Source organism: Denitratisoma sp. agr-D3 (assembly GCF_054658675.1).
Genome location: NZ_BAAGIA010000001.1, coordinates 113,954 through 169,730, shown reverse-complemented (window position 1 = coordinate 169,730; position 55,777 = coordinate 113,954). Strand labels below are relative to the sequence as shown.

Sequence of the window (55,777 nt, the reverse complement as noted above, 5' to 3'; positions counted from 1 at the left end):
CGCTCCTCCACCAGACGCAGGCCGATCAAGGGTCCTGGCGCCGAGGGTTGCAAACGCCAGTCCTCCACATAGGCGCCGCTGGGAGCGAATTCCACCATGCAGTTGCCCACCCGCTGCAATAGCGCCGGCTCGGGCCAGCGGTTATGCCATTGCAGGGACGCCTCGGCTGCGTGCCATTGCAAGGCGCGGCCGTCCCAGGTGGATGGCGCAGTCCAGCCTTCATAATCCGCCAACACCCGCAGTTCACTCGCCCGATAGTCCGCCAGGGGCCGCGCCGGCACCTGGTCGGCCGCCACGGGCAAGCGCAGGTCGATGGTGAAGTTGCGGCTTTGCAGCCAGCAGACGTGGGTGTGCACATCCGTCTGACCGTTGGCGAAACTGATGGCATAACGCTTCCAGAAACCCAGCATCCAATCGGGCACGCCGCCCTCGGCGCGGTGGGCATGTGTCGCCAGCAATTCGTTGAGGGTCATGGCCGCCCCTCGCCGACATGGGCCCGGGGACCGAAGGAGGACAGGGCGCGGGCGCCGCTGGGCAGGGCCGCTTCGCCCGCCGCCAGACGCTTTTTCAAATAGCCGAAGGTTTGCAGGGTCTGGGCGTAAAGGTGGTCGCCGCAGACCAGGGAACCATAGGCGCTGACGCTGCCCGCCGGCACCAGGGCCGGCACCGGCGCGATCACGGTGTCGTAGTCGCAGGCGCAGAACAGGGGAAAGGAGTAGCGCTCCTCGCTCACCTTGCGCACCCGATGGGCGGTGGCGACGAAGCGGCCGTTGCTCAACACCTCCATCATGTCGCCGATGTTGATGACGAAGGCGCCGGGCACCACTGGCGCGTCGATCCATTCGCCGGCGCCGTTCATCACCTCCAACCCATCCGCCGTCGGCAGCAGGATGGTGAAGCACTCGTAGTCGGTATGGGCGCCGATGCCGGGCCGGTCCGTCGAGGCGGCGGGGTTGTAGGGATAGTGCACCAGGCGCAACTGGCTGGGAGGCGCGGTCACCCAACGGCTGAAGCTGTCCTCCGGCAGATCCAGGGCCAGGGCAAAGCCGCGGAACAACACCTGCCCCAGGGCCAGCGCCGCGTCGTAATAGGCCTTGACCGTTTCCTTGAAGCCGGGAAATTCCGTCCAGCGATTGGGCCCCAGCATGGGCCGCCGCTCAGCTTGCCCTTGCAGATCGAAGCCCACGTCGTAGGCTTCCTTGAGATCGGCAGCGGCGCCGTAGAACTGCTCCTCCCCTTCCGGCACGTAGCCGCTGTGGTTGTGGGAATGACCGATGTAGTCCGCCATCTTTTGCGCCAGGGGCTGGGCGAAATAGGCCTTGGCACAGGCCACCAGATTCTCGATCAGGGCCGGCGACACACCGTGGCCCACCACATACAGAAAGCCCACCTCCCGCGCGGCGCGGCCCAGGGCCTGGGCGGCTTGCCGCCGTTGATCGAGATCGGGGGAAAACAACAGGGACACATCCACCACCGGCAATTTTTGGAAAGCCGTATGGACGGTGGCGGGGGATGAAACGACTGACATGGACACTCCTCGATGGCCGGACCGAAGGGCCCGTTCCACGGAAGGGCCCTATCGTCCTGATGGTCTGGTCGTCCAGAAATAGCCGCGGCCTCGGGCGTTGAAGCCGCCCCGGATCGTTCCGGGCACGGACCGGGGTGGTCCGCTGTCGCAAGGATTTTTCAGCAACAGCCATGCCAAATCCCCGCCCTTTTGTCCTCGGGCCGGTACTGCCCGCTTCCCGGCCATCCGCCCTCGCCGTTGCATCGCCAGAGAGGCACAACGCCGGTGCAATTTTCACCAAACCGCACCAAAGACGACATCCCCGGCGACGGACAAGACCGCCATGCAAAGGAAATATCCATTCATAAACATATAGTTGTAGCAATCATTCGCGTGGCACCGATCCTGCTAAATAGGCTGCGTGGTATTACGTTTTTTACGTTTAGTAATAATCAACCCCATCATTTCAGTAAGGAGCGCGTCGTGAAATTGCACAACTTCAGCAAGACCGTCCAGCACTGGGCAGCCAAACTGCTCGTCCCCGCCGCCCTGGCCCTCACCACCACCTGTAGCGCCTACGCCGCGCCGCCCCTCAAGGTGGGTTACAGCGATTGGCCGGGCTGGGTGGCCTGGCAGGTGGCCATCGAAAAGGGCTGGATCAAGGAAGCCGGCGTGGACGTGAAGTTCGAATGGTTCGACTACTCCGCCTCCATGGATGCCTTCGCTGCCGGCAAGATCGACGCCGTCACCATGACCAACGGCGACGCCCTGGTCACCGGTTCCGGCGGCGGCAAGAGCGTGATCGTGCTGATCACCGACTACTCCAACGGCAACGACATGATCGTCGCCAAGCCCGGCATCAAGTCCGTGGCCGACCTGAAGGGCAAGAAGGTCGCCGTGGAACAGGGCCTGGTGGATCACCTGCTGCTGCTCAACGGTTTGAAGAAGGCCGGCCTCAAGGAGTCCGACGTCACCATCGTGAACGCCAAGACCAATGAAATGCCCCAGATGCTCACCGGCAAGGACATCGCCGCCGTGGGTGCCTGGCAACCCATTTCCGGCGAGGCCATGAAGGCCGTGCCGGGGTCCAAGCCCATCTACACCTCCGCCGACGAACCGGGCCTGATCTACGACGTGCTGGCCGTGAATCCCGCCAGCGTCAAGGCCCGCCGCGCCGATTGGCAAAAGCTGGTGAAGGTCTGGGACAAGGTGGTGGCCTACATCGAAGACCCCAAGACCCAACCCGACGCGGTGAAGATCATGGCCGCCCGTTCCGGCGTGACCCCGGCCGAGTATCTGCCCATGCTCAAGGGCACCCGCCTGCTGAGCCTGGAAGAAGGCAAGAAGGTGTACGTCAAGGGTGACGGCTTCAAGACCCTCTACGGTTCCACCAAGATCGTCGATGCCTTCAACGTCGCCAACAAGGTCTACAAGAAGCCGGAGAACGTAGACGGCTACCTGGACGCCTCCTTCACCAACGCCAAGTAACGAACGCCCCGTCACCGATCAGGATAGCCCGACATGAACGCCCTCAGCCTCTGGATGAATCACCCGGCCAACGCCCGCAGGAAACGCAGCCTGCTGACGCTGGGGTCGTTCCTGTTGCCGCTCCTGGTCTGGTGCGTGGTGAGCTACGTGCCCTTCGTCTGGCATCCGAAAGTGATGATCGAGGACGTCGGCGGCGTGGACTACTTCCAACCCGGCATGCTGGTGGACCGGGATGAATTCGACCAGCAACTCAGCGACATGAAAACCCAGGGCCAGGCCCTTCCCAGCGGCGTGCCCGCCAACCCCATCTACCTGCCGGCGCCCCACCAGGTGCTCAAGGCCTTCTACACCGGCTTCACCACCGCGCCGGAACAGAAGGACGCCCCCTGGCTGCACGAAAGCCTGTGGCACAGCATCCAGATCATCTTCTGGGGCTTCGTCCTCTCCTCCCTGATCGGTGTCCCCCTCGGCATCCTCTGCGGCACTTACGCCAGCCTGGGCCGACTGCACGAACCCTTCATCGAATTCTTCCGCTACCTGCCCGCGCCCGCCTTCGGCGCCCTGGCGGTGGCCGTGCTGGGCATCTATGACGGCCCCAAGATCGCCATCATCGTCATCGGCACCTTCTTCCAGCAGGTGCTGATCATCGCCAACACCACCCGCAAGCTGGAGGCCACCCTGATCGAGGCCGCCCGCACCCTGGGCACCAAGGGCCTGCGCCTGATCACCCGGGTGGTGATCCCCGGCATCCTGCCCGACCTCTACCGCGACCAGCGCATCCTGCTGGGCTGGGCCTGGACCTACCTGATCGTGGCCGAACTGATCGGCACCAGCTCCGGCATCACCTGGTTCATCACCCAGCAGGCCCGCTACCAGCACTTCGACAACGTCTATGCCGCCATCGTCATCATCGGCGTCATCGGCTTCGGCAGCGACCTGCTGCTGGAACGCCTGGGGCGCAAGCTCTTCCCCTGGGACCGCAGCCGTACGGCCTAAACGCGAGGCAAAGACATGAGCACCAATCCCGACATCACCCTGCCCAGCTACCTGGACCAATCCCCCGCCGTACGGGAACGCTTCTCCCGCATCTACGAACGGGAGACCATCCTCGAAGTCAAAAACCTCGGCAAGCGCTACGCCACGCCCCAGGGCGAAACCGAAGCCCTGCGCGACATCAACTTCAAGGTCCATCGCCGCGAATTCGTCTGCGTCATCGGCCCCTCCGGCTGTGGCAAGTCCACCCTGATCCGCATCCTCGCCGGCCTGGAGAACCACACCAGCGGCGACGTGCTGCTGGACGGCAAGCCCGTTACCGGTCCCGGCCGTGACCGGGGCATGGTGTTCCAGGGCTATTCCCTGTTCCCCTGGCTCACGGTCAAGCGCAATGTCATGTTCGGCCCCGAGATGAGCGGCCACACCCGCAACGTGGCCGAGAACCAGGCCCGCCAATGGCTCGACCTGGTGGGCCTGACCAAGTTCGCCGACGCCTATCCCCACCAGCTTTCCGGCGGCATGCGCCAGCGCGTCGCCATCGCCCGCGCCCTGGTGAACGAGCCCCGCATCCTGTTGATGGACGAACCCTTCGGTGCCCTCGATGCCCAGACCCGGGCCAAGATGCAAAGCCATCTGCTCGACATCTGGAAGAACCTGGACATCACCATCCTCTTCATCACCCACGATCTCGATGAAGCGGTCTATCTGGCCGACCGCATCCTGGTGCTCAAGCCCCACCCCGGCGAAGTGCAGGAAGTGATCGAAGTGCCCGTGCCCCGGCCCCGTTCCGCCGGCCAATTCGGCAGCGCCGAATTCCGCGCCACCAAGGCCCGCATCGAAACCTTGATCCACCCCCCCGTGGCGCAAGAAACCGCCAGCGAGGAAGCTGCCCTGGGCAAGGCGCCCATGATTCGTTTCACCAACGTTGCGGACAACGTGGAGTAAGCCATGCTCTGGAACGACCTGACCTGGCAAGAACTCCCTGGCGTGTTGGCCGCTTGCGGCAACGCCGCCATCCTGCCCGTGGGCGCCACCGAACAGCACGGCCCTCACCTGGGCTGCGGCGTCGACACCGTGATCGCCGACAAGCTCTGCGCCGCCGTGGCGGAAAAGACCCGCGTGCCCATGCTGCCTCCCCTGCCCTACGGCTGCTCTCTGGGCCACAGTCGGCGCTGGCCCGGCACCATCGCCGTCACGCCCGTAGTGCTCATCGAGTTCGTCAAACAGATCGGCGACTGGGCCTACCACAGCGGCGTGCGCCGCCTGTTCATCGTCAATGCCCATGTCACCAACGCCGCGCCCTTGCGTTGCGCCCTGGAAATGCTGCGGGCCGAACACGACGACCTGATGGTTGCCGTGATCAACACCGCCAGCCTCAGCGCCCGGGTCAAACAGTTCCACGCCGCCGACGGCGACGACTGGCACGCCAACGACGCCGAAACCTCCCTCATGCTGGCCATCGCCCCCGAGGGCGTGCGCCCGGACAAGCTGACGGAAGCCGACGATCCCGACCGCACCGGCTGCTGCGTCTTCGCCCACCCGGTGAACCGTACCAGTCTCAACGGCGTCACCGGCCAGCCCAGCCTCGCCACCGCCGCCAAGGGCGAACAGTGGTTCCAGTGGCTGGTGGACGACCTTGCCGAACTCATTACCCGGGGCAGCCATGAAATGCCGCCCCTGGACTTTTCCTATTTCAGTCAGGCCTGACGCAATCCCAACCCAACCCTCCACCCCAACCTTCTTTAATCAAGGATTCATCATGACCAGCAAGGAAGACATCGCCCGTCTGCAAAAGGAACTCGCAGACAAAGGGGTCAAATACTGCATCGGCGCCTACGTGGACATCCACGGCGTGCCCAAGGCCAAGGTCGTTCCCATCCACCACCTGGGCCACATGGCCAAGGGTTCCGAGCGCTACACCGGCTACGCCCTGGACGGTCTGGGCCAGGCCCCCAACGACGACGAGCTGACCTCCATCCCCGACTTCAGCCGCCTGATCCAGTTGCCCTGGGAACCCAAGATCGCCTGGATCCCCGCCGACAACCATTTCCAGGGCAAGCCCTACGCCCTCAACACCCGGGTCGCCCTGCAAAACCAGTTGGCCGAGGCGGCCAAGCTGGGCTTCGGCATGAACCTGGGCATCGAGTGCGAAATCTTCCTGCTCAAGCAGCATGAAGACGGCAGCCTGTCGGTGCCCGATGCCGAGGACAAGCTGACCAAGCCCTGCTACGACGTGCGCGGCTTCACCAACAGCTTCGGCTGGCTGGACAAGATGGCCAGCGCCATCAACGGCCTGGGCTGGGATCTGTATTCCTTCGACCACGAGGATGCCAATGGCCAGTTCGAGTTCGACTTCCAATACGCCGACGCCCTGACCACCTGCGACCGCCTCACCTTCTTCCGCTTCATGGCCAAGCACTACGCCAAGGAAGAAGGCCTGCTGGCCACCATGATGCCCAAGCCCTTCGCCGACAAGACCGGCAACGGCGCCCACTTCAACATGTCCCTCTACGACCTGAAGAATGGCAGCAACCTGTTCGCCTGCGACCCTAAGGACGACCCCAACGGCATCGGCCTGACCAAGCTAGGCTACCAGTTCGTCGCCGGCATCCTCAAGCACGGCCGCGCCCTCTGCGCCGTGTTCGCCCCCACGGTGAACAGCTACAAGCGCTTGGTGCGTCGCGGTGCCATGAGCTACTTCTCCTGGGCGCCGGTGTTCAACTCCTACGGCTCCAACAATCGCACCAACTCGGTTCGCATTCCTGCCGGCGGCGGTCGTTGCGAATCCCGTAACGCCGACGGCGCGGTGAATCCCTACCTGGCCGCCACCCTGGTGCTGGCTGCCGGCCTGGAAGGCATCCGCGAAGGTCTCGATCCTGGCAAGCCCAACGAGGACAACCTGTACGAAATCGGCGATGCCGAACGTCGGGCCCGGGGCATCGACTTCCTGCCCCAGACCTTGCAAGAAGCCGTGGCCGCTTTCGCCGCCGACCCCCTGGTGGAACAGGTGCTGGGCAAGGAACTGCGGGACGAGTTCATCCGCTACAAGGGCGAGGAATGGGAGGCCTACCACTTGACCGTGAGCAAGTGGGAGACGGACCGCTATTCCTACATGTTCTAAACAGCCATGAATCCATCTGCTGCGCCCCCCAATCCCGCGCCTGCGATGCTCACCGTACCCCTTGTACGGTTGCGCTTCTCGGCCCGGCCTTGGGGTTCTCGCGACGATGGCTTCAAGCCTGTCATCTAATCGGGAGGGGCCCATCATGGCCGACGAAGAAAAAAACAACGGCAACGTCAGCCGCATCAGCATCTCCCTACCTCCGGCCCTGCTCGACGAGCTGGACCGGATGGTGGAGAGCCGCGGCTACGGCAGCCGTTCCCAGGCCATCGGCGACATGGTCAATTACCAGTTGGCGGAACACAAGCGCAAGCTGGGCAACGACGTCATGGTGGGCACCATCACCCTGCTCTACGACCGCTCCACCCGGGGCCTGCAAAAGAACCTGGCCGACATCCAGTACAAGCACATCGACGAGGTGATCAGTTCCCTCCACGTCCATCTGAGCCACAACCAGATGATGGAGGTGATCCTGATCCAGGGCCACGCCCAAAAGTTGCAGGACATCGCCAACGACATGATCACCCAGCGCGGCGTCATCACCGGCCAATTGCAGCTCCTGGCCGCCATCATCCCGCCCCTGCTGGCACCGGAAACCGATTGAGGAATCACCATGAACACCAACCTTCACGATGAAGCCGTGGACGCCATCGAACACTGGCGCCGTTTCGCCCCGGAACTGGCCGGGGAGGACGTGCTGTTCTCCGAACTGGTGCCCGGCGGCGGCCACTGGTCCTACGCCCTGCCCCGGGGCACCACCCTGCGCATGACGGCCCTGGAAGACGGCGCCAATCTTTCCGTGGTGCTCTACTCCGCCAAGGAAAAGCTCGAGCGCTACAACATGCCCGATTCCCTCAAGGCCCAACACACCGCCCACTACAGCAAGGGCCATGTGCTGATGAGCGACATGGGGCGTTCCCTCGCCTCCATCACCGACGACACCGTGGGCTGGCACGACCCCCTGGGCCTGCTGCTGGACGATCTCCGCATGGCCGAGAAGTACGGCGAGCACCGCTACCAGCAATCCCGCAACGGCATGTATCGCTCCGGCCGCGCCGGATTGCTGATCGAGATCGGCAAGTACGGTCTGTCCAAGCGCGATCTGGTGGCGCCGGTGAATTTCTTCTCCAAGGTCACGGTGGACGGGGAAGGCCGCTTCGCCTTCGTTCCCAACCACAGCAAGGCCGGCGACCACGTGGACCTGCGCCTGGACATGGACGTGATCCTGGCCTTTTCCACCGCGCCCCATCCCCTGGACCCGTCGCCCAGCTACAACGGCAAGAAGGTGGGCCTCGCCCTGTGGCGCTCCGGCGTCGCCCCCAAGGACGACTTCTGCCGCGCCTTCCGCCCCGAGAACGCCCGGGCCCTGCACAACAGCGACATGCTCTATTTGGTTTGAGGAGATCGCCATGACCCACCCAAACACTGCCACTGCCATCCGCATTCAGGAAAGCACGCTCAAGCCCGAGGCTGCGATCCTCAATCACACCCTGCCCGCCGGAGAACCTTACCTGCTGGCTTTCGACAAGGGACAGACCCTGCGCATCGTGGACCTGGAAGGCAACCAGGCCGTGGACGTGATCTTCTACAACGCCGAAGACCCGGCCGAACACTACAGCGCCACGGAAACCCTGCTGCGCCAGGGGGGCATCTACCTCACCACCGACTCGGTGCTCTACAGCGACGAAGGCAATCCCATGCTCACCATCGTCGCCGACACCTGCGGTCGCCACGACACCCTGGGGGGCGCCTGCGCCGCCGAAAGCAACACCGTGCGCTACGCCCTGCAAAAGAAGTTCATGCACTCCTGCCGCGACAACTACCTGATCGCCTTGCAGGAGGCCGACCTGGGTTTGGACAAGGCCGACCTGGTGCCCAACGTCAATTTCTTCATGAACGTGCCCGTCACTGCCGACGGCCAGCTCACCTTTGCCGACGGCGTCTCCGCCCCCGGCAAATACGTGGAGCTGCGGGCAGAGATGGACATCCTGATGCTGGTCTCCAATTGCCCCCAGCTCAACAATCCCTGCAACGCCTACAACCCAACGCCGGCACAGTTCCTGTTGTGGGACCCGGTGTGACTTGATTTTCAACAACGGCCTACGGACGACCGGGGTCGATAACAATAATTCGCGGGACGTCCCGCCACTGGTGCAGCCATGTTCAAAAAAGTCCTGATTGCCAATCGCGGTGCCATCGCCTGTCGCATCCAGCGCACCCTGAAAAAACTCGGTATCGCCTCGGTGGCGGTGTACTCCGAAGCCGACGCCCAGGCCCGCCATGTGCTGGAGGCCGACGAAGCCTATCTGCTGGGCCCCGCCCCCGCTGCCGAGAGCTACCTCAAGGCCGACAAGATTCTGGCCATCGCCAAGCAATGCGGCGCTGAAGCCATTCACCCCGGCTACGGTTTCCTCTCCGAAAACCCGGACTTCGCCGACGCCTGCGAAGCGGCGGGCATTGCCTTCATCGGCCCCAACGGTGGGCAAATGCGGGCCTTCGGCCTCAAGCACACGGCGCGGGGATTGGCTGAACAGAATGACGTGCCCCTGCTGCCCGGCTCCGGCCTGCTGGCGGACGCGGGCCATGCGGCAGCCGAAGCCAAGCGCATCGGCTACCCGGTGATGCTGAAGAGCACCGCCGGTGGCGGCGGCATCGGCATGCGCCTGATCTGGAGCGAGGACGAACTCACCGACGCCTACGCCGCCGTGGACCGGCTGGCCCGGGCCAATTTCAAGGAAGCGGGCATCTACCTGGAAAAGTATGTGGAGCAGGCCCGCCACATCGAAGTGCAATTGTTCGGCGATGGGCAAGGCAAGGTCATCGCCCTGGGCGAGCGGGATTGCTCGGTGCAACGACGCAACCAGAAAGTGGTGGAAGAAACCCCCGCCCCCGGCCTGACCAAGGCCCAGCGCCAGCGCCTGCTGGAGGTGGCGGTGAAGCTGGGCAAGGCGGTGAACTACCGCTCCGCCGGGACCGTGGAATTCGTCTACGACGCCAGCAACGGCGAGTTCTACTTCCTTGAGGTGAACACCCGGCTCCAGGTGGAGCACGGCGTCACCGAAGAAGTCACCGGGGTGGATCTGGTGGAATGGATGGTACGACTGGCTGCCAATGACCTGCCCGATCTGGATAGCTTCACCATCCAACCCAAGGGCGCCGCCATCCAGGTGCGGCTCTACGCCGAAGATCCCAACAAAAACTTTCAGCCCTCCGCCGGGTTGCTGACGGCGGTGGACTTTCCCGACCGATCAAAGTCACCGTCATTCCCGCGCATGCGGGAATCCAGCGACTTTGATCCAGCAGTTGAAACGCCCCTGGGTCCCCGCCTGCGCGGGGACGACAAACATCTGATCCGCGTGGACGGCTGGGTGGAAGCGGGCACCGTGGTGCCCCCCAACTACGACCCCATGCTGGCCAAGCTGATTGCCTACGGCCCCAACCGGGAGGCTGCCCGCAAGAAGCTCATCGCTGCCCTCAGTGCCAGCACCGTGGCGGGCATTGAAACCAACCGGGCCTATCTGGCCCAGGTGCTGGCCACGCCGGAATTCGTCGCGGGCAAGCAGACCACCCGCATGCTCAACAGCTTCCACTATCAGCCCAGCACCATCGACGTGCTGGAGCCCGGCGTGCAATCCACCATTCAGGACTGGCCCGGCCGCCAGGGCTATTGGGACATCGGCGTACCGCCCTCCGGCCCCATGGATGCCCTGTCCCATCGCCTCGCCAACCGGCTGGTGGGCAATGCCGAACAGGCCGCTGCCCTGGAACTCACCGCCGCCGGTCCGAGCCTCAAGTTCAACTGCGATGCCGTCATCGCCCTCACCGGCGCCGCCATGGTCGCCAGCCTCGACGGCCAACCCTTCCCGGCTTGGCAGGCCCGGCCCGTGAAGGCGGGCAGCGTGCTCAAGCTGGGCACCATCCAGGGGGCCGGGCTGCGGGCCTATCTGGCGGTGCAGGGCGGCTTTCAGGTGCCCGACTACCTGGGCTCCAAATCCACCTTCACCCTGGGCCAGTTCGGCGGCCACGGCGGCCGCACCCTGCGCAGCGGCGACGTGCTGCCCATCGTCGCGGCCCACCCGGACAATCTCGCCAGCGCGAGCAAACGAAAAGCATTGCCCGTCAAGCTGCACACCCCAGTGACGCACGAGTGGGAAATCGGCGTGCTCTACGGCCCCCACGGCGCGCCGGACTTTTTTACCGACGAAGACATCGCCACCTTCTTCGCCACCGATTGGGAAGTGCACTACAACTCGTCCCGCACCGGCGTGCGCTTGATCGGCCCGCGCCCCCAGTGGGCGCGCACGGACGGCGGCGAAGCGGGCTTGCACCCCTCCAACATTCACGACAACGCCTATGCCATCGGCGCGGTGGACTTCACCGGCGACATGCCGGTGATCCTCGGCCCCGACGGCCCCAGTCTGGGCGGCTTTGTCTGCCCCGTGACCATCGTCCAGGCCGAGCTGTGGAAGATGGGCCAGCTCAAACCCGGCGACCGGGTGCGCTTCAAGCGCCTGACCCGGCAACAGGCCAACGCTTTGCAGGCCCAGCAGGACGCCGCCATTGCCCAACTGGATGCCCCCGCCCACGCCAAGCTGGCGCGACAACAAGCACCCCTGATCAGCCCGGTGCTGCGCCATCTGGAAGTGCAGGGCGAAAAACCCGATCTGGTGATCCGCCAGTCCGGCGACGCCAACCTGCTGATCGAAATGGGCCCCCTGGTACTGGACCTGGAATTGCGCTTCCGCATCCAGGCCCTGATGCAGTCCATCCAGGCCGCCGTCGCGGCGAAGAAGATCAAGGGCATCCTCGACCTGACCCCGGGCATCCGCTCCCTGCAAGTGCACTTTGATTCCCGGGTGGTGGACCAGGACCAACTGATCAAGAAGATCGTCGCCCTGGAAGAATCCCTGCCGCCCCTGGACGACATGGAAGTACCCTCCCGCATCGTGCACCTGCCCCTGTCCTGGGACGACCCGGCCACCAAGCTGGCCATCGAGAAGTACATGCAGTCGGTTCGCCCCGACGCCCCCTGGTGTCCGAGTAACATCGAGTTCATCCGCCGCATCAACGGCCTGGCCAGTATCGAGGACGTGTACAAGGTGGTGTTCGACGCCAGCTATCTGGTCATGGGCCTGGGCGACGTGTATCTGGGCGCCCCCGTGGCGACGCCCCTGGACCCGCGCCATCGCCTCGTCACCACCAAGTACAACCCGGCCCGCACCTGGACGCCAGAAAACGCCGTGGGCATCGGCGGCGCCTATCTCTGCGTGTACGGCATGGAAGGCCCCGGCGGCTACCAGTTCGTCGGCCGCACGGTGCAGATGTGGAATCGCCACAAGCAGACCGCCGACTTCACCCAACCCTGGCTGCTGCGCTTCTTCGACCAGATCCGCTTCTACCCCGTGGGCCAGGAGGAACTGCTCAAGCTGCGGCAGGATTTTGTCGCCGGTCAGTTCCGCCTCAAGATCGAACCCACCCGCTTCAAGCTCAAGGACTATCGCCGTTTCCTGGCCGACAACGCCCAGGACATCGCCGCTTTCAAACAGGGCCAGCAAGCCGCCTTTGAGGCTGAGCGGGAACGCTGGAAAGCCGCCGGGCAGGACGTGGTGGCCAGCGACGACACCGTGGCCGACGCCGGCACCGACAGCGAACTGGACCTCCCCGCCAATGGCCGCGCCGTCGCCACCCATGTGGCAGGCAGCGTGTGGAAGATCGAAGCCCAGGTGGGCGACACGGTGAAAGAAGGCCAGGTGCTGGTAATCGTCGAGTCCATGAAGATGGAAATCCCCCTCACCGCGCCGTGCAGCGGCAAGCTGACCCATGTGTTCTGCAAGGAAGGCGCCGGAGTCAGCGCGGGGCAGGATTTACTGGTGATTGTGGAAAACGACTAGCCCGGCATCGCCTGCCTTCGAGTTTGCCAGCCCCGTGCTCGCCGATGGACTCAAGACGAACAGTGCCCCGTCAACGTACCGTTCGTCCTGAGCGTAGCGCCGAAGGCGCGAAGTCGAAGGGCCGGATGCACCTCTTAGATTGAAAGCGCAAAACATGAACACACTCAGCCTCGACCTCGCCACCCTCCGCGCCGCCTATGCCGCCGGAACCCTCACACCCCTGCAACTGGCGGAGGACATCATCGCCCGCACGGCGGAGGACCCCAATACCGTCTGGATACAGCGTTTGAGCGACGACGCCATCCGCGCCCACGCTCGCGCCCTGATGGACAAAGACCCGGCCAGCCTGCCCCTCTACGGCATTCCCTTCGCCATCAAGGACAACATCGATCTGGCGGGCGTGCCCACCACTGCGGGCTGCCGGGAATACGCCTACACCCCCGACAAGAGCGCCTTCGTCGTTCAGCAACTGATCGACGCCGGTGCCATTCCCGTGGGCAAGACCAATCTGGACCAGTTCGCCACCGGCCTCAACGGCACTCGCTCCCCCTACGGCGCCTGCCGCAACAGCTTTAACCCCGACGTCATCTCCGGCGGCTCCAGCTCCGGCTCCGCCGTGGCCGTGGCCAAGGGCTACGTCAGCTTCGCCCTGGGCACCGACACAGCGGGCTCGGGCCGGGTGCCCGCTGCCTTCAACAATCTGGTGGGTCACAAGCCCAGCCTGGGCTGGATTTCATCCACCGGTCTGGTGCCCGCCTGCCGCACCCTGGACACCATTTCCGTCTTCGCCCTTAGCGCCGCCGACGCCGAAACCATCATGACCGTGGCCGCCGCCTTCGACCCCAGCGACGCCTACGCCCGCAAGGTGGAAGGTCACGGCTTCGACTTCGGCAGCGCCACCGCCTTCAAGCTTGGCGTGCCCAAGGCCGAGCAACTGGCCTTCTTCGGCAATGCCGACGCCGAGCGCCTGTTCAAGGAATCCATCGCCCGTCTGCAAAGCCTGGGCGCGCAAGTGGTGGAAGTGGACCTGCAACCCTTCCTCGACACCGCCAAGCTGCTCTACGAAGGCCCCTGGGTGGCCGAGCGCTACGCCGCCATCCGCGAATTCTTCGAGGCCCAGCCCGATGCACCACTGCCGGTGATCCAGACCATCGTCGGCGGCGCGAAGAAATGGAGCGCCGCCGATGCCTACGCCTACGGCTACAAACTCAAAGCCGCCAAGCGTCGCTGCGACACCGTTTGGGCCGAGGTGGACTGCATCGTCACCCCCACGGCGGGCACCATTTACACCGTGGCCGAAATGGAAGCCAACCCCATCCAGCTCAATTCCAACCTGGGCTACTACACCAACTTCATGAACCTGCTGGACTACGCCGCCACCGCCGTGCCCTCCGGTTTCCAAACCGATGGCCTGCCCTTCGGCATCACCCTCTTCGCCCCTGCTTTCCAAGATGGGCCACTGCTGCGGCTGGCAGGCAAGATGCAAAAAGCACTGAACGCCCCTCTGGGCGCCACCGGCCTACCCTTGTCCGAGGTCGGCGCAGACAAGGGCCACGCCCAACTCCCCAGCGGCCAAGTCCACGTGGCCGTCTGCGGCGCCCACCTCTCCAGCCTGCCCCTCAATTGGCAACTCACCAGCCGGGGTGGCCGCTTGGTGAAGGAAGTGAAATCCGCCCCCGACTACAAGTTCTACGCCCTCCCCGGCGGCCCACCCCACCGACCCGGCATGGTCCGTGTCGCCCCTGGCAGCGGCGGTGCCATCACCATGGAAATCTGGGAACTCCCCGTCAAGGAATTCGGCAGCTTCGTCGCCGGTATTCCTGCCCCCCTGGGCATCGGCACGGTGAAGCTGGAAGGCGGCGGTTCAGTGCTGGGCTTTGTCTGCGAGGCCATCGCAGCGGAGGGCGCTGAGGACATTACCCATCTGGGTGCCTGGCGCGCCTATCGGCCCAAGTAAACGACATTGGGCTCACGAGGAGCCCGATGTTCACACTTGGCAGTACTGACTACGAAAGAATCAGGCAACCACCTTGGGGACGATGTCCTTGGTGTACTTCTCGAAACTCTGCACCTGATTTTCAGCTTCTTCAGCAGACACCTCGTAAACCTCTTGCACGGTTTTCAGCAGGTTTTCCCGCTTGCCGGCAATGGCGTCCAGGTGGGCGTTGGTGATCTTGCCCCAACGGACCTTCAGCTTGCCTTGAAACTCTTTCCAGTTGCTTTCTGCGTTTTCCCAGGTCATGGCCATGTCGAACTCCTTGTGCTGTGAATTCGCTGGGCACGATTGCCCGGCGAGCATCCCTCGTTGTTTCGCATGCTCGCCATCGACCACTGCCGACCGGCAATACCTCACGCAAACTAAAGACGTGGGGCCAGACTAGCGGCCGGGAACCAGGCCGTCCGTGCGCTGGCTAACTTAGGGCGCAAATAAAGTTACCTGCCCCTTCGGCGGGGCCTGTTTCCTGCTTAGTCAGGATAAAGGGGGCCGGAACCCGCCAAGCCCTGCGCCCCATCTCTCGCCCTCGCGCCCTTGCCGCATCTCTCCTGTTGCCATCCACCCTACCGGAGCATGCCATGGCCCATCCCCCGCCACCACCGCCCCTGAGTCAGAACCGCCTGCTCGCCCAGGTCTCCGGGGATACGGCGCGACGACTGTTGCCACAACTGGAATACATCGCCCTACCCCTGGGCCAGGTGCTTCAGGAATTGGGCAGTCCGGTACGGGCTGTCTACTTCCCGACATCCGCCATCGTCTCTTTGCTCCACATCATGCAGAACGGCGCCTCATCGGAGGTGGCCACCGTGGGCCGGGAGGGCATGATCGGCACGGCGCTAGTACTGGACCGGGACGAATCGGCCAACCGGGTGGTGGTGCAAAGCGCCGGACACGGCTACCGCTTGCCGGGCTACGCCCTGCGCGACGCCTGCCAGCAGGATGTGGCATTCCAGCGGCAACTGCTCCATTACGTACAACTGGTCCTGAGCCAAACGGCCCAAACCGCCATCTGCAACCGGCACCACTCCCTGGAGCAACAGTTCTGTCGTTGGCTACTGCACTGCGCCGACCGCCTGGGCAGTGGCGAACTGGTGCTGACCCAGGAACTGATTGCCAACCTGCTGGGGGCACGACGGGAAAGCATCTCGGAAGTCGCCAGCAATGCCCAGCGGGCTGGTTTGATTCGCTACCACCGGGGCAAGATTACGCTGCTGGACAGGGAAGGCTTGGCCGCCCGGGCTTGCGAATGCTATGCCGTGGTCAAGCAGAGCTTGGGGCTGGACTGAAGGGACATTGAGGCCAGAGAGACACGATGCCGAAGTTAATCTCCCTAGGATATTCGGCGTCGGGGAGGAGAACGTACTTGGCGGGGTGAGGGCGGCTACTGACCCGGATGAGACGTACGTCGGCCTGATCTCACGCTCGCAAAGCAGACCTTCGGCCCCTCCGCACAGGCACCCGTTGGAGGCCCCGCAGCGAGGGGCACACATTGGCAAGCATCGGACGCGCTGGCTACCCGACGGCTTACCCGATGGTCGCCGGCGCGCTCCACCGTCAGTGCTGTCATGCAGCCGGAGAATCTCCTGAAGAAGTGGCCTTCGCCGTAGCGGGCGCCTTTGCGCTGGTGACCTTCTTGGAGGAGTGCACTGAAAGCACGTTGCACACGAAGCGCTCACCGGCGTTTCGAGCACTGATCGCGGTCAGCACGTACTGCGTGAAGAACAGACCTGCTGCGACACAGAGTGCTTTCGTGCCTACGTCAGCGACGTACAGCCCGAGCGGCGCCAGCACCATTAGCGGCAGCGACAGCGCGGCCATGTCGCGGTACATCAAGAAGTCTTTCTGCGCGTACGCGACCTCCGGAACCCTCTCGACCTGCTTGTACAGCTTGTACCACTTCGAGTTCTGTTCCTTCGGCCCCTCTGCCCAGGCACCAACGTTCTTCTTGAGCTGCGCCATGTCTACGCGATGGTCGGCCGGACCGTACTTGGTAAACGCTTCGCAGCCTGGGAGCCAGCCATAGGGCCTCCAGTACACGAGCATCGCCTTGAAGTTCGATGACAGCACGTTCATGAGTAAGAGCACGACGATTGGCAACACCGCGGCTACGAGCGCGCGGTAGAGCCCGAGCTGTGTAGTCGTGGCACTCGCAATCAAATCCGGCGCAACGAAGAGCGCCAGGACGATCGCATCCGCCGTCGACAGCGCTACGTGCCACGCGAAGTTCTGTGACTTCAAGGAGCGTTCGGCGCCCTTCATCCTCGGTACTCGGTGTCGATGGTGTAGTAGGTCCCGTCAACGTCGAAGACGATGTACCCGTCGCGCCGAGTGGTCAGTACGTGCCGATCTTTCATGGTTGTGCGCACCTTGACACCCTTCGCAGAGATGACCTTGCGGTAATCGGGCACCGTCTCCTGCGTCTCATGTTCCTTCGCCTTGTCCGAGATGACGACACACGACGGCGTGAAGTACGCGAAGATTTCTTCGCAGTACCCGTTGTACCGGCCATGATGGGACGCCATCAACACGTCGGTACCAGCCAACTCGGCACAGAAGTCACCGCGCTTGAGCAGTTCGAGCCAGCCGGCACGCTCCATGTCGCCAGGGAACAGCATCTTGAAGTTCCCGTACTTGATAAACACTACAAGGCTGAGGTTGTTCGTGTCGGTGAACTGACCGGGACCGGTGCCGTACGAGTTCCAGAATGACCTATACGTGATGCCGCCCATGCCCTGGTCGAACGGTACCACGGGCGGGCCGCCCGAGTACGTCCCACAAGCGTTCACGTACCATTGCGCGTCGCTTGTCAGTGGTCCGCCAGCGCGCTTCATGGCCCACATTTGGTCGCTCGTGTACGACGGGTTTCGGATAAGCGTGTCGACGTAGATGCCGGCGTCTTCCAAGCCTTTCAGGTCGCTCATGTGGTCCTGATCGGCGTTTGTGATGAACAGGTAGTCCAACACGTCACGGCCGAGGCGTTTGATGCTGGTGCTCGGCTTGAAGTCAGCCGACGATCCCGAGTCGATCATGGCGAGCCGGCCTCCCTGTTCTTGTCCAAGGCCAGACCTGATGACGTGCTGCAGCATCACGCAGCACCCGTGTTCCACGTCTTCGACCCGAATTCGCATGAACCCTGCCATAACTCTACCTCCCTGCTTGCATTCTCCCATGGAACAGTCGTACACCAAGGCGGCACACGTGCGAGACGCGCGACTGGCCGCGAGCGTTGGCGCCTAGAAGCGGGCGACGCAACGCCCCAACCGCGATACCGCGCCTCTGCCGCCTGAGCGGCTCGATGTGGCGCCGTTCGAGATTGCGATTGCGGTGTTCGCGGCAAATACCTCAGGGCAACCTTAAAGCTGCCGGTGATGAGCGGCTGCAATTGGCCGTTAGCTGCCAGCGAGAAAGTTGTGCAACTAAAGGTCGTTGACTTCTTTCGACCCCAACACCACCCCATGCAACAAAGCCCCACCCAGAATCGCCGCCAGGGCAATCAGTAGTTCCCCACTCCCCGCCCCCACACCCGCCAGGGCTGGGCCGGGGCATATGCCGCAGATACCCCAGCCCAGACCGAACAGCACGCCGCCCAGGGCGCGGCGGCGGGAGAGGGTGAAGGGACGGGTTTGGAAGGTTTCGCCGCCGAGGGGGCGCTTCATCCAGCGCGGGGCAAGCTGATAGACCAGCAGGGTCACGGCCACTGCGGCACCTAGCACCAGCAGCAGGCCCAGGTTTTGGAAGGTGAGGAAGGCCAGCACGGACTCGGGCCGGATCATGGTGGCCCAGGCGAGGCCGAGGCCGAACAGCAGGCCGCTGGCGAAGGTGGCGAGGGCGGTGAAGGCTGGCCGCTTCATGTCACCACCCCGCCCATTGAAAAGCCCAGGCCGTGGCGATGCCGGTGCTCAGGAAGATGAGCACCATGAGCAGGGAGCCCAGGGACAGGGAGGCCATGCCGCAGATGCCGTGGCCCGAGGTGCAGCCGCCGCCGAGGCGGGCGCCGAAGCCGATCAGCAAGCCGCCGACGATGAGCTTCCATTGGGGCAGTTCGGTGGGGGTCAGGGGCAGACCAAGGTGGGCATAGAGCGCGCCGCCCGCCACCACGCCGAGGGCGTAGATCAGGCGCCAGTGGCGGCTTTGCAGAAACGCGGTTTGGCGGAAGAAACGGGAAGGCAGTAGCCAGGACCAGACGGTGCTGAAGCCAGTACTGAGGCCGCCGGTGCGGCCCGTGGTGAGGTAGAGCAAGGCGACGCCGAGGCCGATCAACAGGCCGCCGATCAGGTACTGGCTCAAGCCGAGGGGAAAGTACGCGTTCATGGCATGTCGCCAGGGCTCAGCGCTGACGGCACCATTCCATGCCGTGGTTGCCGCCCTTGTAGTCGGGTTCGAAATAGAACTTGGTGAAACGCCACTTGCCCTCCTTGTTCTTGGCAAAGCGGGCGGTGCCGGTGCCGTAGTCCTTCTCGGCCGGATCGGTGTTGGCGAAATAAATCGCCATGCGGTCCCCTTCCGCGGCGGCATGGCCCGGGTAGGCACCGAAGCCCGGCACCTCAAGCTTGAATAGGTAGGCACCGTGGCTGGCGGTGCTGTGTTCCTTGACCCGGGTCAGGGTGACGATGCCGGTGTAGGGGCCTTCCTGCTGGTCGCTGCCCTTGCAGTCGTAGACGCCGCTGTAGTCGGGCGCGGCGTGGGCCAGCCCGGCACCCAGCAGGACGAGGGCGATGCCGATGCGGCGCTTCATGGCGACGACGCTCATTTGGCCTTGCCCGGTTCCGCGCCGGTCATCTGCTTGGAGGTGACGGTGATGGAGACCGTGCTGCCGCCCAGGGAAGAAGGCTCGATCTGGATCAGGGCCACTCGGTCGCCGCGTTGAAAGGTTTGCACGCTGGTCTGGGCCTGGACGGCGGTGATGGCGACCCAGCCGTAGTTGGCCATGCCCGTGTAGAAGTGGTTGAACACCTGCACCGGCGGCTGGTCGGTCTTGAGCACGATGCGCCCCAGCCATTTGTCGCTGGCGCCCATGATCAGGGACTTTTCGGTATCCAGCTTGGCGCCGGCGGGCACCGCGATGTCGGACACCTGCAAGGTGTTGCTGGCGGCGACCGCGCCGTTCTTGTCAGGACTGCTGGCGCCCACCAGGGGCTGGCCCGTGGCGCAAGCGCCCAGGGCGAAGACGATGGACGACAACAAGATCACACGACGGGCGGGGCGGAAGAAGTTCATGGCGGACTCCGTGGGTCGAGGCGACAAGGGTGGGAAAAGGATCGACTCATTCTAGTGGCGGCGGGTTCCCCCGGATGGCGCAATACCGGGGAATTCTGCCGGGTCTTCCCCATCTGTTCCTGGCCGCCGGCCATGGGGTCGGGCCGGCGATCAGGCCAGGTGGGGCGCCATGACTCCCTGCAACCAGGTCATGAATGCCTGCACCCGCTTCGGCAAATGCCGCCGGTTGGGCACCAGGAGGGAAACGGGCATGGGCAGGGGACGGTATTTGGGCAACACCTCCAGCGCCAGGCCGTCGTCAATCAGGCCCTGATTGCCCACGCGGGGAATCTGCACCAGGCCGAGACCCGCCAGGCAGGCGCTGCGATAGGCGGTGGAATTGTTCACCGTGACCTGCCCGGACATGGGAATGAAGCGGGTTTCCCCGCCATCGGCATACTCGAAGCCTGGGCTCTTTTCTCCCGGCGCCGTCGCGTAGTGCACCAACTGGTGCTTGCCCAGGTCGGCCAGCCGGCGCGGCACGCCGTGGCGGGCCAGGTAGTCCGGGCTGGCACAGTTCATCATGGGGAAATGACCGAGGGGACGGGCCACCAGGGTGGAGTCGCTCAGCTTGCCGACGCGCAACACGCAGTCGAACCCTTCCTGGACCAGGTCCACCCGCCGGTCGGTGCTGCCGATAGCGACCTCCAGGCGCGGATGGGCCTGGAGGAATTCGGGCAAGCGGGGAATGACGATGTGGTCGGCCACGCCCAGGGGCATGTCCACCCGCAGCCGTCCCTCCAGGGTTTCGCTGCCCTGTTGGAACAGGCCCTCCAACTCGTCCATTTCCTCCAGCAAGGACTTGCAGCGCTCGTAGCAGAGCAGGCCGTCGTGGGTGGTCTGCACGCTCCGCGTGGTTCTTTGCAGCAAGCGGGTGCCGAACAGGTTTTCCAGTTGTTTGATGGCTTCGGACACGCTGGCCTTGGGCAGGCCCAATTGGTCGGCGGCCTGGGTGAAGCTGGCCAGTTCCGCCACCCGGACGAAAACCTTCATGGCTTCGAGCTTGTTCATGGCGCCTCGCTGACTGTTCGATTCATACGAACAGTCTAACCCGTTCTGGCGGCTTTATCCCCTGGCGGCACGCGTCTAGTCTTGCCTCCGTCGTCAGACATTCCGATCCACCCCACCACGCACGGGAGACTCACCATGAACAGCAAGATTGCCCTCATTACCGGCGCCAGTCGCGGCCTTGGCCGCAACGCGGCCCTGCACCTCGCCCGCCAGGGCCGGGACATCATCCTGACCTACCGCAGCCGCCGCGACGAGGCGGAAGCAGTGGTCGAAGAAATCGAACAATTAGGCCGCAACGCCGCCGCCCTGCCCCTGGACGTGGGCGATAGCGCCAGCTTCGCCGGTTTTGCCGAGCAGATCCGCACCCTGCTGGCCGAGCGCTGGCAGCGGAGCAGCTTCGACTTTTTGGTGAACAACGCCGGCATCGGCATCCACACGCCTTTTACGGAGACCAGCGAAGCCCAGTTCGACCAATTGATGAACATCCACCTCAAGGGCGCCTTCTTTCTGACCCAGCACCTGTTGCCCCTGATCGCCGACGGCGGCGCGATTCTCAACGTATCCACCGGCCTGGCCCGCTTCACCGTGCCCGGCTACGCGGCCTACGCCACCATGAAGGGCGGCGTCGAAGTGCTGACCCGCTATTTGGCCAAGGAGTTGGGGCCACGGGGCATTCGGGTCAACGTGATCGCCCCCGGGGCCATCGAAACGGATTTCGGCGGTGGCCGGTTGCGGCAGGATCGCGCGTTGAACGACTTCATCTCAGCGCAAACCGCCCTGGGTCGGACCGGGCAGCCGGATGACATCGGCGGTGCCATCGCCGCCCTGCTCGCCGACGACTGCCGCTGGGTCAACGCCCAGCGCGTCGAGGCGTCCGGCGGCATGTTCCTCTAGGCGCCGGATGGGTCAGTCGATTTCGCCGTCGTCCGTCAGGCCCGGCGGTTCGGCGGCCGTCCATTCCACTAACAGGCGATAGCCCACGGCCAGCAGGGCGGGGCCGAGAAAGACGCCGATCACGCCAAAGGCCAGCACGCCGCCCAGCACGCCGAGAAAGACGATGGCGAAGGGCAGCTTGGCGCCGCGGCTGATGATGAAGGGCTTGATCACGTTGTCCACGGTGCTGACGACGAAAAATCCCCAGGCGGCGACGAAGGCGGCCCAGCCGGGTTCGCCCTGCTGGAACAGCCAGAGGGCGGCGCCGCCCCAGACCAGGGGCGGACCCACCGGCACCACGGAGAGGAAGAAGGTGGCGGCCCCCAGCAGCACCGCGCCGGGCACGCCGGCGATGACGAAGCCGACGGCGGCGAGCACGCCCTGGGCCAGGGCGGTACCGAGGATGCCGTAGATCACGCCGCTGACGGTGCCCTGGGCGATGCCCAGCAGGTGCTTGGCCCGGGCGCCGGCCAGGTGTTCGAGGGCGATGCGCAGGCGCCGCGCCACGGCTTCGCCTTGCAGGAAGAAAAAGAAGGCGAGGAATACCGAGAGACCGATGTCCACCGCCCCCTTGGCGACGATGCGGCCGCTGCTCAGGGCAGCGGCCTGCACCGAGGGGGCGAGCTTTTCCAGTTCGCCCACCAGGCGCTGGCCGTCGTGGGCGAACTGCTGCCAATAGGCGTGCAGGGTGTGGCCCACCAGGGGCAGTTGCGCCAACCAATCGGGGGCATCGGGCAGGCCTTCCTCGGCGAGGGCGGTGGCGGCCCGGCCCAGCTCGGCGACGTTGTCCACCAGCGCCAGGGCCACGGCGACCACGGGCACCAGCAGGGCCAGGGACACCAACAAGGTCATCAGCGAGGAGGTCAGCAGACGTCGCCCGCCGAACAGGCGGTCCAACCAGAGCAGGGCCGGCCAACTGGTGCTGGCGAGAATGGCGGCCCAGGCCACGGCGGTGAGAAAGGGCCACAGGACCAACACGCAACCGGCCCCGAGCAGGGTCAGGGCGACGGCGGCGAGGATCTGGTCGGAACGGGGCTGTTGCATGGCGACGGCGGCACGGAATGGGATGGCCCATTATGGCGCGGCGATGGCGACGGTACGGCGACGAAAAGCAGCCAAAAGCGCCCCATTCGCTCCAGGCCCTAGAATCGCCCCATGCCCTCCGTTGCCGACACCGTTCAACGCCTGTTCCAAGACAGCAACCGCCTACGCGCCGAGGGCCAGCCCGAGGCGGCGGAGGACGCCCTGCGCCAGGCCCTGGCGCTGGCCCCCGACCAAGCAGAGGTGCACGCCAATCTGGCCCTGCTGCTGGAGGACCGGGGCGCCCTGGCGGAGGCGGAAAGCCACTACCGCCGCGCCCTGGCGCTGAAGCCGGAGCAGAGTCAAATCTTGCTCAATTTCGGCGCCATGCTGGCCGGCCAGAAACGCTTTGCCGAGGCGGAGGACGGCTACCGCCGGGCCTTGGCGATCACGCCGGATTCGCCGGCGGTCCTGTCCAACCTGGGCGTGCTGCTGGCGAGTCTTAAGCGCGAAGCCGAGGCGGAGCAATGCTATCGCCGCGCCCTGGCCCTGGCGCCGGACCACCGCAAGTCCGCCTTCAATCTGGCCTACCTGCTGCTGCGCCAGGGTCGCTACGAAGAAGGCTGGCAACGCCTGGAAAGCCGCGACTGGTACGCCCCTCTGGAGGATTACCTGACCTGCCCGCGTTGGCGCGGCGAGGCCCTGGCCGGCAAGTCGCTGCTGATCGGCTTCGAGGCCGGCCACGGCGACATGATCCAGCTCTGCCGTTACGCCGCCCTGGTCAAGGCCCGGGGCGCGCGCCAGGTCTCAGTGCTGTGCCATCCCGGTCTGGTGTCCCTGTTCGCGCGCATGCCGGCAGTGGATGAAGCCCTGGCCGTGGACGCCCCCTTCCCCGCCAGCGGCTGGGATTTCTGGGCGCCGCCCTTGAGCCTGCCGGGCTTGTTCCAGACACGGCTCGACACCATTCCCGCCGCGCTGCCCTATCTCAACGCCGACCCGGCGCGCATCGGCCATTGGGCCGAGGTCCTGGGGCCGCGCCGCGAAGCCTTGCGCGTGGGCCTGGTGTGGCAGGGCAATCCCCGTTTCGAAAACGATGCCGAACGTTCCCTGGCGTCCCTCGCTCTGTTGGCGCCTCTGGCCGATGTGGCGGGCATCCGCTGGATCAGCCTGCAAAAGGGGCGGGGCGAGGCAGAAGCGGCGCAGCCGCCGGCAGGCTGGGCCATCGACGAATGGGGCAGCCGCTGCGTGGACTTCGCCGACACCGCCGCCCTGGTGATGAATCTGGATCTGGTGATCGCGGTGGACACCGCCGTGGCCCACCTCAGCGGCGCCCTGGGCAAGTCCTGCTGGCTGCTGCTGCCGGACTACCAGACCGACTGGCGCTGGCTCAAGGAGCGGGAAGACACGCCCTGGTATCCGGGCGTGATGCGACTGTTCCGCCAACCCGCCGGCGGCGGCTGGGGGCCGGTGATCGAGCGGGTGAAGAACGCCTTACAGGCCCTGGTGCGCAGCACGCAACCCTGAGCATCATCCCGCAGCGGCTGCGGGATGGCCCATTACATCTTGCCGTAGGTCTCCAGCCAGCGGGCGTCCATGTGTTCCTGGCAAGTGCAGGGAGCGTGCAGGACCGGACGGTCGGCGTCGCTGCAACCCGGCAGGCATTCGATTCGCGCCGAGGGATTGGGGCTGTAGAAAAAGGGAACGGAATAGCGCTCGCCGCCGGAGACGCTGTTGCGCACCCGATGGAAATTGGAGCGGTAGATGTCGTTGGTCCATTTCTGGATCAAGTCGCCCAGATTGATGACGTAGCTGCCGGGAATGGGCGGCGCCGCCAACCAGGCGCCGGTCACGTCCTGCACCTCCAAGCCGCCCGCATCGTCCTGCAACAGCAGGGTCAGGCCGCCCCAGTCGGTATGGGCGCCCGCGCCGATCTGGTTGAAGGCGGCCGAATCGGGATGGGGCGGATATTTGATCAGACGCAGGTTAGCCATGGGCTCGCTGAAGCTGTCGTCGAAATGATGTTCCGGCAAGTCCAGGGAAAGGGCCAGCAGGCGCATCAGATGCAGGCCGAGTCCCTTGAGGGCGCGGTGGTAGGCCAGCATTTGCGTGCGGAATCCGGGCAGGGCAGCGGGCCACTGGTTGTGGCCAAAGCCCCGCACGCCGGCCTGGGCCAGGGGATGGTTATCGGGTAGTTCCTCGCCGCAGTAATAGCTTTCCTTCAGGTCCGGGGGCGAATCGGCATCGAGGGACTGACCCGCCATGGGCTCGTAGCCGGAGCGGGAATGGGAGTTGTAGAGATCGCAGGCCATTTTCTCCGCCAGGCTCTGGTCGAAGAAACGCCGCGACCAAAGGAACTGGTCCTGGATCAAGGTTTCCGGAATGCCGTGGCCGGTCACGTAAAAGAACCCCGTATCCAGGCTGGCCGTCCGTATTTGCCGAGCGACCGCGCGGCGCGCCTCGATGTCGCCGGAAAAACTGGGGCCGAGATCGATCAGGGGAATGGTTTCGGCCTTGCGGGGAGCGGTATAGAGCACCATGTCTGTGTCCTTGAGGAGCGGAGGGGATGCCTCTCTTGTGGAAAGGCAGGGAAATCGGTTAATGGAGACGACGTTCTTTTTCTGCCGGCAGGAAGGCGGGAGTGAACAATTCCTTGGGATCCGGCCGCTGCTTGAGGGCGAAGACTTCGGTGATGTCCGTCACCTGCTGGGCGAACTGGGCCTCGTCGATGGCGCCCAGGCCATGGGCCCGGGTGCCGGGGGTGACGATGGCGGGGAACATGTCCTTGAGCCGCTCCAGCTCCAGGGCTTCGTTGATCAAGGCATCCTTTTCCTTGAGGGCGCGAATCGCCTCGGCGGGATTGCTCAGGGCATCCTGCAAGGCCCGATTGACGGCCCGCACCACGCCGGCCACGGCCTTGGGATTTTTCTCGATCATGGCCCGCGAGGCGAGCACGGCATTGCCATAGAGCTTGACGCCATAGTCGGCATAGTGGAACCGCATCACCTCCGCCGCGGGCACGCCGCGACTGGTGTACTCGGTGCTGGAATTGAGGAAGCCGGTGGAAGCCTGGGCGCTGCCGTTGAGCACCAGGGTGGCCCGCAACGCGGGATCGGCGCTGACCCATTTGACGCTGTCCGCCGGAATGCCGAGGGCCTTGGCCAATACCGGCCAGGTCTTGCGTGCCGCGTCGAAGGTGGCGCCGGAAATGGTGTTGCCCACCAGGTCCTTGGGCGACTTGATGCCGTTCTTTTTCGGCGCGAAGAGCGCAAAGGGCGCCCGGTCATAAACCATGTAAACCGCCTGGGGGGCCTGGCCGGCAGGCACGCCGGCGGCGAATTCGATCAGGGTGTTGATGTCGCCGAACCCCATGTCGTAGGCCCCCGTGGCCAGTCGCTGAATGGTGCCGCTGGAACCGGCGCCGGCGTCGATGCTGACATCCAGCCCTTCCTGAGTGAAATAGCCTTTCTGCTTGGCCAGGACGAAAACCGACTGGGGACCTTCGAAGCGCCAATCGAGGGTGAAGCGCACCTTGGTCAACTCCGCCAAGGCGGCGGGACTGATGGTCAGCAACCCCAGCACCAGGGCCGACAAGGCGGAAGTTTTTTTGATGAGGATCATGGGATTCTCCGTTGAGGAATAAGCGTCGTTTGGGGTAAGTCAGTCATGGCGCAGCAGGTCCCGCAAGGCCTCGTCGAGCAGGGGGGCGAGTCGATGGGGCGCCGCCACATGGGGGGCATGGCCGGTGGCGATGGAGACCCGGCGGGCACCGGGACAAAGCGCCTGCATGCGCCGTTGCAGCGGCAGGATGACCGATCGATCCTCCAGGGCCTCCACATACAGACGGGGCACGCGCCCCCAACGCTCGGGACTGAGCTGCGCCACCAAGGCGCGCCCTTCCTCGGGCTGCGCCACCAGCCTGGCGGCGCCAGCGGCCGCGACGGCGTCGGGACAATCGTGGAAAAAGATTTCCTTGGCCGCCGCCTCGGGAACGCTGCTCAGGCTGCGGTCGGCGGACCACGCCAGATAGCGGCCTATTCCCGCCGCCTCGGGGTATTCCGCCAAGGCTTCCTGTACCAATTGGCCAAAGCCCATGCCGCTGGGCAGCATCATGCCCGCCAGGTACACCAGGGCGGCAACCTTGTCGGGGCGCGCTTCGGCCAGTTGGGAGGCCACGACGCCGCCGCCGCTATGCCCCACCACCACCACGGGGCCGGGCTGACGATCCAGCCAGTCAGCCGCATGGCGCACATAGCAATCCAGGTTGACGGCCTCGGCCGGGGTGTCGTCATTGCCGTTGCCGGGAAGGTCTATCGCGTGACAGGTCCAACCCAGGGGGCGCAAGCACTCCGCCAGGGAGGTCCATACCCAGGCGCCTTGCCAGGCACCATGAATGAGCAAAAGAGGGGGAAGCGAAGTCGGGACGGACATGGCACACAAGGTTCCGGGCTAAAGCGATGGCGCCACTTTAGGCCGACCTGGGTGTTGCCTGATAGCAGAGAATAAGCAGCGTACCGATCTAAAAAAAGCATCAGATACGGCCGCTGCCAAAACTCACGGCGCGGCGAGGGCCTCGCCGGATTGCCGTCGGCGCAATTCCGCTTCGACGATGCGGATGAAAGCGTCCAATGCCGGCGGCAAGGTCCGCCCGGCACGGACGTAGGCGCCCAGATCGGACGGCGCGAGTTGCCGATCCGATAGGCGACGGAGGCAAAGCCGGCCCTCGGCCAGCTCCCGCTCGAGGCCGATGCAGGTCTGAAAGGCGATGCCCAGCTTGCGCTCGGCGAGCCGCTTCATCAGCTCGATGGAATTGGAGGTCGTCACGATCTCGACCTGGCCCCGGTAGCGTTGCAACAGGGGCTGCAACAAAGTGTGCAGGGACAACTCGGAACTTGCCAGGATCAGGGGGGAGGACAAGCATTCCTTGAAACTGATCGGCTTGTTGCCGGCCAAGGGATGGTCCGCCGCCAACACCGCGCCAATGGAGAACCGCCCCTGGGCCAGACATTGGAGTGCGCCGGTCGCCGGCAGGGAGTAGCCCAGGGCCACGTCGGCATCGCCGCTTTCCACCGCAGCGCTCATGGACGCCGATCCCATGGAGCGGGTTTCCACCCGCACGCCGGGATAGGTTTCATGCATGCGCGCCAGCACCGCCGGCAGCAAATCGGAAGTGACGCCTTCCACGGCCACCACGTTCACTTCGCCGCGGCGGATGCCGCGCAAGGCTTCCAGCTCCCCTTCGACCCGGCGGGCATCCTGGAGCACCGAGATCACGTGTTGCGCCACGATCTCACCGGCGGCGGTCAACCGCAGGCCGGCGGAAAGCCGCTCAAACAAAGGCGTCCCCAACTGCCCTTCCAGTTCCAGCAATTGCCGATTCACCGCCGAGGAGGCCACGTGCAATTGCCGCGCCGCCTCGCGGATGGAACCACAACGGCGGATCATGTCGAAATATTGCAATGCCTTGGCGTGGAGGCGCACAACGGACTCCTGATGCGGACTAAGTGGTTGGCCTGACCTATCCCGGCCGGCGACAGACTGGCGCCACGGGACTAGCCGCCCTTCTTCCTGGCACGGGGATGAGTCGCGTCGTACACCGCGGCCAGGTGTTGGAAATCGAGGTGGGTGTAGATCTGGGTGGTGCTGATGGAGGCATGACCCAGCATTTCCTGCACGGCGCGCAGGTCGCCGGAGGATTGCAGGACGTGGCTGGCGAAGGAGTGGCGCAGCATGTGGGGATGCACATGCACCGCCACGCCCCGGGCCTTGGCCCACTGGTCGAGGCGGCGGGCGATGGAACCGGGCGAGAGGCGGCGGCCGAAGCGGTTGACGAACAGGGCGCTTTCCTCGGGCAGGGCCAACTGGGGACGCAGGGCCAGCCAGCGCACCAGGGCCTGGCGGGCTTTTTCGCCGAGGGGCACGGTGCGGGTCTTGGCCCGCTTGCCGGTGACGGTGACTTCGCCTTGCGCCAGGTCCAGCCCGAGCCGATGGTCGAGGCCGGCCAATTCGGCCAGGCGCAGGCCGGAGGAATAGAACAGCTCGAACATGGCCAGGTCGCGGTGTTCCAGCAGGCTGTCGGCCTCGCCCTCGAGCAGGGCGCTCACCTGCTCCACCGCCAGGGCCTTGGGCAAGCGACGCGGTGCCTTGGGCGGACGCACGCCGTCCACCGGATTGCGCGCCACGTCACCGCGCCGGGCCAGCCAACGATAGAAGGCACGCCAGGCGGACAGGGTGCGGGCGATGGATTTGGCGCCCAGGCCCTTGCCGTGCAGCTGCATGGCGAAGCGGCGGATTTGGGCGTATTGCAGACCGACGAGGGCCTGGCCGGCGGCCAGGGCCTGGAGTTGCTGTAGGTCGCGGCGGTAGGCGGTCAGGGTGTGGCCGCTGAGGCGGCGCTGGTGGTCCAGCTCCTCGAGGAAGCGGACCACCGTGGGATCGGGCTCGGCGCCGGGCGCCTGGACCGATCCGCTGGCCACGGTCAGCCCACCACCCGCAACAGGGCGGCGGAGGCCATGTCGCCGATGCGGGACAGGTAGAGGGTGCCCATGTCGGGGTAGAAGCGCTCCACTTCCTCGCTGGCCAGCACCAGCAGGCCGAAACAGGCGCCGCCGTCGTGGCCGTGCTCGCGCAGGGGCACCTGGGCGATGGAGCGGATGTGCTCGCCCCGATCGCCGAACCAGGCCACGGCTTCCTGTCCGGCGGAAAAACCGCAGTAGGGATTCATCATGCCGCCGGCGAAGGCCTTGAGGGTGTCGGGCACTTCGGCGAACTCCGTGGCGGCGGCATCCTGGCCGCTACCCACGCCCCAGATGCGTACCGCCACGTGGGGCACGGCGAAGGCGCCCTCCAGGTGGGCGTAGAGATGGCGCACGGCATCGGCCAGGGTGCTGGCGCCCATCAGGGCCACCGCCAGACGGTGCACCTTCTCGGCGATGGCGTCGTTCTGTTCGCCAAAGCGCAGCAGCTCGCCCATCTTGCCTTCCAACAGGGCCACCTTCTCCCGCAGCACCGCCACCTGACGATCCGCCAGGGAAGCGGCGGCACCGCCATGGGGATTGGGCAGGCGCAAATTGACCAGTATGTCGCCGTATTGCTCGAAAAATTCGGGATGGGTCTTGAGATAGATGGCGACTTCTTCAGCGTTCATAAAGGCTCCGGGAAAGGCGGTCGGCAAGAAAGATCAAAGGTTGTCGGGAAGGTCGATCACCGCATCGAACACGGTGACGGCGGGGCCGGTCATCAGCACCGGCTGGCCGGGACCGGCCCAGGCGATGGACAGTTCGCCACCACGGGTGGTGACGCGCACCGGCGAGTCCAGCAGGCCGCGCCGGATGCCGGCCACCACGGCGGCGCAGGCGCCGGTGCCGCAGGCCAGGGTTTCGCCGGCACCGCGCTCATAAACCCGGAGGCGGATGGCGTGGCGGTCCGCCACCTGCATGAAGCCCGCATTCACCCGCTGGGGAAAACGGGGATGGTGTTCGATGACGGGGCCGTCCTCGGCGACGGGGAAGGCATCCACGTCGTCCACCACCTGCACCGCGTGGGGATTGCCCATGGACACGGCGCTGATGGTGACGGTCTTGCCGTTCACCTCCAGGGGCTGCTCGGCGGCATCGGTGTCGGAGACGAAGGGAATCTCGGCGGGGGCAAAACGCGGCACGCCCATGTCCACCGTCACCTGGCCGTCGTCGGTGAGGCGCGGGGCGATGATGCCGGACTTGGTCTCGACCTTGATTTCCTTTTTGTCGCTCAGGCCCTGGTTGGCGACGAAGCGGGCAAAGCAGCGGGCGCCGTTGCCGCACTGCTCCACTTCGCTGCCGTCGGCGTTGAAGATGCGATAGCGGAAATCCACGTCGGGGCGGCTGGGCCGCTCGACGATGAGCATCTGGTCGAAGCCCACGCCGAAGTGACGATCGCCGAGGAAACGGGCCTTGGCCTCGGTGGGAATAAAGCGTTGACGCACGGCGTCGATGACGACGAAGTCATTGCCGAGGCCGTGCATTTTGGTGAATTTGAGTTTCATGCCGACAAACCTTTACCGCAGGGTGCGGAGAAAATCTTAAAACGCTTACGGCTCCGAGGCCGGAAGTCATCCGTCGCCCCCGCCCTCAGGGTGGGGGATGGGGGGTGGGCGATCCATTTATCCGCAAGGATTATTGGCATGCGCTTGCTCATGCCAATAATCCTTGGTCGCGTTTGGTGCAACGATCCATGACAACGGTGATGCCGGCGGCCTGGGCCTTGCGGGCGGCGGCTTCGTCGATCACACCGTCCTGCAACCAGAGCCGCTTCACGCCGAGGCGGATACAGTCGTCCACGATGCCCGCCACGGCGGAGGGTTCGCGGAACACATTCACCAGGTCCGGTACTTCGGGCAGGTCGGCGAGACGGGCGTAGGCCTTTTCCCCCAGGCCGTCACTGATGCCGGGACGCACGGGAATGATGCGGTAACCCCGCGCCTGCAAGTCGGCCGCCACGTAATGGGAAGGGCGTTCCGGCTTGGGCGAATAGCCGACCACGGCCACGGTCTTGACCGTGCGCAGCAGTTGGCGAATCTCGTCCAGGGACGGATTGGTGAACGGGGTGGCGAGCATCGGGCTATGGTAACCCGCTGTTTTTGCGTCGGTACGGGAAGAGGGGGCTCAATAAACCCCTTTTTCCCCGGCAGGACGGGTTTTGAAGCGCTTGTGGGACCACAGGTATTGGGCCAGGTCGGCGCCGCCATCGGCCATGAGGGCCTGTTCGATTTCCCGGTTCATGCGGGCCGCGTCGACGCTGGCGTCGGCCGTGGGGAAGTCGGCCCAGGGTGCGCCGATGGTGGTCGTGTAGCCATTGGCCCGGCGCCGGGTGGTGACGGTCAGCACCTGGGCGCCGGTCAGCTTGGCCAGCCGCGACACGGCAGTGATTGTGGCGGCGGGCATGCCGAAGAACGGCACGAACACGGCGTCGCGGGGACCGTAGTCGAGGTCGGGCAGGTAATAGAAGGGCAGGCCGGCACGGATGGCGCCGACGATGGAGCGCAGCCCGTCCTGGCGGGACAACAGCTTCTGCCGGCCGAAGCGGGTCCGCCCCCGCAGCACGGCGGCGTCGAAGGCGGGGTTCTTCACCCGGGAATACATGGTGACCATGTCCTGCTCCAGGCAGAGCCGGGTCCAGCCCATGTCGAGGCCGACGAAATGGGGCGCCAACAGCATCATCGGCCGTCCCTCCAACTCCGCCAGATGGTGTTGCCCCTCGAGCTGGATCAAGCGCTTGAGGCGTCGGGGGGATGACCACCAGAGCAGATTGCGCTCCAGGGCGGTCTGGGCGAAGGCGACGAAATGGGCCTGGGCCAGGCGGCGGCGCTCGGCCTCGCTGCGCTGGGGAAAACAGAGGCGCAGATTGGTCATGGTGGCCCGCCGCCGTTCCCGGTTGGCGGCCCACAGCAAAAGACCGAAGGCCCGCCCCATAGCCCCCAACAGGGGGAAGGGCAGCCAGTGCAGCAGCCACATCAACGCAATGGCAAGGCGCCCCATCATGGCTTGGCCCTCACTTCGGCCCACCGTGCGGGGACAAAGCATTGGGCGGCGGCATGCCCGGGTCAGTGGCATCCCCCGCGGGTGGCAAGGGCGCGCCGCTGGGACGCTTGTAGCGGTTGTAGCCCCAGGCGTACTGCTCGGGACATTGTCGGATCAATCCCTCAAGTGCGCGGTTGATGGCGGCGGCTTTTTGTTCGGCGTCCCCCGTCAGGGCGTCGGGCAGCGGGAACAGTTTCAGGTGGTAGCCACGCCCACCGGCAAGGCGCTCGGCATAGGCCAGCAGCACGGTGGCGCCGGTATCGGCCAAGCGCGGCGCCAGGGTCATGGTGTAGGCCGGGCGGCCGAAAAAAGGCACCCAGACGCCTTCGCCGCTGCCAGGTACCTGGTCGGGCAGCATGCCGACGGCCTCGCCCTGCTTGAGGGCCTTGAGTAGGCTGCGCACGCCGGACAGATCCGCCGGCGCCAGCTTGAGATTGGCGCCCCGCCCGCCCTCGACCAAGGCCACCAGGGAAGCGCGCTTGGGCTTGCGGTACAGCACGGTCATGGGCCGGTGGTTGGCGTAGTACTGGGCGGTGATCTCGAAACAGCCCAGATGGGGCGTCAGGAACAGGATGCCCTTGCCGGCCGCCCAGGCCTCTTCCACCAGGGACCAGTTGTCCACCTTGACCACCTTGGCCACCACTTCCGCCTGGGGCCGTAGCCAAAGCCAGGGCAATTCGAACAATCCCTGGCCCGTGGCGGCGGCCACCGCCAGGGGGGAAGTGGTCCGCACCAGGTCCGCCGGCAGGTTGGCCCGCAGACGCTGCCGGTAAGCACCCGACACGGCGTAATACCCCCAGCCCGCCAAAGCACCGAGGGCGTGGAGCAGGGGCAAAGGAAAACGGGACAGCAGATGGAACAAAAAACTCATGGCGGGTCGAGATCAAGCGGGCGGGGCGCATTGTCCGCCATCTACGCAGCGGGGAAAAGGGAATAAAACCGCCCTTCGCCATCGCCTCGATCGGGATATCCCTTGGCTTACGGGGTTTATTAGTGTCGCAAACGCTGCTAGCATTGCCGTGTTCCGCCGAGTTAACCATGACAACTTGCGAGGCGGAGAAGGTCCAAAATTCCTGTTCGCAGGACCGTTGGACTGAAAAACAAATCTCGCTAAAGCGTCGACTGCTCTGTCTCCCCGGGGCCGGTCGAACGACCGAGCAAGGGGAATTTCTCAGGAGCAGTTCAAATGTCCGAATACTTCTTCACTTCCGAGTCCGTCTCCGAAGGCCACCCTGACAAGGTGGCCGACCAGATTTCCGACGCGATCCTCGACGCCATCCTGACCCAGGACAAGTACGCCCGGGTCGCCGCCGAAACTCTGTGCAACACCGGCCTCGTTGTCCTCGCTGGCGAGATCACCACCCACGCCAACGTGGACTACATCCAGGTGGCCCGCGACACCATCAAGGGCATCGGCTACGACAACACCGAATACGGCATCGACTACAAGGGTTGCGCCGTGCTGGTGGCCTACGACAAGCAGTCCCCCGACATCGCCCAAGGCGTGGATCGCGCCTCCGACGACTACCTGAACCAGGGCGCCGGCGACCAGGGCCTGATGTTCGGTTACGCCTGCGACGAAACCCCCAGCCTGATGCCGCTGCCCATCTACCTGTCCCACCGTCTGGTGGAGCGTCAGTCCCATCTGCGCAAGAACGGCATCCTGCCCTGGCTGCGCCCCGACGCCAAGTCCCAGGTCACCGTCAAGTACAAGGACGGCAAGGCCGACGCCATCGACGCCATCGTGCTGTCCACCCAACACTCCCCCGACATCAGCCTGGAAGCCATCCGCGAGGCCGTGATCGAGGAAATCATCAAGCCCGTGCTGCCCAAGGAACTGATCAAGGGCGACATCAAGTACTTCGTGAACCCCACCGGCCGTTTTGTCATCGGCGGTCCCCAAGGCGACTGCGGCCTGACCGGGCGCAAGATCATCGTGGACACCTACGGCGGTGCCGCCCCCCACGGCGGCGGCGCCTTCTCCGGCAAGGATCCCTCCAAGGTGGACCGCTCCGCCGCCTACGCCGGTCGTTACGTGGCGAAGAACATCGTTGCCGCTGGCCTGGCCAGCAAGTGCCTGGTGCAGATTTCCTACGCCATCGGCGTGGCCCAACCCACCTCCGTCTGGGTCACCACCCAGGGCACCGGCAAGATCAGCGACGAGAAGATCGCCGAACTGGTGAAGCGCCACTTCGACCTGCGCCCCAAGGGTATCGTGCAAATGCTGGATCTGCTGCGTCCGGTCTATCAAAAGACCGCCGCCTACGGCCACTTCGGCCGAGAAGACGCCGACTTCAGCTGGGAAAGTACGGACAAAGCGGCGGCGCTTCGTGCCGACGCTGGCCTTTGAGCGTAGCGAAAAGGCAGCCGCAATAGCGGCGGGGCGTCCGTACTTCGAGGAGGACCAATCGGTCCGACTCAAAATAAATACCGAAAAGGCAGCCGCACTCCGTGCGGATGCCAGCCTGTAAGCGCAGCGCACAGACCGCTTCGTCGCCCCGGTAACCAAAGTCACAAAGGAGGCCAGTACCCCTGGCCTCCTTTCTTTTGCCTCCGTATATTAGATATATCTGAAATACGGAGTCCGCAATGTCCAGCAAATCCTTCCAACAAATCACCACCGACCTCAACAAGGGGCTGGCTATCTTCCGCGCCGCCCAACCGGAGACCATGGCCGGCTTCTCCGCCATGGCCAAGGCCGCCATGGCGCCCGGCGTCCTGTCCGCTCTCGACAAAGAATTGATCGCCCTGGCCATCGGCGTCGCCGCCCGCTGCGACGGCTGCATCGGCTTCCACGTCAAAACCCTGATCAAGCTGGGGGCAAGCAAGGCCCAACTCGACGAAACCCTGGCCGTGGCGGTTTACATGGGCGGCGGCCCCTCCCTGATGTACGCCGCCGAGGCCACCCGGGCCTGGGAGGAATTCAGCGCTTCGTGAACCGGGGCGGCCCCGCTATAATGCCGCCCATTCCGAGGAGCGCTGCAAGGGCTGTTTTCACCTCATCCCCTAGGCTCGGATTTTCAAACGGCGCTCACCTAACCCGTGCCGGGGCAAGGTGAGCCGCGCCAATCAAGCGATGCTCAGGTTTCCTTCCCGTCACCGACCAAGGAGCCCACCATGAGCAACTTCCAAGACTACGTTATCGCCGACATCGGCCTGGCCGACTGGGGCCGCAAGGAAATCAAGATCGCCGAGACCGAAATGCCCGGTCTGATGGCCATCCGCGAAGAATTCGCCAAGACCCAACCCCTCAAGGGCGCCCGCATCACCGGCTCCCTGCACATGACCATCCAGACCGCCGTGCTGATCGAAACCCTGACTGCCCTGGGTGCCGAAGTGCGTTGGGCCTCCTGCAACATCTTCTCTACCCAGGATCACGCTGCTGCCGCCATCGCCGCCGCCAAGATTCCCGTGTTCGCCGTCAAGGGCGAAACCCTCACCGAGTACTGGGACTACACCCACCGCATCTTCGAATGGGCCGACGGCGGTTACTCCAACATGATCCTCGACGACGGCGGCGACGCCACCCTGCTGCTGCACCTGGGCGCCAAGGCCGAGAAGGACATTTCCGTGCTGGCCAAGCCCGGTTCCGAAGAAGAAACCATCCTCTTCGCCGCCATCAAGGCCAAGCTGGCCACGGACCCCACCTGGTACTCCGTGCGTCTGGCCCAGATCAAGGGCGTGACCGAGGAAACCACCACCGGTGTGCATCGTCTGTACCAAATGCATCAACGCGGTGATCTCAAGTTCCCCGCCATCAACGTGAACGATTCTGTCACCAAGTCCAAGTTCGACAATCTCTACGGCTGCCGTGAATCCCTGGTGGACGGCATCAAGCGCGCCACCGATGTGATGGTGGCCGGCAAGATCGCCGTGGTCTGCGGCTACGGTGACGTGGGCAAAGGCTCCGCCCAGGCCCTGCGCGCCCTGTCCGCCCAAGTGTGGGTGACGGAAATCGACCCCATCTGCGCCCTGCAAGCCGCCATGGAAGGCTATCGCGTCGTCACTATGGAATACGCCGCCGACAAGGCCGACATCTTCGTCACCACCACCGGCAACTTCCATGTCATCACCCATGACCACATGGTGAAGATGAAGAACAACGCCATCGTCTGCAACATCGGCCACTTCGACAACGAAATCGACGTCGCCTCCCTGGAAAAGTACCAGTGGGAAGAGATCAAGCCCCAGGTGGATCACGTGATCTTCCCCGACGGCAAGCGCATCATCCTGCTGGCCAAGGGCCGTCTGGTGAACCTGGGCTGCGCCACCGGCCACCCCAGCTACGTGATGTCTTCCAGCTTCGCCAACCAGACCATCGCCCAGATCGAGCTGTTCACCAAGACCGCCGACTACCCCGTGGGCGTGTACACCCTGCCCAAGCACCTGGATGAGAAGGTGGCCCGTCTGCAATTGAAGACCCTCAACGTGCAGCTCACCACCCTGACCCAGCAGCAAGCCGACTACATCGGCGTGCCCGTGGAAGGCCCCTACAAGGCCGACCACTACCGCTACTAAGCAGCTCGCGGGCGGAACGCGCCGTGTCCATGAATTCTTTTCATGCCCGAAAACCGAAAGGGAAAACGGCACCCCATGAAAAGAAGCCAGGACCGGCGCTGACGCCGCCCCATGCCCACGGCCATCAGGTCCGGGCCGATGTCTTGCTGGTGAAGCTCGGTCTGGCCGCCTCCCGTAGCGCTGCCCAGGCCCTGATCGATGCGGGACAGGTCACTGCGCAACTGCACGGCCGGGACGAGCCCGTCGCCAAGCCGTCCCAATTGCTGCCCGAACACACTCCCTTGCGGATCCACGGCCCTGTCGCCGAAAAGGAAAATCCATGAGCCACGATTTCGAACTGTCCATCGAGTTCTTCCCGCCCCAGACGGCGGAGGGCATGGACAAGCTGCGCATCACCCGCGACAAGCTGGCGGTCCTCAAGCCCACCTTCTTCTCCGTGACCTACGGCGCCGGCGGCTCCACCCAGGAGCGCACCTTCGAGGCCGTGTTCGACACCCAGGACGCCGGCGTTGCCGGTGGCTATGACGCCGCGCCCCATCTCTCCTGCGTCGGTTCCAGCAAGGACAGCATTCGCGCCATTCTCCGGCGCTACCAGGATCGCGGCATTCGCCGCATCGTCGCCCTGCGCGGCGACCTGCCTTCCGGCACCGGCGATCCCGGCGAATTGCGCTACGCCAACGAACTGGTGGAATTCATCCGCGCCGAAACCGGGGATCATTTCCATATTGAAGTCGCCGCCTATCCTGAATGGCATCCCCAGGCCCGCAGCCCCCGGGACGACCTGCTGGCCTTCAAGCGCAAGGTGGATGCCGGCGCCGATTCCGCCATCACCCAATACTTTTTCAACGCCGACGCCTACGAGCATTTCGTCGCCGAGTGTCAGGCCCTGGGCATCACCACGCCCATCGTGCCGGGCATCATGCCCATTGCCAGCTTCTCCAAGCTGGCCCGCTTCTCTGATGCCTGCGGTGCCGAACTGCCGCGCTGGATGCGCAAGAAGTTCGAGGGCTTCGGCGACGACGTCGACTCGGTCAAAGCCTTCGGTCTCGACGTGGTGACCGAACTCTGCGAGCGCCTGCTCAAGGCCGGCGCCCCGGGGCTGCATTTCTACTCCATGAACCAGGCCGAACTGACCAGCGAAATCGTCTCCCGCCTGCGGGGCTGAGCCCCGTTCCGCTCTCTGCCGCCCGCCGCCAAAGGCGGGTAAGCTTCGTCCCTTTGCATCGCTAAGGTTCATGCCATGGAACAGTATCGCGGCACCACCATCCTGTCCGTCCGTCGCGGCAACCACGTTGCCCTCGGCGGCGACGGCCAGGTAACGCTGGGCAACATCGTCATCAAAAGCACCGCCCGCAAGGTGCGCACCCTCTACAACGGTCAGATCCTGGCCGGCTTCGCCGGCGGCACCGCCGACGCCTTCACCCTGTTTGAACGCTTCGAGGCCAAGCTGGACAAACACCAGGGCAACCTGCTGCGTTCCGCCGTGGAACTGGCCAAGGACTGGCGCACGGACCGCATGCTGCGCCGCCTGGAAGCCATGCTGGCGGTGGCCGACCGGGAGAACTCCCTGGTCATCACCGGCAACGGCGACGTGCTGGAACCGGAGTACGGCATCGTCGCCATCGGCAGCGGCGGCGCCTACGCCCAGTCCGCCGCCCGCGCCCTGCTGGAAAACACCGAGCTGGCCCCGGCCGAGATCGTCAAGAAATCCCTCTCCATTGCTGGCGACCTCTGCATCTACAGCAACCAGAACCACATCATCGAAACCCTGGAATAAGCCATGACCCAGATGACGCCCGCCGAGATCGTTTCGGAACTGGACAAGCACATCGTCGGCCAGGCCGCAGCCAAGAAGGCCGTGGCCATCGCCCTGCGCAACCGCTGGCGTCGATCCCAGGTGGCCGAGCCCCTGCGCCACGAGATCACGCCGAAGAACATCCTGATGATCGGCCCCACCGGCGTCGGCAAGACCGAGATCGCCCGCCGCCTGGCGCGGCTGGCCAACGCCCCCTTCATCAAAGTGGAGGCGACCAAGTTCACCGAGGTGGGCTACGTGGGTCGGGATGTGGACACCATCATCCGCGACCTGACGGAAACCGCCCTCAAGGAAGCCCGCGAAGCGGCCATGAAGGCCCAGCGCAGCCGGGCCGAGGACGCCGCCGAGGACCGCATCCTCGACGTGCTGCTGCCTCCTGCGCGCACCGTGGGCTTTGGCGAGGCCGAGCCCACAGCCGATTCCACCACTCGTCAGAAATTCCGCAAGAAACTGCGGGAAGGCGAACTGGACGACAAGGAAATCGACATCGACGTGGCCCTGGCACCGCCCCAGATGGAAATCTTCGCACCGCCGGGCATGGAAGAACTGACCAACCAGATTCAGGGCATGTTCCAGGGCATGAGCCAGGATCGCAAGAAGACCCGCAAGCTCAAGATCAAGGACGCCCTCAAGGTACTGACCGACGAGGAAGCCGCCCGCATGATCAACGACGAGGAAGTGAAGACCGCCGCCCTGCGTAACGTGGAGCAGAATGGCATCGTCTTCCTCGACGAGATCGACAAGATCGCCTCCCGCAGCGACAGCCAGGGCGCCGACGTGTCGCGCCAGGGCGTGCAGCGGGATCTACTGCCCCTGGTGGAGGGCACCACCGTGTCCACCAAGTACGGCATGATCAAGACCGACCACATCCTGTTCATCGCCAGCGGCGCCTTCCACCTGTCCAAGCCTTCGGACCTGATTCCCGAATTGCAGGGTCGCCTGCCCATCCGGGTGGAGCTGGACTCCCTCTCGGTGGAAGACTTCGAGTGCATCCTGACCCAGACCGACGCCTGCCTCACCCGCCAGTACCAGGCCCTGCTGGCCACTGAGGGCGTCACCCTGGAATTCGCCCCTGACGGCATCCAGCGCCTGGCGGAAATCGCCTATCAGGTGAACGAGAAGACCGAGAACATCGGCGCCCGCCGCCTGCACACGGTGATGGAAAAACTGCTGGAGGAAATTTCCTTCAACGCCGGCAAGGGCGGTGCTACCGTCGTCACCATCGACGCGGCCACGGTCAACGAGCGCCTCGGCGCCCTGGCCAAGGACGAAGACCTGTCCCGCTACGTGCTCTAAATCGACGCCATGTTCGACAGCCTGTCTTCCTTCCTCGCCCACTGGGCCATCACCGCCCTGGCCCTGTGGGTGGCGAGCCACGTCTTCCGCGGCCTGCGCTTCACCAACCTGTCGGCCCTGCTCGTCTCGGCCCTGCTGCTGGGCCTTGCCAACACCGTGGTGCGGCCCCTGCTGATCGTGCTCACCCTGCCCCTGACCTTCGTCACCTTCGGCTTCTTCCTGCTGGTGATCAATGCCCTCATGGTGCAACTGGTGGCAGCCCTGGTGGACGGCTTCAAGGTGGAAGGCTTCTGGACGGCCTTCTTCGCCGCCATCTTCATCGCCGCCCTGAGTTTTCTCCTCGGCCTGGTGCTGCCCGGCGAAACCCCGGTCATGACGCTGCCCGCCGCAGGCACCTGGTTGTAGTCCATGGACTTGTCCCTGCGCATCGTCGCCATCCTTTTCCCCATGTTCGCCCTGACGGGCCTGGGTTATTGGTACGGCCGCCGCCACGCTCCCGACATGCTCGCCGCCAACCGGCTCAACATGGACATCTTCGTCCCCGCCCTGATCTTCTCCGGCCTTTCCGGCCGCAGCTACGACCTGGCCAGTTACGGCACCCTGGCCCTCGCCATGGTGCTGCTGATTCTCGGCACCGGCGCCGTGGCCTGGTTGCTGGCCCGCGCCACCGGCCAGCAACCCCTGACCCTGGCCCTGCCGCTGATGTTCAACAACAGCGTGAACCTCGGTGTCCCGCTGGCGGTCCTGGCCTTCGGCCCGGACATCTTGCCCTACACCATTGTCCTTTTCGTGGTGTCCACCGGATTGCACTTTTCTCTGGGCATCTGGCTGCTGGACCACAAGACCAAACTTGCCAACGTCTGGCGCATTCCCGCCGTGCTGGCCGCCATCGCCGGTTTCGTCCTGGCGGAGCTGGGTCTTCCCCTCTGGCCGCCCCTGGCAATGGCCATCAAGATGCTGGGGGACATTTCCATTCCCCTCGCCCTGTTCGCCCTGGGCGTGCGCATGACCGAAGCCGGCCTCGGCCATTGGCGTGACGGCCTGCTCGGCGCCGTGGCACGCCCCGTGGCCGGCATGCTCATCGCGTGGGTCCTCGCCCGTCTGCTCGGCTTGCACGGGCGTCAGGCCGACCTGTTGCTGGTATACGGCGCCCTCCCCCCGGCGGTGATCAACTACGTCTTCGCCGAACGCTACCGGCAGGAGCCGGACAAAATGGCCGCCATCGTCCTGGTGGGCAACCTGGCCGCCGTCATCACATTGCCCGTCGTACTGGCCATCGTTCTATAAGCTCCGACATGCGACAACATGTCGCAGCCGGATGGGTGGCAGCCTCCGTAATATCCCGCGCTTTGTCTGCCGACGCACGTACAACGCCCTGCCATGGATATTGCGATCAAACCCCTGCCCGCCCTGCTTTCCCTGCTCTGTTTATCCGTCGCCCATGCGGAGTCCGCCTCGACCCTTGGAACAGTGCTGGTCAGCGCCAGCAGAAGCGAAACACCCTTGAAGGAAATGCCCTTGCACACCACGGTGATCAGCCGCGAGGACATCGACAAATCCCCCGCCCAGACCCTGGACCAACTGTTGCGCAACGTGCCCGGCATGAACTTCACCGGGGTCCCCGCCGCTATTTCCGACCCGACCGGCCATCAAACGAAAATGCGCGGCATGGGCAACGCCAAGGTGCTGGTGCTGCTGGACGGCATCCCGATCCACGATCCGTTCTACCTGACCACCCAGTGGTACAAGGTGCCGCTATCCAACATCGAGCGGGTGGAAATCATCCGTGGCGGGAACTCCAGCCTGTGGGGCAACATGGCGACCGCCGGGGTGGTCAACATCGTGTCCAAGCGGGTTCGGGACAATGGCGGCGAACTGTCCATCAGCTTCGGCACCCAGGGCACCAGCAACCTGGCGCTGAGCAAGAATTTCACTGTCTCCGAGGCCTTGAGCTTCAACCTGGCCGTGGACAACTATCGCACCGACGGCTACCAGACCATCCCCAAGGAATACCTCTGGCGCTATCCGCAAAAAACCGCGCCCAAGGCCAACGACAGCAACATCCAACTGACCACCTTCTTTCGTCCTTCGGCAGACTTGAATGGCTATCTGCGCCTGGGCTATCACATCCAGGACCAGGACCTGGGCTACCAGTACAACAACAATCAGCAGCAGAACCCCGACATCGCCGGCGGCTTCACCCAGTCCCTCGGCGCGGGACGCAGCCTTTCAGCCAGTGCCTGGGCCCAATACGTCCGTTTTGAAAAATACAACGGCAACAGTTGTTACCTGGTCGGTGCCAACGACTGCCGCAATAGCAGCAGCAGTACATTGACCGCGGCGAATACAAGCAGCCCCGTGGTGCAGTTCTATAGCCAATACGGCTCCCAACGCTACCGGGAACAAGGTGGAGCCATTACCTTGTCTCAGGCCCAGGCGGGTCGCTGGACCGGCTACCAACTGGGTGTGGATTACCGTCGCCTCTCCGCGACAGACGCGGAAAAGTTCTACGCCAATCCGGGTTCCGCATCCGCTCCCCAGGGGAATCTCAACAGCAGTACCTACGGGGAAGGGGTGCAGGTTTTCCAAGGCCTGTTCGCGCAAACCAAATACCTGCCCATCGACGAACTCGAAGTAACCCTGAGCGGCCGCTACGATGTATGGAACAACACCCATCGCATCAACACGCGGACCACGGCGGCAGGCGTCACCACCGGGGGCGCTCAGCCGGACACGGACAAGACGGCCTTCAATCCCAGCGTCTCGGCAAGGCTCGACGTGACCGACGAGATTGCTCTGCGCGGCGCCGTTTACAAAGCTTTCCGTGCCCCCGGCTTCAACAACACGACCCGGACCTATGGCACCAACACCCCCACCATCGCCAATCCAGAACTGGGCCCAGAGAACCTGACTGGCCTGGAGTTCGGTTCCGACTTTAGCCACGGCGACGTGAGCCTCGGCGCAACCTACTTCCTTTACCGCATCAAAAACATGATCTCCACCTTCCGGGTGAGCAGCTACGCCACGGCGCCGGCCCTGGTCCAGGCCATCTGTTCCAACGGCGGGGCGAACCTTACCAATTGCGGCGGCTCCGCGAACTTCTATACCAACGACCAGGACGGCGAATCCCATGGGGTCGAATTGGTCGGCAATTGGAAGTTCGCCAGCAACCTGAACTTCGACGCCAGCTACACCGCCACGCAAACCTTCCTGACCCGGCGCGGCTCCGTGGTCACCGATCCCCTGGGTGTGCAATTGACCGGTGTTCCCAAAACCACCGCCTCGTTGGGCGCGACCTGGAAACCCATGGACCGCTTGCGCGCCTATGTAGAAGTCCGCTACATCGGCCCCATCATGATCGACACCACCAGCAACAACAACACCATGCGGGCGCAGCAAGGCGGCAACACCGTGGTCAACCTCAGTACCTCCTATGCCTGGGACAAGAACACCGATCTTTTCCTCAGCGCGGTGAATCTTTTCAATCGCAGCTACTCGGAAAACAGCTATACCTATAATCAGCCCTATAACCGTACCCTTTCCAGCCCTCTGGCCATGACGGCCGGGATCAAGCTGCGCTTTTAACGATCTCCCTCACGAACCCCTTCGATGATTCCACGCTTGCTCACCGGCCTGATGGCCCCCATCCTGGCACTGGCGCTGGCCTTCCCCGGCCTCGCCCATGAGGGACACGGAACGACGAGTGATCGCGGCGCCATGGCCAAACAGGGCAAAAGCAGCTTGGCGATCGGCGTCGGGGTTGCACCTGATGGTCGCTTATGGGTGGTCGGCGTCGACGACGCGGGGCGCTTGTTCATGCGCGGCAGCGACGACCTGGGGCGTCACTGGCAGCCCGCCAGGGTGCTGGACACCGGCAGCGACAGCATTTCCGCCGACGGGGAAAACCATCCCAAAATTGCCTTCGGCAATCAGGGCCAAGTGGTGATTTCCTATACCAAGCCCCTAGCTAAGCCTTACACCGGCGAAATCCGCCTGCTGCGCTCCACGGATGGCGGTGAAAACTTCTCGCCGCCAGTCACCGTCCACAGCGACCGCCGGATGATCACCCACCGTTTTGAATCCATCCTCTTCGATGCCCAAGGCACGCTACATACCGTTTGGATCGATAAGCGCGACCAGGTAGACGCAGGGGCCGCCGGGTATCGCGGCGCAGCCATTTACCGCAATGAGTCGCGGGATGGCGGCGGCCATTTCGGTGCCGATATCAAGGTGGCCGACCATAGCTGTGAATGCTGCCGGATCGCCCTTGCGAGAACCGCCGACGGCCAGGTTGCCGCCCTCTGGCGACACGTGTTTCCGCCCAACATCCGCGATCATGCCTTTGCCCTCCTCGGCGAAGGAAATACCGTGGTGCGCGCCACCCAGGACGATTGGAAGATTGACGCCTGCCCCCACCACGGCCCCGGTCTGGCCCTGGCCCAGAACGGCGACTACCACGCGGTTTGGTATGGGGACCGCAACAACCGTCCGGCGGTGCGTTATGGTCGGCTACTCGCCGACGGTCGCCCGGATGGGCCGGTTCAGGAACTCCCCGACCCCCGCGCCGAACACGCCGACATCGCGACCCTGGGTGGGCAGGTAGTGATTGTCTGGCGCAGCTATGACGGCACGGCCACCCATCTTTCCGCCTGGCTGTCCGACGATGACGGTGCCCATTTCCGCCTGCGTGAACTGGCCACCACGGCGGAGGACAACGACCATCCGCGCATGGTCGTCACCCCAGCCGGCATACGCGTCCTGTGGCGTACCACCAGTGATATTCATGTTTATGCGCCTATCCCTTAGCCGCAGACTCTTGATGGCAGTCTTCTGCCTGCTCACGCTGGCGACTGCCGCCGAGGCGGGACCAGCGGCGCCCGTGATCCAGGAATTCACACCCCAAACTTGGGAGCAACTGCTGCGCACCCTGCCACGCCCAGCCGCCGTTGTTTTTTCCACCACGGACTGCACCCATTGCCCGGCCATCATCGACAGTCTTGCCCAGGCGATCCGCCACCAACCACGACCCCGCAGGCCCATGCTGGCGGTGGTGATGATGGATGAGCTGCGACCGGCGGACATCGACCACTTGCCCCATCTGCGCAAAGCGGACAAGCTCTATGTCTTCGCCGGCAATGAAATGGCCATCCGCTATGCTGTACAGCCGGAATGGCGAGGCATGACCCCCTTTACCGCCCTACTGCCGGCGATGGGTACGCCGCGCTTCCAACTGGGGGCTCTGCCCCCCGCCGATCTGGCGGCGTTTTTGCAAGGACGCTAGCCACCACGCCGATCCGCGCCCCGCTCGCTGGCCCAGAGCGGATCGCTCTTCAGCTAACCGTGAAATAGCCCCGGGGCAAGGGCCCCGTCACCGGCAACTCCGAATTCAACACCCCCTCGCGGCGAAAACGGCTGATGACGCGCGCCACGGTTTCCGTGCTCAGGGCGGTGATCTCCGCCATCTCCTTGCGTCCCGGCAGGTACACCCGCGCGGTCTGCGTATCCTGGGTGGGAATGGCGAGCAGATTAATCAGGCGCTTGACCCGGGCCATCGCTTCGCCGCAGCGCAGGGCGACCAGTTCCGCGGTGCGTTGCTCCGCCTTGGCCAGAATCCGCAGGATGGACTCGTGGGCGGAGGACTCCTCCCGCCCCGGCCAGGGGCTGACCACGCAGGGCGACAGGGGCACGGCGGTAAAGCTGTAGCGGCCGAACACCATCACCTCCGCCCCGATCACGTCGCCCGGCACCGCCAGACTGGCAAAGCGACTGTCGCCGCTATCCTCGCCGGGCCGGTCCAGTCGGACCGAGCCGGAAACCACGCGCCAGGCCTGGCCGCTGTCGCCGGCCCGGTAGATCGTTTTTCCCTTGGCGATGGCATTGAGTTCAATCTCAAGTTGACGTCCCATTGTTTTCTCCCGTCCCCCGCCCGGAATCCATCCGAGCGGGGGACGCTAGCGGTTAAGTTTCGTTCTTGCGGTCTTCCTGCGACTCAAGCCACATGGCGTTGACCACGGCGAAGAGAACGGCAAAGGCGGTGCCCAGCACCCAACTGAAATACCACATGGTGTTTCTCCTTCGATTCAATAAGTGGAGTGATCGTTGGCCCGGATGTAGGCCACGGTGACCTTGCCCCGCATCACGCGGTAGGCCCAGCTCGTGTAGACGATGATGATGGGGGTCATGACCAGGGCCACCCAGAACATGATGCCCAGGGTGCGTTGGCTGGACACGCAATCCCACACCGTCAGGCTGCTGCGAGGATCGGTACTGGAAGGCAGGACGAAGGGGAAGAGGGACACACCGGCGGTGAAGATGACGCCCAGGTGAGCCACGCCGCTGCTGATGAAGGCGAGGCCGAACTTCCGGCGCAGGCCGAACACCACCGCCACAAGGCTACCCAGCACACCCAGGGCCGGGATCGCGAGCAGGGGCGGATAGCTGCGATAGTTGTTCAGCCAGGCACCTACGCTGCGCACGACGGTCTTGTCCAGGGGGTTGAGGGCGGCACCCGTATCCACCGTCGAGGTGATGACGTAGCCGTCGATGCCGGCAACGAATACCCCCGCCACCAGGAAAGCGGCCACCATGACGACGGAAGCCGACACCGCCGCCTTGCGCGCCCGCAACATCAGCTCGCCCTCGGTACGCAGCGCCAGGTAGTAGCCGCCGTGGCTGAGCAACAGGGTGAAGCTCACCACGCCGCACAACACCGTGAACACATTGAAGAGTTGCCAGAAGCTGCCGGTGTAATGGGGCAGCAGGTTCTCGTCAAAGTGGAAGGGGGCACCGAGCATGACGTTGCCGAAGGCGACGCCGAACACCAGGGCCGGCACCGCGCCGCCTATGAACAGGCCCCAATCCCAGGCCTTGCGCCAACGGGGATCAGCGACCTTGCTGCGGTAGTCAAACCCCACCGGGCGGAAGAACAAGGCCCAAAGGACCGCCAGCAGGGCGAAGTAGAAGCCCGAGAAGGCCGTGGCATAGATCAGCGGCCAGGCGGCGAAAATGGCTCCACCGGCGGTGATGAACCACACCTGGTTGCCATCCCAGTGGGGGCCGACGGTGTTGATGATGGCGCGGCGTTCGTCATCGTTCCTGCCGACAAAGGGCAGCAGGATGCCGACGCCCATGTCGTGGCCGTCCATGATGGAAAAGCCGAGGAGCAGAACGCCCACCAGCAGCCACCAGATCACCTTCAGGGTGGTGTAGTCGTGCAAATAGGCCAGCATGTCAGATCTCCTTTGTGCGCAAGGCGGCGGCCGGCGTGGCGCCGAGGGTGGCGCTGCTGCCGGGGCCGGACTGTTCGTGGTGATATTGGCCGGTGCCGAGACTGGATGGCCCCAAGCGGGCGTACTTGAACATCAGGTACAACTCGGCCACCAGCAGCACGGTGTAAAAGCCGAGAAAGCCGCCCAGGGACAGGATCAGTTCGCCGGCAGAAAGGGCAGAGGTAGATAAATGGGTCGGCAGCACACCGTGGATGGTCCAGGGCTGCCGACCGTACTCGGCGACGAACCAGCCCATTTCGCAGGCGATCCAGGGCAGGGGAATGCTCCACACGGCCCACTTGAGCAGCCAGGGCTTGGCAGCGAAGCTGCCCTTGGCGGCATGCCAGAAGGCCAGCACGAACAGGGTGAGGAAGGACACTCCCAACGCCACCATGATGCGGAAGGTCCAGAACATGGGCGCCACTGCTGGAATGGCGTCGTCCACCGCCTGGGCGATCTGGGCCGGCGTGGCCTGGCTGACGTCGGCCACGTACTTCTTCAACAACAAACCGTAGCCCAGGTCGCCTTGATGGGCCTTGAACTCCGCCAGGCGTTCCGGGCTCTGCGGCTCCGCGCGCAGGGCCTCCAGGGCCTTCACCGCGAGCACGCCGTTCTCGATGCGTTTGGCGATCTTCACCTCCAGCTCATCGATCCCCGGCAGGGTCTTGTCGGTGCTGCGGGTGCCGATCAGGCCGAGCACGTAGGGGATCTTGATCTCGGCGTGGGTGGTGCGATTCTTCTCGTCGGGAATGCCGAACAAGATCAACCCGGCGGGGGCCGCTTCGGTCTTCCACATGGCTTCCATGGCCGCCATCTTGGTTTCCTGGGTTTCGGCGGCGGAGTAGCCGGACTCGTCCCCCAGCACGATCACCGACAGGGCGGCAGCCAGGCCAAAAGACGCGGCGATGCGGAAGGAACGGCGGGCGAACGCCGTGTCGCGTCCCTTGAGCAGATACCAGGCGCTGATGCCGAGGACGAAACCGGCACCGGTGACATAGCCCGCGCTCACGGTATGGACGAACTTGGACTGGGCGACCGGATTGAAGATCAGGTCCCAGAAACTCGTCATCTCCATGCGCATGGTCACGGGATTGAACTCCGCCCCGATCGGGTTCTGCATCCAGCCGTTGGCGATCAGGATCAGCACCGCTGACAGGTTCGAGCCGATGGCGGTGAGATAGGTCACCGAAAGGTGGCCCACCTTGGACAAGCGGTCCCAGCCGAAGAAGAACAAACCGACCATGGTGGATTCCAGGAAGAAGGCCACCAAGCCCTCGATCGCCAGGGGCGCGCCGAAGATGTCCCCCACGTAATGGGAGTAGTAGGCCCAGTTGGTACCGAACTGGAACTCCATGGTCAAGCCGGTGGTGACCCCAAGGGCGAAGTTGATGCCGAACAACTTGCCCCAGAATCGGGTCATGTCCCGGTAGATGGTCTTTCCGGTCATGACGTAAACCGTTTCCATGATGGCCAGCAGGAAGGAAAGCCCCAGGGTCAGGGGCACGAACAAAAAGTGGTACAGCGCGGTGGCGGCAAATTGCAACCGCGACAAATCGACAACGGATTCGCTAATCATGGTCTCTCCAAGGTGGATTGACGGGAAGCGGAATCGGGGACTGGCGCGGTCTTCGCACCCAATCGCTGGGTGAGCCGCTCCGCCACGTCCGTCTTGGCTGGCGGGTGGCTGAAGAAGCAGACCTTGATCACGACGATCAAGACCAGCTTGAGCACCAGGGCCCAGGCGATTTCACGGCGCAGGGCGCGGGGCGTGCGCCGGTCGCTCACAAGCTCCGGACGATGACATGGGGCCATCTCGATTCCTTTTCCAATGACGCTCGCCGTCCCGGCCGACACAGGAGCAGGGACACACGAGCAAACGGGGCACCGCGCACGGAACCCATGAGGGGGCGCGCCACGGCGAAGGACTGACGACTCAGGCCAAGGGGGGTGCCTGGGCGGGCGGAGAATGCCAGGAATGGAAAAGGGGAAGGTGCCGGGAACCCGACCCCAGGGCCGGCGGCGTCAACACCTGCGGCGGCGTGAAGTCCACCACCGCCACCGTGGCCAACAATTGGGCATCTTGGCCGGGCAGGCAGTAGTTGCAATGGCCGTGCAGGCCGGCTTCCGAGGTTTTCCCCGTGGGCTGGCCCTCGGCGTTCACGACGATCCGCTTGGCACCCATGGCGGTGCAGATCTCGATCACGTGCTCGCCCCGGGCTGCCGATACCCCATAGGAAATCGTGGGCGTCAGCGCCCCTAGCAATGCGGCAAGCAGTGCCAGGCGCGATGCCAGCAGGAAGAAGGTGCGGCGCAAGATCGTCAAGGGCGTGGGAACCGGGAAAACGGGCGGATGCTAGTCAGTGGAACAGAAATGCAGTTGACCTGCCTCAATGCTACCCGCGAAAACCCGCTCCCTGCCCTGGCCTGCGACGATAGGTCACAGCACCTCCTGCGACAACGTGTCGCATTTTTATTGCGACATCCAGTCAATATGATCGGCGGTTTTCTTGGAGGAAAATCGTGCGCAAGACCAGACTCGCACTCGCCATGGCGATGCTTCCCCTCTCCTCGCCCCCCCTGTGGGCCGCGGAAACCCAACTGCCGGAAGTGCAGGTGAAGGACCGTCAGGAACAGACCAGCCCGCTGAAATCGTCCCTGGCCGACACGGCCTCGCTGCTGGAAGACACGGTGGGAGTCTCGTCTTACACCGCCGGCGGCGTTTCCAGCCTGCCGGTGATCCATGGCATGGCGGACGACCGCTTGCGCATCAAGGTGGACGGCATGGACTTGATCGCCTCCTGTCCCAACCACATGAACTCCCCCCTGTCCTACATCGACCCGAGCAATGTGGGCAGCATCCAGGTTTACTCCGGCATCTCGCCAGTGTCCCTGGGCGGCGACAGCATCGGCGGCACCATCATCGTGAACTCGCCGACACCGGTATTCGCCGCGCCGGGCCAGGGCACCCTGACCCAGGGCGAAGTCGGCGCCTTTTACCGCAGCAACGGCAACGCCCGTGGCGCCCATCTCAACGCCACCTACGCCACCGAGTCCATCAGCTTGAGCTATGCCGGCTCCACCGCCGAGGCGGACAACTACAAAGCGGCACAGAATTTCAAGAGCAGCACGGCTACCGGCCGCACAGGCCATACCCTTGCCCTGGACGAAGTGGGCTCCACCGCCTATAAGACGCGCAACCACGCCCTGACCCTGGCCCTCAAGGGAAACGACAACCTGATCGAGGCCAAGGTCGGCTACCAGGACATTCCCTACGAGCTGTATCCGAACCAACGCATGGACATGCTGGACAACAACCAGCACTCCTTCAACCTGAAGTACCAGGGAAAATTCGGCTGGGGAAAACTAGAAGCCCGTGCCTACCGCGAGACCGTCAGCCACTACATGAACTTCGGCGCGGACAAGCAACTCATCTATGGCACCGCCGTCAACGGTATGCCGATGAATACCGAGGGGGAAACTACGGGTGCCCTAGTCAAGGCAGATGTTGATCTTTCCTCCAAGGACTTACTTCGTTTGGGTGCCGAATATCAACGTTACCGCCTCAAGGATTGGTGGCCGCCCTCAGGAACTGGCAGCATGTCTCCCGGCAACTTCTTCAATATCAATAATGGCCAACGGAATCGCGCTGCATTGTTCGGTGAATGGGAGGCTCGTCTTTCGCCGCAATGGACTGCATTACTGGGGGTACGCTACGAGCAGGTCACTATGAATACGGGTGATGCCCGCGGTTATGATCCGACCATCAACGTCTCCGGCATGATGAGCACTTACGAAAAAAGAGACGGCGATGCCTTTAATGCTGCCAACCACAAGAAAACCGACAACAACTGGGACTTGAGCGCCTTAACCAAATACATGCCAAGCGAGGGACTGGATATCGACTTCGGTTTCGCCCGCAAGGTACGTTCCCCCAACCTCTATGAACGCTACACCTGGTCCACCTGGCCCATGGCGGCGGTCATGAACAACACCGTCGGCGATGGCAACGGCTATGTGGGGGACATCAACCTCAAGCCCGAGAAGGCCCATACGCTTTCCGCCACCTTCGACTGGCATGCGGCTGATCGGAACTGGGAGTTCAAGGTGACCCCCTACTTCACCCGGGTCACCGACTATATCGACGCCGTGCAATGGGATAGCGCCAACAATCAACGGGCAACCACAAAAACCACTTCACAATACTCGGTGTTGAAGTACGTCAACCAAACGGCACGCCTCTATGGGCTGGATATCTCCGGTCGGGCGCCGATTGCTTCGTCGACCGCCTGGGGTGATCTGGGCTTCCAAGGCATGCTGGCCTACACCAACGGCAAAAACCTGGATACCAACGACGAGCTGTACAACATCATGCCGCTCAACACCAAGCTGGCCCTGACCCAGAAGTTTGAAAACTGGGACAACCGGATGGAACTGGTGGGAGTGATGGGTAAGAAGGATGTCTCCGATGCCCGGAATGAAATCCGCACCGGCGGCTACAGCCTGGTCCACTTGCGCGGCAGCTACTCCTGGCAGAAGGTCCGTCTGGACTTCGGCGTGGAAAATCTCTTCGATCGCCACTACCAGCTTCCCTTGGGCGGCGCTTACGTCGGTCAGGGTATGACCATGAGCATGACTGGCGTGGCTTGGGGCATTGCCGTCCCCGGTCCGGCCCGTTCCCTCTACACGGCGCTGACGGTCAAGTTCTAAGTTGTCCGTCCCATGACGAGCATCGCGCCGCGATGCTCGTCATGGCTTCGGCTAGCGCCTAGTCACCATATTGATGACCGTGGCCAGGGCGTTTGAAAAAAACAAAGCCGCCATATTTGGCGGCTTTGTTTTTGCTCATTCATTCCCGCACCGGCCGCTTGGACAGTTTGCGCTGCAAGGTGCGTCGGTGCATCTTGAGGGCGCGGGCGGTGGCGGAAATGTTGCCGCCTTGTTCCGTCAGCACCCGCTGGATATGTTCCCATTCCAAACGATCCACGGGCAGCGGGTCGCCGGCCAGGGGAATGTCGGCCCGGCCCTCAATGCGGCCGAAGGCCGCCAGCACCTGATCGGCATCCACGGGCTTGGTCAGGTAGTGGATGGCGCCTAGCTTGATGGCTTCCACCGCCGTGGCGATGCTGGCGTAACCGGTGAGCATGACGATACGGGTCTGGGGGTCCAGGGCCAGCAAAGACTCGATCAACATCAGCCCCGAATCCTGGGCCAGCTTCAGGTCCAACAACACCAGTTCGGGGCCATGCTCCTGGGCCAAGGCCAGGGCCTGGGCACCATCCGCCGCCTCCAGCACTTCGTAACCGCGCCGGACCATGGCGCGGGCCATCACCTGGCGGAATACCGGATCATCGTCCACCAAGAGGATGGAGGGGCGTAATTCGTTCATGGTTGATCGAGCAAGGGCAAGAGGACGCGGGTGCAGGCACCGCCGCCGTCCCGATTGAAAATCTCCACCCGGCCGCCAAGACGCTCGACGGTGGCGTTGGAAAGAAAGAAACCGATGCCCATGCCGCCGCTGCTGCCCTTGCTGCTGATGAAGGGATCGCCCAGGCGCTCGGCGATGCCGGCATCGATGCCGGGCCCCCGGTCCAGGATGTCGATGCAACACCCATCGCGCCCCCCTTCCGACCATGGGGACAGCCGCAGCGCCAATCCCTGCTTGCGGGCGTCGGCGGCATTTTCCAAAAGGTTGAGCAGGGCCTGGACCAGGGTGGGGTCATCGCTCACCCGGCCGGTATCGGCCCCATCCTCCTCCACCGCCACCGGCGCGTCGGGCTGCAACAAGCGCCACTGGTCGAGCACCCGATGCAACAGCTGTCTCGGCGCGATGGGGGAGTGTCCTTGACGGTCCTGGGCGTCGGCTACCATGCGAGCCAGGATGTCCTTACATAAATCCACCTGGCCGCGCAGCAGGGTCAGGTCGTCTTTCAGGGCCGGGTTGTCGCCATGCTGCCATTGCAGATCGTGGATCACCACCGCCATGGTGGCCAGGGGCGTGCCCAATTGATGGGCGGCACCGGCGGCCAAGGTGCCCAGGGCCAACAACTGTTCCTGGCGCAGGGTGTGTTCCCGCGCCTTGGCCAGGGCTTGCTCCCGCGCCCGCAGCACGGCAGCCAGGCGGGTGACGAAGACGGCAACGATCACGGCACTGAGCAGGAAGTTGATCCACATGCCCACCACATGAAGGGAGAAACCGTTGTCGTGGTTGAGTAGGCTGCGATCCAAACCGGTGACGGTACAGATGAAATCGTTCAAGCCTTCCAGGGGCAAGGCGGGCGAGGGCAAGGGCTGGTGCCACAACATCAGGACCGAGTAGGCGATGGCCGTCAACCCAGCCATGGCCCAGACCCACGCCAGGGGAAGCAGGGTGGCGGTAATGGTGAGGGGCACCAGCAGCAGGGAGGAAAAGGGATTGCTCGAACCGCCGCTCTGGTACAGCAGCAGGCCAAGGGCCAGCACGTCCAGGCAAATCTGCGCGAACACTTCGCCCTGGGTCACCGGCCAGGCCAGGGTCAGACGCCAATGACTGAATAGGTTGATGGCCGCCAGCAGCGCGCACACCGCAAACAGTCCCTCCAATGACAAGGGCACGCCGAGACCCAGCACCGCCACCAGGATGGCCAGGCATTGGCCGGCGATTTCCGTCCAGCGCAACTGGAGCAGACGGGTCATTTGCAGGGCGGGAGCGGTCAGTTGCACGGGCGGGGGAAGAGGGAACGTCGCGAAGGACGACGGCGCATTTTACGGCCTGCGCAAAAGGCCGTGCCAAGAGGGCGGCAGGTGCGACAAATTGTCGCGCGGCATTTTGCCCAATGGACGGCAGGGCCTTGTTTATCTAGCATTAACTCCGCGATTGCAATGCCTCCGCCCGGCCTGGACCTCCCTCCTTGCCGGGCATTTTTCTTTGTCCTCGTCGATAATGGTTCCCTGTTTTTCCATCGAGGACCATTTACATGAAAACCCTGCTCTGTAGCTTGTTGCTTGTCGCCAGTCTGCCCGCCCTTGCCGCCGACCTGGACGTCAAAACCCCCTGGGTCCGTTCCACCGTTGAAGGTCAGCCCGCCACCGGCGCCTTCATGGAATTGACCAGCCCCGCTGGCGCCACCCTGGTGGGTGCCGCCAGCCCCGTGGCCGGTACCGTGGAATTGCATGAAATGAAGATGGACAACGGCGTCATGAAAATGCGCGCCCTGCCCCAGCTGGAAGTCCCCGCCGGCAAGGCCGTTTCCCTGGCCCCCGGCGGCCTGCACGTGATGCTGATGGATCTCAAGTCGACCCTCAAGCCGGGCAGCAGCGTGCCGATCACCCTCAAGTTCAAGAATGCTCAGGGCAAGGTCCAGCAAGTGGAAGTCAAGGCCGAGGTGCGGGACATGACGGCTCCCGCCGCCCGACCCATGGACCACGAAAAGATGCACGACGCCATGCAGCAACACATGCAGGGCGGACAAAAGTAAGGGGAAAGCCAACAACCTTGGCGGGCAAGCAGCCCGCCAAGGCGGCTCAAACAGCGAAGTACTGGCGGTACCAGGCGACGAAGCGGGCCACCCCGGTCCCCACGTCCGTGCTGGGCGCAAAGCCGACCGCGGCTTCAAGCAGACGGGTGTCGGCGCAGGTGGCGGGCACATCGCCGTCCTGCAAGGGCAGGTAGTTCTTCTCGGCCGCCTTGCCCAGGGCCTGCTCCATGGTGTTGATGAACACCATCAGATCCACCGGCTGGTGATTACCGATGTTGAACAGGCGATAGGGCACGTTGCTGCGGGCCGGATCGGGTGCGCTGCTATCGAAGGTGGGATCGGCCTCCGGCAGTTGGTCCACCACACGCAACACGCCCTCGACGATGTCGTCGATATAGGTGAAGTCCCGCTGCATCTTGCCGTGGTTGTAGATGTCGATGGCGCGGCCGGCAAGGATGGCCTCGGTGAACTTCCAGTAGGCCATGTCGGGCCTGCCCCAGGGTCCGTACACCGTGAAGAAGCGCAAGCCCGTGGTGGGCAGGCCGTAGAGATGGCTGTAGGTGTGGGCCATCAGCTCGTTGGCCTTCTTGGTGGCGGCATACAGGCTGACGGGATGGTCGACGCTGTCGTGTTCGGAAAAGGGCAGCTTGGTGTT

General features: G+C 64.2%; 57 protein-coding genes and 1 riboswitch (2 of these 58 cut by a window edge). Of the genes, 27 read left to right on the top strand and 30 right to left on the bottom strand.

The genetic code is table 11. From position 1 onward, the window contains the following. Together ACYQ2U_RS00800 and ACYQ2U_RS00795 are read right to left on the bottom strand one after the other, a co-directional pair. Window positions 1-473 carry the 5' end (the start) of a hypothetical protein gene (locus ACYQ2U_RS00800; protein WP_459948433.1) on the bottom strand. The gene continues 499 nt to the left of window position 1, outside the view, so 473 of the gene's 972 nt are visible here — the first part of the coding sequence; it begins with the start codon at window positions 471-473; the stop codon falls past the left edge of the window. Continuing rightward, window positions 470-1,528, bottom strand: a complete 1,059-nt coding sequence (locus ACYQ2U_RS00795) for an isopenicillin N synthase family dioxygenase (protein ID WP_459948432.1) — start codon at window positions 1,526-1,528, stop codon at window positions 470-472. The genes ACYQ2U_RS00800 and ACYQ2U_RS00795 overlap by 4 nt, the downstream gene beginning before the upstream one ends. Before the next feature lie 462 nt (window positions 1,529-1,990). Between ACYQ2U_RS00795 and ACYQ2U_RS00790 the strand changes: the two genes are divergently transcribed. The 10 genes from ACYQ2U_RS00790 to atzF all read left to right on the top strand — a co-directional run bounded on the left by ACYQ2U_RS00790 (window position 1,991) and on the right by atzF (window position 14,957). Next, window positions 1,991-2,995: an ABC transporter substrate-binding protein gene (locus tag ACYQ2U_RS00790; protein WP_459948431.1), complete on the top strand. Its 1,005-nt coding sequence runs from the start codon at window positions 1,991-1,993 to the stop codon at window positions 2,993-2,995. 54 nt (window positions 2,996-3,049) lie between these two features. Next, window positions 3,050-3,991 (top strand): ABC transporter permease, encoded by a 942-nt coding sequence (locus ACYQ2U_RS00785; protein WP_459949223.1) that lies wholly within the window; start codon window positions 3,050-3,052, stop codon window positions 3,989-3,991. Window positions 3,992-4,006: 15 nt separating this feature from the next. Beyond that, entirely contained in the window at window positions 4,007-4,933 is a 927-nt protein-coding gene (locus ACYQ2U_RS00780; protein WP_459948430.1) for an ABC transporter ATP-binding protein, read from the top strand. A gap of 3 nt (window positions 4,934-4,936) precedes the next feature. After that, window positions 4,937-5,695: a creatininase family protein gene (locus tag ACYQ2U_RS00775; protein ID WP_459948429.1), complete on the top strand. Its 759-nt coding sequence runs from the start codon at window positions 4,937-4,939 to the stop codon at window positions 5,693-5,695. Between the two features lie 52 nt (window positions 5,696-5,747). Next, entirely contained in the window at window positions 5,748-7,109 is a 1,362-nt protein-coding gene (glnT, locus tag ACYQ2U_RS00770; RefSeq protein WP_459948428.1) for a type III glutamate--ammonia ligase, read from the top strand. Between the two features lie 145 nt (window positions 7,110-7,254). Continuing rightward, window positions 7,255-7,713 carry a nickel-responsive transcriptional regulator NikR gene (nikR, locus tag ACYQ2U_RS00765; RefSeq protein WP_459948427.1) on the top strand — a complete coding sequence of 153 codons (459 nt, stop codon included), beginning with the start codon at window positions 7,255-7,257 and terminating at the stop codon, window positions 7,711-7,713. 9 nt (window positions 7,714-7,722) lie between these two features. After that, window positions 7,723-8,508, top strand: coding sequence for an urea amidolyase associated protein UAAP1 (locus ACYQ2U_RS00760; protein ID WP_459948426.1), 786 nt, complete (start codon window positions 7,723-7,725; stop codon window positions 8,506-8,508). 10 nt (window positions 8,509-8,518) lie between these two features. Then, a complete protein-coding gene (locus tag ACYQ2U_RS00755) occupies window positions 8,519-9,190 on the top strand; it encodes an urea amidolyase associated protein UAAP2 (RefSeq protein WP_459948425.1) in 672 nt (223 codons plus the stop codon). Between the two features lie 78 nt (window positions 9,191-9,268). Continuing rightward, window positions 9,269-13,000 (top strand): urea carboxylase, encoded by a 3,732-nt coding sequence (uca, locus tag ACYQ2U_RS00750; protein WP_459948424.1) that lies wholly within the window; start codon window positions 9,269-9,271, stop codon window positions 12,998-13,000. A gap of 154 nt (window positions 13,001-13,154) precedes the next feature. Continuing rightward, entirely contained in the window at window positions 13,155-14,957 is a 1,803-nt protein-coding gene (atzF, locus tag ACYQ2U_RS00745) for an allophanate hydrolase (protein ID WP_459948423.1), read from the top strand. Between the two features lie 60 nt (window positions 14,958-15,017). Here the strand turns inward: atzF and ACYQ2U_RS00740 are convergent, their stop codons facing one another. Further along, window positions 15,018-15,248, bottom strand: coding sequence for a CsbD family protein (locus ACYQ2U_RS00740; protein ID WP_459948422.1), 231 nt, complete (start codon window positions 15,246-15,248; stop codon window positions 15,018-15,020). Between the two features lie 326 nt (window positions 15,249-15,574). Here ACYQ2U_RS00740 and ACYQ2U_RS00735 point away from each other — a divergent pair, with 326 nt between their 5' ends. Continuing rightward, window positions 15,575-16,282, top strand: coding sequence for a Crp/Fnr family transcriptional regulator (locus tag ACYQ2U_RS00735; protein ID WP_459948421.1), 708 nt, complete (start codon window positions 15,575-15,577; stop codon window positions 16,280-16,282). Between the two features lie 277 nt (window positions 16,283-16,559). Here ACYQ2U_RS00735 and ACYQ2U_RS00730 read toward each other — a convergent pair whose 3' ends face one another. From ACYQ2U_RS00730 to ACYQ2U_RS00700, 7 genes are all read right to left on the bottom strand, one after another. Next, window positions 16,560-17,255, bottom strand: a complete 696-nt coding sequence (locus ACYQ2U_RS00730; RefSeq protein ID WP_459948420.1) for a hypothetical protein — start codon at window positions 17,253-17,255, stop codon at window positions 16,560-16,562. Then, the gene (locus ACYQ2U_RS00725) at window positions 17,252-18,136 is read right to left on the bottom strand and encodes a ComEC/Rec2 family competence protein (RefSeq protein WP_459948419.1); all 885 of its coding nucleotides are present in this window, start codon (window positions 18,134-18,136) and stop codon (window positions 17,252-17,254) included. The genes ACYQ2U_RS00730 and ACYQ2U_RS00725 overlap by 4 nt, the downstream gene beginning before the upstream one ends. A 276-nt stretch (window positions 18,137-18,412) precedes the next feature. Next, window positions 18,413-18,847, bottom strand: a complete 435-nt coding sequence (locus ACYQ2U_RS00720) for a DUF6691 family protein (RefSeq protein WP_459948418.1) — start codon at window positions 18,845-18,847, stop codon at window positions 18,413-18,415. Between the two features lies 1 nt (window position 18,848). Continuing rightward, window positions 18,849-19,307, bottom strand: a complete 459-nt coding sequence (locus tag ACYQ2U_RS00715; RefSeq protein WP_459948417.1) for a YeeE/YedE family protein — start codon at window positions 19,305-19,307, stop codon at window positions 18,849-18,851. Window positions 19,308-19,323: 16 nt separating this feature from the next. Next, on the bottom strand, window positions 19,324-19,746 hold the full coding sequence (locus ACYQ2U_RS00710) for a hypothetical protein (protein ID WP_459948416.1): 423 nt from the start codon (window positions 19,744-19,746) through the stop codon (window positions 19,324-19,326). Continuing rightward, complete coding sequence (locus ACYQ2U_RS00705; RefSeq protein ID WP_459948415.1) at window positions 19,743-20,213, bottom strand: hypothetical protein; 471 nt, start codon at window positions 20,211-20,213, stop codon at window positions 19,743-19,745. The genes ACYQ2U_RS00710 and ACYQ2U_RS00705 overlap by 4 nt, the downstream gene beginning before the upstream one ends. Window positions 20,214-20,363: 150 nt before the next feature. Next, entirely contained in the window at window positions 20,364-21,263 is a 900-nt protein-coding gene (locus tag ACYQ2U_RS00700) for a LysR family transcriptional regulator (RefSeq protein ID WP_459948414.1), read from the bottom strand. A 135-nt stretch (window positions 21,264-21,398) separates the two neighbouring features. Between ACYQ2U_RS00700 and ACYQ2U_RS00695 the strand changes: the two genes are divergently transcribed. Next, window positions 21,399-22,157, top strand: a complete 759-nt coding sequence (locus ACYQ2U_RS00695) for an SDR family NAD(P)-dependent oxidoreductase (RefSeq protein WP_459948413.1) — start codon at window positions 21,399-21,401, stop codon at window positions 22,155-22,157. 12 nt (window positions 22,158-22,169) lie between these two features. Here the strand turns inward: ACYQ2U_RS00695 and ACYQ2U_RS00690 are convergent, their stop codons facing one another. Beyond that, the gene (locus tag ACYQ2U_RS00690) at window positions 22,170-23,240 is read right to left on the bottom strand and encodes an AI-2E family transporter (protein WP_459948412.1); all 1,071 of its coding nucleotides are present in this window, start codon (window positions 23,238-23,240) and stop codon (window positions 22,170-22,172) included. 111 nt (window positions 23,241-23,351) lie between these two features. On the opposite strand from ACYQ2U_RS00690, the gene ACYQ2U_RS00685 reads away from it, so the two are divergent. Continuing rightward, window positions 23,352-24,740: a tetratricopeptide repeat protein gene (locus ACYQ2U_RS00685; RefSeq protein ID WP_459948411.1), complete on the top strand. Its 1,389-nt coding sequence runs from the start codon at window positions 23,352-23,354 to the stop codon at window positions 24,738-24,740. A gap of 32 nt (window positions 24,741-24,772) precedes the next feature. On the opposite strand, the gene ACYQ2U_RS00680 is transcribed toward ACYQ2U_RS00685, so the two are convergent. The 10 genes from ACYQ2U_RS00680 to ACYQ2U_RS00635 form a co-directional block, all read right to left on the bottom strand. Further along, complete coding sequence (locus ACYQ2U_RS00680; protein WP_459948410.1) at window positions 24,773-25,753, bottom strand: isopenicillin N synthase family dioxygenase; 981 nt, start codon at window positions 25,751-25,753, stop codon at window positions 24,773-24,775. A gap of 58 nt (window positions 25,754-25,811) precedes the next feature. Beyond that, window positions 25,812-26,834: an ABC transporter substrate-binding protein gene (locus tag ACYQ2U_RS00675; RefSeq protein WP_459948409.1), complete on the bottom strand. Its 1,023-nt coding sequence runs from the start codon at window positions 26,832-26,834 to the stop codon at window positions 25,812-25,814. Window positions 26,835-26,873: 39 nt separating this feature from the next. Continuing rightward, window positions 26,874-27,644, bottom strand: a complete 771-nt coding sequence (locus tag ACYQ2U_RS00670) for an alpha/beta fold hydrolase (protein WP_459948408.1) — start codon at window positions 27,642-27,644, stop codon at window positions 26,874-26,876. 123 nt (window positions 27,645-27,767) lie between these two features. Then, complete coding sequence (locus ACYQ2U_RS00665; protein WP_459948407.1) at window positions 27,768-28,694, bottom strand: LysR family transcriptional regulator; 927 nt, start codon at window positions 28,692-28,694, stop codon at window positions 27,768-27,770. A 71-nt stretch (window positions 28,695-28,765) separates the two neighbouring features. Beyond that, the gene (xerC, locus tag ACYQ2U_RS00660) at window positions 28,766-29,689 is read right to left on the bottom strand and encodes a tyrosine recombinase XerC (RefSeq protein WP_459948406.1); all 924 of its coding nucleotides are present in this window, start codon (window positions 29,687-29,689) and stop codon (window positions 28,766-28,768) included. A gap of 2 nt (window positions 29,690-29,691) precedes the next feature. Next, window positions 29,692-30,360 (bottom strand): DUF484 family protein, encoded by a 669-nt coding sequence (locus tag ACYQ2U_RS00655; RefSeq protein ID WP_459948405.1) that lies wholly within the window; start codon window positions 30,358-30,360, stop codon window positions 29,692-29,694. Between the two features lie 33 nt (window positions 30,361-30,393). Continuing rightward, the gene (gene dapF / locus ACYQ2U_RS00650; protein WP_459948404.1) at window positions 30,394-31,236 is read right to left on the bottom strand and encodes a diaminopimelate epimerase; all 843 of its coding nucleotides are present in this window, start codon (window positions 31,234-31,236) and stop codon (window positions 30,394-30,396) included. A 148-nt stretch (window positions 31,237-31,384) separates the two neighbouring features. Beyond that, window positions 31,385-31,807, bottom strand: coding sequence for a CoA-binding protein (locus ACYQ2U_RS00645; RefSeq protein WP_459948403.1), 423 nt, complete (start codon window positions 31,805-31,807; stop codon window positions 31,385-31,387). Between the two features lie 48 nt (window positions 31,808-31,855). After that, window positions 31,856-32,731 carry a lysophospholipid acyltransferase family protein gene (locus tag ACYQ2U_RS00640; protein ID WP_459948402.1) on the bottom strand — a complete coding sequence of 292 codons (876 nt, stop codon included), beginning with the start codon at window positions 32,729-32,731 and terminating at the stop codon, window positions 31,856-31,858. 10 nt (window positions 32,732-32,741) lie between these two features. Then, window positions 32,742-33,641, bottom strand: coding sequence for a lysophospholipid acyltransferase family protein (locus tag ACYQ2U_RS00635; protein WP_459948401.1), 900 nt, complete (start codon window positions 33,639-33,641; stop codon window positions 32,742-32,744). Between the two features lie 315 nt (window positions 33,642-33,956). Between ACYQ2U_RS00635 and metK the strand changes: the two genes are divergently transcribed. From metK to ACYQ2U_RS00575, 12 genes are all read left to right on the top strand, one after another. Then, complete coding sequence (gene metK / locus ACYQ2U_RS00630) at window positions 33,957-35,120, top strand: methionine adenosyltransferase (RefSeq protein ID WP_459948400.1); 1,164 nt, start codon at window positions 33,957-33,959, stop codon at window positions 35,118-35,120. Window positions 35,121-35,359: 239 nt separating this feature from the next. Beyond that, window positions 35,360-35,707 carry a carboxymuconolactone decarboxylase family protein gene (locus ACYQ2U_RS00625; protein WP_459948399.1) on the top strand — a complete coding sequence of 116 codons (348 nt, stop codon included), beginning with the start codon at window positions 35,360-35,362 and terminating at the stop codon, window positions 35,705-35,707. 28 nt (window positions 35,708-35,735) lie between these two features. Then, window positions 35,736-35,810: riboswitch (S-adenosyl-L-homocysteine riboswitch) on the top strand. Between the two features lie 77 nt (window positions 35,811-35,887). Further along, entirely contained in the window at window positions 35,888-37,288 is a 1,401-nt protein-coding gene (gene ahcY, locus ACYQ2U_RS00620; protein ID WP_459948398.1) for an adenosylhomocysteinase, read from the top strand. A gap of 29 nt (window positions 37,289-37,317) precedes the next feature. Beyond that, entirely contained in the window at window positions 37,318-37,611 is a 294-nt protein-coding gene (locus tag ACYQ2U_RS00615; RefSeq protein WP_459948397.1) for a S4 domain-containing protein, read from the top strand. Further along, on the top strand, window positions 37,608-38,453 hold the full coding sequence (gene metF, locus ACYQ2U_RS00610) for a methylenetetrahydrofolate reductase [NAD(P)H] (protein WP_459948396.1): 846 nt from the start codon (window positions 37,608-37,610) through the stop codon (window positions 38,451-38,453). The genes ACYQ2U_RS00615 and metF overlap by 4 nt, the downstream gene beginning before the upstream one ends. Before the next feature lie 75 nt (window positions 38,454-38,528). After that, window positions 38,529-39,065 carry an ATP-dependent protease subunit HslV gene (gene hslV, locus ACYQ2U_RS00605; RefSeq protein ID WP_459948395.1) on the top strand — a complete coding sequence of 179 codons (537 nt, stop codon included), beginning with the start codon at window positions 38,529-38,531 and terminating at the stop codon, window positions 39,063-39,065. 3 nt (window positions 39,066-39,068) lie between these two features. Next, on the top strand, window positions 39,069-40,400 hold the full coding sequence (gene hslU / locus ACYQ2U_RS00600) for an ATP-dependent protease ATPase subunit HslU (protein WP_459948394.1): 1,332 nt from the start codon (window positions 39,069-39,071) through the stop codon (window positions 40,398-40,400). A 9-nt stretch (window positions 40,401-40,409) separates the two neighbouring features. After that, a complete protein-coding gene (locus ACYQ2U_RS00595) occupies window positions 40,410-40,805 on the top strand; it encodes a phage holin family protein (RefSeq protein ID WP_459948393.1) in 396 nt (131 codons plus the stop codon). Window positions 40,806-40,808: 3 nt separating this feature from the next. Further along, window positions 40,809-41,687 (top strand): AEC family transporter, encoded by an 879-nt coding sequence (locus ACYQ2U_RS00590; RefSeq protein ID WP_459948392.1) that lies wholly within the window; start codon window positions 40,809-40,811, stop codon window positions 41,685-41,687. 93 nt (window positions 41,688-41,780) lie between these two features. Beyond that, the gene (locus tag ACYQ2U_RS00585; RefSeq protein WP_459948391.1) at window positions 41,781-43,985 is read left to right on the top strand and encodes a TonB-dependent receptor; all 2,205 of its coding nucleotides are present in this window, start codon (window positions 41,781-41,783) and stop codon (window positions 43,983-43,985) included. Between the two features lie 24 nt (window positions 43,986-44,009). Next, entirely contained in the window at window positions 44,010-45,206 is a 1,197-nt protein-coding gene (locus tag ACYQ2U_RS00580; RefSeq protein WP_459948390.1) for a hypothetical protein, read from the top strand. Between the two features lie 13 nt (window positions 45,207-45,219). Next, on the top strand, window positions 45,220-45,681 hold the full coding sequence (locus ACYQ2U_RS00575) for a hypothetical protein (protein WP_459948389.1): 462 nt from the start codon (window positions 45,220-45,222) through the stop codon (window positions 45,679-45,681). Between the two features lie 49 nt (window positions 45,682-45,730). Here the strand turns inward: ACYQ2U_RS00575 and ACYQ2U_RS00570 are convergent, their stop codons facing one another. The 6 genes from ACYQ2U_RS00570 to ACYQ2U_RS00545 all read right to left on the bottom strand — a co-directional run bounded on the left by ACYQ2U_RS00570 (window position 45,731) and on the right by ACYQ2U_RS00545 (window position 49,991). Continuing rightward, the gene (locus tag ACYQ2U_RS00570; protein WP_459948388.1) at window positions 45,731-46,306 is read right to left on the bottom strand and encodes a Crp/Fnr family transcriptional regulator; all 576 of its coding nucleotides are present in this window, start codon (window positions 46,304-46,306) and stop codon (window positions 45,731-45,733) included. 52 nt (window positions 46,307-46,358) lie between these two features. Next, window positions 46,359-46,463 (bottom strand): cytochrome bd-I oxidase subunit CydX, encoded by a 105-nt coding sequence (gene cydX, locus ACYQ2U_RS00565; protein ID WP_459948387.1) that lies wholly within the window; start codon window positions 46,461-46,463, stop codon window positions 46,359-46,361. A 17-nt stretch (window positions 46,464-46,480) separates the two neighbouring features. Beyond that, on the bottom strand, window positions 46,481-47,629 hold the full coding sequence (cydB, locus tag ACYQ2U_RS00560) for a cytochrome d ubiquinol oxidase subunit II (RefSeq protein WP_459948386.1): 1,149 nt from the start codon (window positions 47,627-47,629) through the stop codon (window positions 46,481-46,483). A gap of 1 nt (window position 47,630) precedes the next feature. Beyond that, a complete protein-coding gene (locus tag ACYQ2U_RS00555) occupies window positions 47,631-49,244 on the bottom strand; it encodes a cytochrome ubiquinol oxidase subunit I (RefSeq protein WP_459948385.1) in 1,614 nt (537 codons plus the stop codon). Continuing rightward, window positions 49,241-49,453: a cytochrome oxidase putative small subunit CydP gene (gene cydP, locus ACYQ2U_RS00550; protein WP_459948384.1), complete on the bottom strand. Its 213-nt coding sequence runs from the start codon at window positions 49,451-49,453 to the stop codon at window positions 49,241-49,243. The genes ACYQ2U_RS00555 and cydP overlap by 4 nt, the downstream gene beginning before the upstream one ends. 148 nt (window positions 49,454-49,601) lie before the next feature. Next, on the bottom strand, window positions 49,602-49,991 hold the full coding sequence (locus tag ACYQ2U_RS00545) for a DUF2946 family protein (protein ID WP_459948383.1): 390 nt from the start codon (window positions 49,989-49,991) through the stop codon (window positions 49,602-49,604). A 197-nt stretch (window positions 49,992-50,188) separates the two neighbouring features. On the opposite strand from ACYQ2U_RS00545, the gene ACYQ2U_RS00540 reads away from it, so the two are divergent. Next, complete coding sequence (locus ACYQ2U_RS00540) at window positions 50,189-52,375, top strand: TonB-dependent receptor (RefSeq protein ID WP_459948382.1); 2,187 nt, start codon at window positions 50,189-50,191, stop codon at window positions 52,373-52,375. Window positions 52,376-52,514: 139 nt separating this feature from the next. Here ACYQ2U_RS00540 and ACYQ2U_RS00535 read toward each other — a convergent pair whose 3' ends face one another. Together ACYQ2U_RS00535 and ACYQ2U_RS00530 are read right to left on the bottom strand one after the other, a co-directional pair. Next, on the bottom strand, window positions 52,515-53,054 hold the full coding sequence (locus ACYQ2U_RS00535; protein WP_459948381.1) for a response regulator transcription factor: 540 nt from the start codon (window positions 53,052-53,054) through the stop codon (window positions 52,515-52,517). Then, window positions 53,051-54,367 (bottom strand): ATP-binding protein, encoded by a 1,317-nt coding sequence (locus ACYQ2U_RS00530; protein ID WP_459948380.1) that lies wholly within the window; start codon window positions 54,365-54,367, stop codon window positions 53,051-53,053. Before ACYQ2U_RS00530 ends, ACYQ2U_RS00535 begins: the two co-directional genes overlap by 4 nt. Before the next feature lie 254 nt (window positions 54,368-54,621). On the opposite strand from ACYQ2U_RS00530, the gene ACYQ2U_RS00525 reads away from it, so the two are divergent. After that, window positions 54,622-55,122 (top strand): copper chaperone PCu(A)C, encoded by a 501-nt coding sequence (locus ACYQ2U_RS00525; RefSeq protein WP_459948379.1) that lies wholly within the window; start codon window positions 54,622-54,624, stop codon window positions 55,120-55,122. Between the two features lie 46 nt (window positions 55,123-55,168). Here the strand turns inward: ACYQ2U_RS00525 and ACYQ2U_RS00520 are convergent, their stop codons facing one another. Then, window positions 55,169-55,777, bottom strand: the 3' portion of a protein-coding gene (locus ACYQ2U_RS00520; RefSeq protein WP_459948378.1) for an NAD-dependent epimerase. 399 nt of this gene lie beyond the right edge of the window; 609 of the gene's 1,008 nt are visible here — the last part of the coding sequence; its start codon lies off the right edge, out of view — the gene reads right to left on this strand; the stop codon is at window positions 55,169-55,171.

Bases quoted from the DNA above. Each gene is read 5' to 3' on its own strand.
- hslU (WP_459948394.1), top strand. From the start codon at position 39,069: ATGACCCAGATGACGCCCGCCGAGATCGTTTCGGAACTGGACAAGCAC.
- ACYQ2U_RS00675 (WP_459948409.1), bottom strand. From the start codon at position 26,834: ATGATCCTCATCAAAAAAACTTCCGCCTTGTCGGCCCTGGTGCTGGGG.
- ACYQ2U_RS00700 (WP_459948414.1), bottom strand. From the start codon at position 21,263: ATGAACAAGCTCGAAGCCATGAAGGTTTTCGTCCGGGTGGCGGAACTG.
- ACYQ2U_RS00715 (WP_459948417.1), bottom strand. From the start codon at position 19,307: ATGAACGCGTACTTTCCCCTCGGCTTGAGCCAGTACCTGATCGGCGGC.
- ACYQ2U_RS00755 (WP_459948425.1), top strand. From the start codon at position 8,519: ATGACCCACCCAAACACTGCCACTGCCATCCGCATTCAGGAAAGCACG.
- ACYQ2U_RS00555 (WP_459948385.1), bottom strand. From the start codon at position 49,244: ATGATTAGCGAATCCGTTGTCGATTTGTCGCGGTTGCAATTTGCCGCC.
- ACYQ2U_RS00785 (WP_459949223.1), top strand. From the start codon at position 3,050: ATGAATCACCCGGCCAACGCCCGCAGGAAACGCAGCCTGCTGACGCTG.
- hslV (WP_459948395.1), top strand. From the start codon at position 38,529: ATGGAACAGTATCGCGGCACCACCATCCTGTCCGTCCGTCGCGGCAAC.
- ACYQ2U_RS00635 (WP_459948401.1), bottom strand. From the start codon at position 33,641: ATGAGTTTTTTGTTCCATCTGCTGTCCCGTTTTCCTTTGCCCCTGCTC.
- ACYQ2U_RS00760 (WP_459948426.1), top strand. From the start codon at position 7,723: ATGAACACCAACCTTCACGATGAAGCCGTGGACGCCATCGAACACTGG.
- ACYQ2U_RS00690 (WP_459948412.1), bottom strand. From the start codon at position 23,240: ATGCAACAGCCCCGTTCCGACCAGATCCTCGCCGCCGTCGCCCTGACC.
- atzF (WP_459948423.1), top strand. From the start codon at position 13,155: ATGAACACACTCAGCCTCGACCTCGCCACCCTCCGCGCCGCCTATGCC.
- metF (WP_459948396.1), top strand. From the start codon at position 37,608: ATGAGCCACGATTTCGAACTGTCCATCGAGTTCTTCCCGCCCCAGACG.
- ACYQ2U_RS00670 (WP_459948408.1), bottom strand. From the start codon at position 27,644: ATGTCCGTCCCGACTTCGCTTCCCCCTCTTTTGCTCATTCATGGTGCC.
- ACYQ2U_RS00590 (WP_459948392.1), top strand. From the start codon at position 40,809: ATGGACTTGTCCCTGCGCATCGTCGCCATCCTTTTCCCCATGTTCGCC.
- cydB (WP_459948386.1), bottom strand. From the start codon at position 47,629: ATGCTGGCCTATTTGCACGACTACACCACCCTGAAGGTGATCTGGTGG.
- ACYQ2U_RS00585 (WP_459948391.1), top strand. From the start codon at position 41,781: ATGGATATTGCGATCAAACCCCTGCCCGCCCTGCTTTCCCTGCTCTGT.
- dapF (WP_459948404.1), bottom strand. From the start codon at position 31,236: ATGAAACTCAAATTCACCAAAATGCACGGCCTCGGCAATGACTTCGTC.
- ACYQ2U_RS00595 (WP_459948393.1), top strand. From the start codon at position 40,410: ATGTTCGACAGCCTGTCTTCCTTCCTCGCCCACTGGGCCATCACCGCC.
- ACYQ2U_RS00705 (WP_459948415.1), bottom strand. From the start codon at position 20,213: ATGAACTTCTTCCGCCCCGCCCGTCGTGTGATCTTGTTGTCGTCCATC.
- ACYQ2U_RS00695 (WP_459948413.1), top strand. From the start codon at position 21,399: ATGAACAGCAAGATTGCCCTCATTACCGGCGCCAGTCGCGGCCTTGGC.
- ACYQ2U_RS00615 (WP_459948397.1), top strand. From the start codon at position 37,318: ATGAATTCTTTTCATGCCCGAAAACCGAAAGGGAAAACGGCACCCCAT.
- ACYQ2U_RS00735 (WP_459948421.1), top strand. From the start codon at position 15,575: ATGGCCCATCCCCCGCCACCACCGCCCCTGAGTCAGAACCGCCTGCTC.
- nikR (WP_459948427.1), top strand. From the start codon at position 7,255: ATGGCCGACGAAGAAAAAAACAACGGCAACGTCAGCCGCATCAGCATC.
- ACYQ2U_RS00655 (WP_459948405.1), bottom strand. From the start codon at position 30,360: ATGAACGCTGAAGAAGTCGCCATCTATCTCAAGACCCATCCCGAATTT.
- ACYQ2U_RS00795 (WP_459948432.1), bottom strand. From the start codon at position 1,528: ATGTCAGTCGTTTCATCCCCCGCCACCGTCCATACGGCTTTCCAAAAA.
- ACYQ2U_RS00645 (WP_459948403.1), bottom strand. From the start codon at position 31,807: ATGCTCGCCACCCCGTTCACCAATCCGTCCCTGGACGAGATTCGCCAA.
- glnT (WP_459948428.1), top strand. From the start codon at position 5,748: ATGACCAGCAAGGAAGACATCGCCCGTCTGCAAAAGGAACTCGCAGAC.
- ACYQ2U_RS00720 (WP_459948418.1), bottom strand. From the start codon at position 18,847: ATGAAGCGGCCAGCCTTCACCGCCCTCGCCACCTTCGCCAGCGGCCTG.
- ACYQ2U_RS00575 (WP_459948389.1), top strand. From the start codon at position 45,220: ATGGCAGTCTTCTGCCTGCTCACGCTGGCGACTGCCGCCGAGGCGGGA.
- uca (WP_459948424.1), top strand. From the start codon at position 9,269: ATGTTCAAAAAAGTCCTGATTGCCAATCGCGGTGCCATCGCCTGTCGC.
- ACYQ2U_RS00775 (WP_459948429.1), top strand. From the start codon at position 4,937: ATGCTCTGGAACGACCTGACCTGGCAAGAACTCCCTGGCGTGTTGGCC.
- metK (WP_459948400.1), top strand. From the start codon at position 33,957: ATGTCCGAATACTTCTTCACTTCCGAGTCCGTCTCCGAAGGCCACCCT.
- ACYQ2U_RS00525 (WP_459948379.1), top strand. From the start codon at position 54,622: ATGAAAACCCTGCTCTGTAGCTTGTTGCTTGTCGCCAGTCTGCCCGCC.
- ACYQ2U_RS00725 (WP_459948419.1), bottom strand. From the start codon at position 18,136: ATGGCAGGGTTCATGCGAATTCGGGTCGAAGACGTGGAACACGGGTGC.
- ACYQ2U_RS00570 (WP_459948388.1), bottom strand. From the start codon at position 46,306: ATGGGACGTCAACTTGAGATTGAACTCAATGCCATCGCCAAGGGAAAA.
- ACYQ2U_RS00740 (WP_459948422.1), bottom strand. From the start codon at position 15,248: ATGGCCATGACCTGGGAAAACGCAGAAAGCAACTGGAAAGAGTTTCAA.
- ACYQ2U_RS00625 (WP_459948399.1), top strand. From the start codon at position 35,360: ATGTCCAGCAAATCCTTCCAACAAATCACCACCGACCTCAACAAGGGG.
- ACYQ2U_RS00780 (WP_459948430.1), top strand. From the start codon at position 4,007: ATGAGCACCAATCCCGACATCACCCTGCCCAGCTACCTGGACCAATCC.
- cydX (WP_459948387.1), bottom strand. From the start codon at position 46,463: ATGTGGTATTTCAGTTGGGTGCTGGGCACCGCCTTTGCCGTTCTCTTC.
- ACYQ2U_RS00580 (WP_459948390.1), top strand. From the start codon at position 44,010: ATGATTCCACGCTTGCTCACCGGCCTGATGGCCCCCATCCTGGCACTG.
- ahcY (WP_459948398.1), top strand. From the start codon at position 35,888: ATGAGCAACTTCCAAGACTACGTTATCGCCGACATCGGCCTGGCCGAC.
- ACYQ2U_RS00730 (WP_459948420.1), bottom strand. From the start codon at position 17,255: ATGAAGGGCGCCGAACGCTCCTTGAAGTCACAGAACTTCGCGTGGCAC.
- ACYQ2U_RS00685 (WP_459948411.1), top strand. From the start codon at position 23,352: ATGCCCTCCGTTGCCGACACCGTTCAACGCCTGTTCCAAGACAGCAAC.
- ACYQ2U_RS00680 (WP_459948410.1), bottom strand. From the start codon at position 25,753: ATGGTGCTCTATACCGCTCCCCGCAAGGCCGAAACCATTCCCCTGATC.
- ACYQ2U_RS00710 (WP_459948416.1), bottom strand. From the start codon at position 19,746: ATGAGCGTCGTCGCCATGAAGCGCCGCATCGGCATCGCCCTCGTCCTG.
- ACYQ2U_RS00640 (WP_459948402.1), bottom strand. From the start codon at position 32,731: ATGATGGGGCGCCTTGCCATTGCGTTGATGTGGCTGCTGCACTGGCTG.
- ACYQ2U_RS00535 (WP_459948381.1), bottom strand. From the start codon at position 53,054: ATGAACGAATTACGCCCCTCCATCCTCTTGGTGGACGATGATCCGGTA.